A 57671-nucleotide genomic window follows, 5' to 3' on the forward strand; every position below is an offset into this window, starting at 1 on the left:
ATCGCCCGCTACGGCGCCCACTGGTTCCGCTCGGCGGGCACGCCGGCCGAGCCGGGCAGCGCCCTGTGCACGGTGTACGCGCCGGGCCGGGAGGTACGCGTCGTGGAGGCGCCGTTCGGGATGCCGCTGCACCGACTGCTCCCGTTGGACGGTGTCGGCGCGGTGCTGACCGGGGGATACCACGGCACCTGGCTCACCGCCGCCGAGGCCGCGACCCGTACCCTGAGCGCCGCCGATCTCGGAGCGGGCGTCCTCATCGCGCTGCCCGCCGACCGCTGCGGCCTCGCCGACACCGCGCACGTGCTGCGTTACCTCGCCCTGGAATCGGCAGGTCAGTGCGGGCCTTGCCTCAACGGCCTGCCCCGAATAGCCGCCGCGTTCCAGACCCTGGCCGCACCCGGCCCGCAGGGCACCAGCCGGCCGGACATCGCCCGCTGGGCCGGGCTCGTCGAGGGCCGCGGCGCCTGCCACCACCCCGACGGCACCGTCCGCCTGGTCCGCAGCGCGTTCACGGCCTTCGCCGCCGAACTCGACGCCCACGCCACCGGCCGCTGCACCGCGACCGACCGCCGCCCGCTGCTGCGCGTCCCGGAGAACCGGAGCTGACATGGAAGCCGACATGGAAGCCGACATGGAACTCGACGTGGACTGGACCGCCTGCAAGGGCCACGGCCTCTGCGCGGAACTGCTCCCCGAGCACATCGCGCTCGACGAGTGGGGCTACCCCCTGTTCGCACCGGGCCCGCTCCCTCGCAGGACCCTGAAACGCGCCAGAAGAGCCGCGGCCGACTGCCCGGTCCTCGCCCTCAGACTCGCCCCGGCGCAAGGGAGTTAGCACCACTGGGACCCACAGCGGGACTCAGACCCCCGAGAACCACAGCGGGACTCAGACCCGCGAGAACCACAGCGGGGCTCAGACCCCTGGGACCCACAGGGGGACTCAGACCCCTGAGAACCACAAGGGGGCGGGCTCAGAGCCAGCCCGCGAACTCCAGCAGCAGCTCCGCGTCCTGCGGACGTCCGACCCGCCGCGCCCGTACCCCCGACTCGACCGCCCGGAACAGGGTCCAGCCCCGCAGCCGCTCCTGGTCCACGTCCAGTGACTCGGCGAGCCGTTTCACCCGCCGACGCGTGGTCGAGGACCCCGAGGGCGACGCGATCAGGTCCTCCACCCGGTCACGGACGAGCCGGGCCAGATCGAAGGCGCACTCGCCGACCACCGGGTCGGGACCCACGGCCAGCCACGGCACGCGCTCACCGGCGAGCACCTTGCTCTGCCGGAAGGTGCCGTGCAACAGGCGTTCTTCGGGCGGGTCCACGAGAAGCTCCTCCCGGGCCGCGAGCGCCGCGTCCACCAGGGCCACGACCTCCGCGTCTTCGCGGGCCGACGCCCGCATCGCCTCGGCCTGGCGCCCGGTCCGCTCGGCGACGGTCTCGAAGACATGCCCGGCGGGCGGCTCGACCCACAGCCGCCGCAGCGTGCCGGCCGCCTCCAGCAGGGCTTTCGGCTCGGGCAGCGAGCGCACGGACAGGTCGGGTTGCAACCGTTCCAGCAGGAGAACGCCTTGCGCGTCGCCGGGGTTGAGGAGCTGCACCGCGCCCCGGCCGTCCCATTGGGCGAGCGCGGCCCGCTCGCTCTCCGGGCGGGCCCGCTCGGGCGCCAGCTTCAGCACCGCCGGCGTACCGTCCGCCTGCCGGACCAGGACCACCAGACTGCTGCGCCCGCCGGGCGACTGCACCCGCTCCACGGTCAACTCGCGTAGATCAACCGCCTGTTGAGCCAGCACAGGAAGCTTGTCCAGCCAGTCGCCGGCTCCCTCGGCACCGCCGGCTCCATTGCGCTGCATCTCGCCGAGCGCCCGTACGAGACGTCGCGGCGGTTCGAAAGCCATGCGCGAGTGGTTCCCTTCCAGGTGGCGTTACGTCGGTGAGGGCGCCGACGTCGACTGAGTGGCCGCCCGCTCGGCGAGCCCAGGGAAGGCTACGCTCTCGCCGCTCCACCGCACCGCCCGCACCGCCGCCTCGCGCAGGGCCTCGGCGGCCGTGCTCCGCTGGTCTCCCGTGGAGGCCCGTACGAGATCGGAGTACGCGCCGGCGACCCTTTCCTCCAGCTCGGCCGCGAGACGCACGGCCGCGGCGGAGTTTTTCACCTGGAACGGCAGGGCGTACGCCGCCGCGGATGCCTCGGGCTCGCCGCTCAGGTCCCGCACGGCCCGCGCCAGCTCGTCCCGCCGCGCCCGGTGGGCGTCGTACCCCGCCCTGGCCTCGGCCCTGCGCGGCTCGTCGATCTTGCCGCCGACCACGCCGTACCCGTAGACGACCGCGTGTTCGGCACTCAGCGCGGCCTGCAGGGCCTTCAGCTCAGCCGCCTGGGCTTCCTCCGCTTCCTCGGTGTCCTCGGCCTTCTCGGTGGCCTTGGTGGCGGTCATTTTGTCCCCTCCGTCAGCAGATACACGTGCGCCGCCCCCGCCGCCGCGACCGATGCCAGCAGTCGGGCCAGCTCTCCCGGGACGTCCAGCAGGGCCTTCGCGCGCTGGTCGGCCAAGGTGCGCTCGGCCGCCGCGAGGTCGGCGAGGGCTCCCTTTTCGTCGGTCGGTACGGATGGGGAGGCGCTGGGGGACACCGAGGCGGACGGCGACACGGATGGCGAGGCGGTCGGAGATGCCGATGCCGACGCGGGCTTCCCGGTGTCGAACGCCGCCGCATGCCGTACGACCTCCGCCCGAAGCGGGCGCAGGCGCTCCGCCAGGGAAGGGTGGGCGGTGATCACGGTCGCGTACTGCTCCGCGAGGGCCTGGCTGTCGCGAGCCGCACGCGCGCGTGCCCGGTCGGCGGCCGAGGGGCTCCCGCCGGTGCTGTCGGTGGACGACTCGGGGGCGGAACAGCCCGCGAGCGCGAAGGCGCCCGCGGCCGACGCGAGCAGGGTCCTTCGGCGCGGGCCCGAACGGGTGCGCGACGGCGGGGTGAACGGCACGGGAGACGTCCTCGACAGGCTTGTACGAAAGGGAGGGCTGCACGCCCGTGATCACGGTACCCGCGCCCTGCCCGATCGCTCGCCAGCGGCTCTCCCCGGCCACGGAGTTCGGCCGGTTTGTTTCGCTCCTGCCACCCCTGCCCGTTCCTGTCACCTGGGGAGTGCCGCTCCTCCGGCCACGACACGATGGACGGCAACACCCCCGGCGACCGGATACCCTTTGACCTGACACGCGAGACCTACCCACAACAGCACACGCGGCCGAGGAGTCACCCGGATGAGCACCACCCAGAGCGAGAGGCTGCGAGAACTGCTGGAACCGCTCGTCAGCTCTCAGGGACTCGATCTCGAAGAGGTCGAGATTGACTCGGTGGGGCGCAAGCGGGTGCTGCGTGTCGTGGTCGACTCGGACACGGGTGCCGACCTGGACCAGATCGCCGATGTGAGCCGCGCGCTCTCGGCGAAGCTCGACGAGAGCGACGCGATGGGCGAGGGCGAGTACACCCTCGAGGTCGGAACCCCCGGTGCCGAGCGTGAGCTCAAGGAGCACCGTCACTACGTACGTGCCACGGACCGCCTGGTGAAGTTCCAGCTGACCGAAGCCTCCGGGGCCGGCGAGCTGATCGCCCGGATCCTGAAGGTGGACGACACGGGAGTCGACGTCGAGGTGCCCGGCGTGAAGGGGCGCAAGCCCACCGCCAAGAGGCTCGCCTTCGAGGACATCGCCAAGGCGCGCGTCCAGGTCGAGTTCAACCGCAAGAACAAGCCCGACGACCAGCACGAGCAAGACGAACAGCAGGACGAGCAGGACGTGCGTGAAGAGCACGACGCGCACGAAGAGAACGAAGAGAACGCAGAGGAGGCGTAGCCGTGGACATCGACATGAGTGCCCTGCGGGGTTTGGTACGGGAGAAGGAGATCTCCTTCGACCTGCTGGTCGAGGCGATCGAGTCGGCCCTCCTCATCGCCTACCACCGCACCGAGGGAAGCCGTCGGCACGCGCGCGTGAAGCTCGACCGGGAGACCGGTCATGTGACCGTGTGGGCGAAGGAGGACCCCGAGGACCTGGAGGAGGGGCAGGAGGCGCGCGAGTTCGACGACACCCCGTCCGGCTTCGGCCGTATCGCCGCGACCACCGCCAAACAGGTCATCCTGCAGCGCCTGCGGGACGCCGAGGACGACGCGACGCTCGGCGAGTACGCCGGCCGGGAGGGCGACATCGTCACCGGTGTCGTGCAGCAGGGCCGCGACCCCAAGAACGTCCTTGTCGACATCGGCAAGCTGGAGGCCATCCTGCCCGTGCAGGAGCAGGTCCCCGGCGAGACCTACACGCACGGCCTGCGCCTGCGCTCGTACGTCGTCCGGGTGGCGAAGGGCGTCCGCGGCCCGTCCGTGACGCTCTCCCGCACGCACCCCAACCTGGTGAAGAAGCTGTTCGCCCTCGAGGTGCCGGAGATCGCCGACGGGTCCGTCGAGATCGCCGCCATCGCGCGCGAGGCGGGCCACCGTACGAAGATCGCCGTCCGCTCCACCCGGTCCGGGCTCAACCCCAAGGGCGCCTGCATCGGCCCGATGGGCAGCCGGGTGCGCAACGTGATGGCCGAGCTGAACGGCGAGAAGATCGACATCGTCGACTGGGCGGACGACCCGGCCGAGATGGTGGCTAACGCGCTGTCCCCCGCCCGCGTCTCCAAGGTCGAGGTCGTCGACCTCGCGGCCCGCTCCGCGCGCGTGACCGTCCCCGACTACCAGCTGTCGCTGGCGATCGGCAAGGAAGGGCAGAACGCCCGGCTCGCCGCCCGTCTCACGGGCTGGCGGATCGACATCCGCCCGGACACCGAACAGCCCGCCGAGCAGCGCGGGGAATAGACCCGGGAACAGGCCGGGGAAAAGATCCAAGCCGCAGGTGGCTCAGATCACGACAACAACCGTTCGGTTCTCGCCCCAAAGGGGTGAGGTCGGTACGGGGAGGTAGACTGAAGAGTGTCTGGCCGGACGCGAGCCCGCGCATGCCCTGAACGCACCTGTGTGGGGTGCCGGGAGCGAGCGGCCAAGAAGGATCTGCTGCGCATCGTGGCGGTCGAGGGTGAATGTGTCCCCGATCATCGCGGTACGCTGCCCGGCCGGGGTGCGTATGTACACCCCGCCCTGGTCTGTTTCGACCTGGCGGTCCGCCGCCGGGCGTTCCCACGGGCGCTGCGCGTCCCGGGACCGCTCGACAGCAAGGCGTTGCGCCACTACGTCGAGCAGGTAACACCGTAAGACGTGTCGCACGGAACCCCCGTGCGGCCCTGGTACCCCGCGAGTTGGAAGTAGGTCGAGATTGCGATGAGCACTCGATGAGCACGCGATGAGTACGCCCATGAAGTAGCGACGGTCCGGACGCAACCCGGACCTAAAAGGAGCGAAGTGGCTAAGGTCCGGGTATACGAACTCGCCAAGGAGTTCGGGGTTGAGAGCAAGGTCGTCATGGCCAAGCTCCAGGAACTCGGTGAGTTCGTCCGTTCAGCGTCCTCGACGATCGAGGCGCCCGTAGTACGCAAACTGACAGATGCCCTCCAGCAGGGCAACGGCGGCGGCAAGCCGGCGCCGCGCAAGGCCGCGCCCGCCAAGCCTGGTGCGCCTTCTCCCGCGCAGGCCGCCCGTCCGGCAGCCCCGCGCCCGCCGGCCCCCAAGCCGGCCGTGGCCGAGACGCCCGCGGAGGCCGCTCCGGTCACCCCGGTCATTCCGTCCACTCCGGCCTCGGGCCCGCGTCCGGGTCCCAAGCCCGCGCCGAAGCCCGCTCCGGCGGCTCCGGCTCCGGTCGCCGCCGAGTTCACGGCGCCCCCGTCGGCTCCCGCGGCTCCGGCCGCCGGCGCCGCTCGTCCGGCTGCCGCCCGTCCCGGCGCTCCGAAGCCTGCCGGTGCCCGTCCGGCCGGTCCCGGCCAGGGTGGCCAGGGTCGTGGCGACCGTCCCGAGCGGACGGACCGTCCCGAGCGTGGCGACCGCCCCGACCGTCAGGGCGCACCGCGTCCGGGTGGCCAGGGCGCGCGTCCCGGTGCTCGTCCGGCCGGTCCGCGTCCGGGCAACAACCCGTTCACCTCTGGTGGCTCCACCGGTATGGCGCGCCCCCAGGCGCCCCGTCCGGGTGGTGCCCCGCGCCCGGGTGGCGCAGGCGCCCCCGGCGCTCCGCGTCCGCAGGGCGCGGGTCAGGACCGTGGCGACCGTGGTCCCCGTCCGCAGGGCGGTCCCGGCGGCGCTCCGCGTCCGCAGGGCGGTCCGGGCGGTGCCCGTCCGACCCCGGGCGGCATGCCTCGTCCGCAGGGTGGCGCTCCGCGTCCCGGTGGCGGCCCCGGTGGTAACCGTCCGAACCCCGGCATGATGCCGCAGCGTCCCGCTGCGGGCAGCCCGCGTCCGGGCGGCGGTGGCCCCGGTGGCGGCCGTGGTCCCGGTGCCGGCGGCGGTCGACCCGGCGGTGCCGGTGGCGGTCGTCCCGGTGGCGGCGGTGGCGGTTTCGCCGGTCGTCCGGCTGGTCCCGGTGGCGGCGGTGGCGGTTTCGCCGGTCGTCCCGGTGGTCCCGGTGGCGGCGGCGGTGGCTTCGCCGGTCGTCCCGGTGGTCCCGGTGGCGGTGGCGGCGGTCGTCCCGGCTTCGGTGGTCGTCCGGGTGGTCCCGGTGGCCGTGGTGGCACACAGGGCGCCTTCGGTCGTCCCGGTGGTCCCGCGCGTCGTGGTCGCAAGTCGAAGCGGCAGAGGCGCCAGGAGTACGAGGCCATGCAGGCCCCGTCGGTCGGCGGCGTCATGCTGCCTCGCGGCAACGGACAGTCCGTCCGCCTGTCGCGCGGTGCCTCGCTCACCGACTTCGCCGAGAAGATCGGCGCCAACCCGGCGTCGCTCGTCGGCGTGATGATGAACCTCGGCGAGATGGTCACTGCCACGCAGTCCGTCTCCGACGAGACGCTGAAGCTCCTCGCGGACGAGATGAACTTCGTCCTCGAGATCGTCAGCCCCGAGGAGGAGGACCGCGAGCTGCTCGAGTCCTTCGACATCGAGTTCGGCGAGGACGAGGGTGGCGAGGAGTTCCTCGTCGCGCGTCCGCCGGTCGTGACCGTCATGGGTCACGTCGACCACGGTAAGACCCGACTCCTCGACACCATCCGCAAGACGAACGTCGTCGCGGGCGAGGCCGGCGGTATCACGCAGCACATCGGCGCGTACCAGGTGGCGACCGAGGTCAACGGTGAAGAGCGCAGGATCACCTTCATCGACACCCCGGGCCACGAGGCGTTCACCGCCATGCGTGCCCGTGGCGCCAAGTCGACCGACATCGCGATCCTCGTGGTGGCGGCCAACGACGGTGTGATGCCCCAGACGATCGAGGCGTTGAACCACGCCAAGGCGGCCGACGTGCCGATCGTGGTCGCGGTCAACAAGATCGACGTCGAGGGCGCCGACCCGACCAAGGTGCGCGGTCAGCTCACCGAGTTCGGTCTGGTGGCCGAGGAGTACGGCGGCGACACGATGTTCGTCGACATCTCCGCCAAGCAGGGCCTCAACATCGAGGCTCTCCTGGAGGCCGTGGTCCTCACCGCGGACGCCTCGCTCGACCTGCGGGCCAACCCGGAGCAGGACGCGCAGGGTATTGCGATCGAGTCCCACCTGGACAAGGGCCGCGGCGCCGTCGCGACCGTCCTGGTCCAGCGAGGCACCCTGCGGGTCGGCGACACCATGGTGGTCGGCGACGCGTACGGCCGTGTCCGAGCGATGCTCGACGACAAGGGCGACAACGTGGAAGAGGCGGGTCCCTCGACCCCGGTCCTCGTCCTCGGTCTCACCAACGTCCCGGGCGCCGGCGACAACTTCCTGGTTGTCGACGAGGACCGTACGGCGCGTCAGATCGCCGAGAAGCGCGCGGCGCGTGAGCGCAACGCCAACTTCGCCCGCCGGGGTGTCCGGTTCTCCCTGGAGAACCTGGACGAGGCCCTCAAGGCCGGTCTGGTGCAGGAACTCAACCTCATCATCAAGGGCGACGCGTCCGGTTCGGTGGAGGCTCTCGAGTCCTCGCTGCTCCAGCTCGACGTCGGCGAAGAGGTCGAGATCCGTGTCCTGCACCGCGGTGTGGGTGCGGTCACCGAGTCGGACATCAACCTGGCGACCGGCTCCGACGCCATCGTCATCGGCTTCAACGTCCGCGCCGCGGGCCGCGCGGCTCAGATGGCGGAGCGCGAGGGCGTCGACGTCCGGTACTACTCGGTGATCTACCAGGCCATCGAGGAGATCGAGGCGGCCCTCAAGGGCATGCTCAAGCCGGAGTACGAGGAGGTCGAGCTCGGCACGGCGGAGATCCGCGAGGTCTTCAAGTCGTCCAAGCTGGGCAACATCGCCGGTGTCCTGGTCCGTTCGGGAGAGGTCAAGCGCAACACCAAGGCGCGCCTCATCCGCGACGGCAAGGTCATCGCGGAGAGCCTCAACATCTCCGGGCTGCGTCGCTTCAAGGACGACGTCACCGAGATCCGCGAAGGCTTCGAGGGCGGTATCAACCTCGGAAACTTCAACGACATCAAGGTCGACGACGTCATCGCGACGTACGAGATGCGCGAGAAGCCGCGCTCGTAAAGCGGTTGTGTGAGCTGGCCGGCGGTGACTTGTCACCGCCGGCCAGCTCGCCGCTTTTGAGGGGCGCGGGGAACTGCGCGACAAGCCCCCACCGGCCGTCAGCCGAAGAACAACCGAGGGGGTCTGGGGCGCAGCCCCAGGAGAATGGGACGGGTAGGGGCGGCGGGGGCGAAAAACCCCGTCGAGCGAGCCGGAGCTTCGTTGTACGGTTCTGATGTCCCTGCCAAGCGCATTGGCAGGCCATCTATCCCGTACCGGCGGGACATCCGGCTACACATGTATGTGGGGACGCTGTCCTTCGATCTGCTCCTCGGCGATGTCCACTCGCTCAAGGAGAAACGCGCTCTCGTCCGGCCGATCGTCGCCGAACTTCAGCGGAAGTACCCGGTGAGCGTGGCGGAGACGGGAAACCAGGACCTGCACCGCAGGGCCGAGATCGGCCTCGCGGTGGTCTCCGGAGACACCGCGCACCTCACCGACGTACTGGACCGGTGTGAACGGCTCGTCGCGGCACGACCGGAGGTGGACCTGCTGTCGGTACGGCGCAGACTCCACACGGACGACGACTGACGACAGCGACGGCGTCTGACGAAACAGACGACGACTCACAACAGCGGCCGCGTCTGACGAAGACTGACGGAACAAGCAAGGCGAAGAAGGAGACGGACCAGTGGCCGACAACGCGCGGGCTAAGAGGCTGGCGGACCTCATCCGAGAGGTGGTGGCCCAGAAGCTGCAGCGCGGGATCAAGGACCCGCGGCTCGGCACCCACGTCACCATCACGGACACCCGGGTCACGGGTGACCTGCGGGAGGCGACCGTCTTCTACACGGTGTACGGGGACGACCAGGCACGGGCGGAGGCCGCCGCGGGCCTGGAGAGCGCCAAGGGCGTGCTCCGTTCCGCGGTCGGCGCGGCGGCGGGCGTGAAGTTCACGCCGACGCTGGCCTTCGTCGCGGACGCCCTGCCGGACACCGCCAAGACCATCGAGGACCTGCTCGACAAGGCGCGGGCCTCGGACGAGAAGGTGCGCGAGGTCTCCTCCGGCGCGAAGTACGCCGGTGACGCGGACCCGTACAAGAAGCCGGAGTCCGACGAAGAGCCGGACGACGCCGATGAGACGGACGACGCCACCGGATGACCGAGAAGCACCGGACGCCCGACGGACTTGTCATTGTCGACAAGCCGTCGGGCTTCACTTCGCACGACGTGGTCGCCAAGATGCGCGGGATCGCCAAGACCCGCCGTGTCGGTCACGCAGGCACCCTCGACCCCATGGCGACGGGCGTACTCGTCCTCGGCGTCGAAAGGGCCACCAAGCTCCTGGGACACCTCGCGCTCACCGAGAAGGAGTACCTGGGGACCGTCCGGCTCGGGCAGAACACCCTGACGGACGACGCCGAGGGTGACATCACCTCGTCCACGGACGCGTCCGGCATCAAGCGGGACGCCGTCGACGCCGGCATCGCCAAGCTGACCGGCGACATCATGCAGGTGCCCTCCAAGGTCAGCGCCATCAAGATCAACGGAGTGCGCTCGTACAAGCGGGCGCGCGACGGCGAGGACTTCGAGATCCCGGCCCGCCCGGTGCGGATCTCGTCGTTCGCGGTGTACGACGTCCGTGACGCAGTCGCCGAGGACGGCACACCGGTGCTCGACCTGGTGGTGTCGGTCGTCTGCTCGTCCGGGACCTACATCCGGGCACTGGCCCGTGACCTGGGCGCGGACCTGGGCGTCGGCGGTCACCTCACCGCGCTGCGCCGCACCCGAGTCGGCCCGTACAAGCTCGACTCCGCGCGCACCCTCGACCAGCTCCAGCAGGAACTGACCGTGATGCCGGTCGCGGACGCCGCCGCGGCCGCGTTCCCGCGCTGGAACGTGGACGACGCACGGGCGAAGCTGCTCCTCAACGGCGTACGCCTGGAGATGCCCGAGGAGTACGCGGGGCGGGGAGCTGTCGCGGTCTTCGACCCGGCGGGGCGGTTCCTGGCACTGGTGGAGGACCAGAAGGGCAAGGCGAAGAGCCTGGCGGTGTTCGGCTGACGCCGACAGTCCCGCATCGCTCTGTCGAGCCCGCCCGTGGAGCGGCGGTCACGGGGTCTCGTGCCCGCCGCTCCACGGTCCCCCTTCGGTTCCCCCAACCAAGGGTCTATCCATCCGCCCTCGCCTCTTCACTCCATCGGGCAGGCGCTCGGAGTGAAGCAGGGGGGCGGAAGGGGGCGCGTTCGACAGGCGATCTGTCCCGCTGATCACCCCGCGCCTACCGTCGAAAGCAGGAGCGCGGCGGGGAGGTTCGAGCATGGCGGGACGGGGCCCGCGGACCGGGGGCCGGCACGTACCGGTCGACAGCAGAAAAGTACTCGACGGCCGACAGACAGCGGATGATCTCCGCGCGGGGCGGGCGGATGCCCGGGCGACGCGGGCGGATGGTCGTGCGGCGGGCACCGACGGTCGCGGGGGGCGGGCCGACGGTCGTGCGGCGGGCACCGACGGTCGCGCGGCGCGGGCCGACGGTCGGGCTGCAACGGCCGACACCTCTCAGACACCTGACGACAGCCGGGAGACTCCCGGCGAAGTCCTCGTCCGCGTCTGCGACCTGGCGGGGCGACCGCGCGGCACGGGCTTCGTCGCCGATCACCACGGCACGGTCGTCACCAGTCACGAAGCGGTCGACGGACTGACCCGCCTCGTCCTGCACACCCCCGGCGGCCGCACCTGTGTGGTCAGCGAGGACGCCGTCACGCCCCTACCGGACGCCGATCTGGCTCTCGTACGCACCGAAGGCCTCGGCGTGGACCCGCTCCCCGTCACCGTGCGGAGCCGCGTCGAGGCCGGCACGTACGTCCGGATCGCCGCGGGCGGCTGGCGCGAGGCCCGGGTGCTCGGCGCGTCCGCTGTCACCTACACGGCGACCGATCGTTTCCATCTCCTGGGCGACGCACTGGAGTTGGCGATCGGCACGGCAGGCGCCGATGCGTTGCGGCTGGGCGGCGGAGCCGCCGGAGGGCCGGTCCTGGACGCCTCGACCGGGGCGGTCGTGGCGGTCCTCGGCACCGCGCTGCACGCCGGGCACAGTGTGGCGGGCTTCGCCGTCCCGCTGCGGGGGCCGGACGCCGAAGGACCGCTCGCCGCGCTGCTCGCCCGCAACGCGACGACGGTGCCCGCGTACGGGGCTGATCTGAACCCGGCGGGGGTCCTGGAGCTGACGGCGACATCCGTGGGCTCGGACGGCCCGGGGACTTCTGTGGGCTCGGACGGCGGTGACTCCGGCCCTGTCGAACGGGCCGATGTCGTCAGGGAGTTCGAGGCCTTCGCGGACAGCCCGGCCGTCGTGCTCGGGCTCGTCGGCCCGCCCGGCAGCGGTCGCACGACGGAACTGGCGGCCCTCGCCGCGCGGCGTACCCGAGGCGCGGAGCCGGCGCCCACCTTGTGGCTGCGAGGCGCCGACCTCCTCGACACGGACCTCTCGGTGGCGGACGCGGCGGCACGGGCGCTGGAGCGGGCGGGGCGGATCGTGGCGGCCTCGCGGGAGGGCCCGCACTCCGGGAGTTCTGCGGCCTCGGACGTGCTGCCGCCCGAGGTGTACGACGGTGAGCTGGGCGATATCGGGCCGGAGCGGCTGGCCCGGGTGGCGCGGGACGCGGGGCGGCCGTTGCTGCTGCTCCTCGACGGTCCCGAGGAGATGCCGCCCGCCCTCGCCCACCGGATGCCCGAGTGGACGGAGGGCACCGCGGACTGGCTGCGGGAGAACGGGGCACGGCTCGTGGTCGCGTGCCGGGCGGAGTACTGGGAGCAGGTGGGGGCGGAGTTCCCGGGGGAGTTGCTGCACCGGACCGTCGGTCCTTCCGTCCTTGCCGGTCCCGCTGTGCATGAGGCCGGGCGGTTCCCCGGCTGTGTGTGGCTGGGGGACCTGACCGAGGGCGAGGCGCTACGGGCCCGTGCTCGCGCCGGGATCCCCGAGGGTGTGCTCGCGGCGGCCGACGCACGGCATCCGCTGACCCTGCGGCTGCTGTCCGAGGTGCGGGCCGCGCTGCCGGACTCGCCTGCCGCGCCGCTCGACCGGGACGAGGTGTTCGCCGCGTACCTGGACCTCATGTGCCTGCGCGTCGCGGTCCGGCTCGCGGCGGCGAACGGGCTGCGAGGTACGGCTGTACGGCGGCTCGCCGCCCAGGTGTCCGGCCGGGTGCACGAGGCCGCGCGGCGCTGTCTGGGGCCTGGGCAGGGAGAGTTGGACCGCGCCTCCTTCGAAGGCGTCTTCCCCTGGGGACCCGTTCCCGGCCGCCGCCTCGGCGCCACCATCGGCTGGGCCTCCGCCGTCCTCAGCGAGGGCCTCCTCGTCCCCGCGGGCAATGGCTACCGTTTCGCCCACGAGGAACTCGCCGACTGGATCCAGGGCACCCACCTCGACCTGGACACCGCCCTGCACGCGCTGGTGCACCGGGGGCGCGCCGACACGGCCCGGTCGCGGAAGCCGGCGAACACTGCCGACAGGGCTTCAGAGCAGCCAGCCTCAGCGCGTGTCGCGTCCGCGCCGGCCGGGAGGGGCGCGGTGCCGTCGTGGGCGGCCAAGGCCTCCTCCCCGCCCCGCGCACTCCCCGTCCCCCGCCACCGCATCGGCCCGGTCGTCCAGGCCCTGCTCCTGCTTGCCCGCCAGCAGGGCCCCGCCGCACTTGCCCTCCGGCTGGAAGAGCTGGTCCACGCCCTGGACGACCTCCTGCCGGCGAGGACGGCACCGCTCGGCGACTCCGCCTGGTGGGCCACGCACCTCTGTGCCGACGTCCTGCTGCGGCTGCCCGACGCCCGCCCGTACACCGGGGTGCTGCGGCTGCTTGCCGAGCGGATCGTGCATTGGCGGGAGCAAGGGCGTGGCGTGCCGGGGGAGTTCGGGCCGGCGTTCTGGGAGACGGTGCCGCTCCCGGAGGCGGAACGGTTCGAGCTGCTGAGATGCCTTGTGGTTGCCGACGAGGCGCCGCACCCCGCGAGCCAGGAGGGCGAACCCCGTTACCTGGACGCCGTTGCCCGCCTCCTCACGAGCGACCCCACCGCCGTACAACCGCATCTCACTCCCTGGTTCCACGACGACCGCCTCCTTCCCGCGACCCCGCACGCGACCGTGGCCACGGCGGCACAGGCCTTGCTGTACGCGTACCGGAGCCGGGCGCTGGACGATCTCGCGGAGGTGCTCGTCGCGGTCGCGCACCGGCGTGGCGACGAGCTGCTCGCCGTACTCGCCGAGGAGGAACCGTCGGCGGTGTGCCGGGCGGTGGACCGGTGGGCGCATGACGAGCGCCCCGCACGGCGGGTGGCGGCCGTGGCGTACGGGCTGCGGGCCGCACCGCATGTGCGCACCGAGGCCGACCGCGCGCTGCTGCGTTACGCGGCGCTCGCGCTGTTGGCCCGCCCCGCCGACTGCACCCTGCACGGCGGAGCGCTAGGCCTCCTCGTGCAGGATCCGTGGACCCGGGCCCGCTACCTGCCACAGGCGCTGGAGCGGTTCATCGCGGGCGACCCGCAGCTGCCCGCGAGCGCGCTGGTGGCCGCCCTCACGACCCACTCCGACCCTGTGCTCGCCGCTTTCCGTACCCGGCTGCGGCAATCGGGCGCGGGCCCGGACACGGACGAGATGCTGCGCACCCTGGCCGACGTCACCACGCCCGCCCTGGCCCGCCGGGTAGCCGCCCTCGTACGGGAGGTGGCCGAGCTGTGCCCGGCGGCCGCCGCGCATGCGGCCGCGTACGTCGACCGGCACCTCGATCACGGTCCGGAGGCGCGCGCGGTGCTCTTTCCGCTGGTCACCGGCTTGGTAACCGGCTGCCCCGTACCGGTACGGTCGGCGCTCGCGACCGTGCTCGCCGCGTCGGGCGGCCCAGGCTCCCGCCCGCTGCGGCGCGAGCTGCTCGACCTGCTCCTCGCGCACGAGCGGGACCCGGCCGTTCTCGACGCCCTGCTGCGGGCCGCCGCGGCCGGCGCGGCCCGCGGGGGAGAGGAACGCGCCCGTGAGCTGGTACACCGCACGGGCCTCCTCCTGGTCCGCACTCCGGCCGGCGCGACCGGCTTCGACCGCGGCCTCGTCGACCTGGCCCGCACCGTCCCAGGCTTCGCCGCCCTGGTGGCCCGCTGGCTGACCGGCGCCCCCGAGGAATGGGCCGGCGTGGTCGGCCCGAGCACCCGCCGCATGATCGAGAACCTGGCCGGAGTGCGGGTCTCCGCCTGACCCGCGCGCGGCGGTGCGGGATGCGTCACAGCCTGATGCCGATGCGAACTGGGCGCACCCGGCATGGCACTCTTAGAGCTGCGAATGAGGCAATCACGGACGCAGGTTCGACGAGTTTGCGACAAGGAGCAGACACAGTGCAGCGCTGGCGTGGCTTGGAGGACATCCCCGAGGACTGGGGGCGCAGCGTGGTCACCATCGGTTCCTACGACGGGGTGCACCGCGGACACCAGCTGATCATCCGGCATGCCGTGGACCACGCCCGTGACCTGGGCGTTCCCTCCGTCGTCGTCACCTTCGACCCGCACCCCAGCGAGGTCGTGCGGCCCGGCAGCCATCCTCCGCTGCTCGCCCCGCACCACCGCCGCGCCGAACTGATGGCCGAGTTGGGCGTGGACGCCCTTCTCATCCTTCCGTTCACCAAGGAGTTCTCGAAGCTGTCGCCCGCCGACTTCGTGGCGAAGGTTCTCGTCGACAAGCTGCACGCGAAGGCGGTCGTGGAAGGTCCCAACTTCCGCTTCGGCCACAAGGCCGCCGGAAATGTCGACTTCCTGCGTGAGCAGGGCGAGACCTACGACTTCGAGGTCGAGGTCGTCGACCTGTACGTGACCGGTGAGGCGGGTGGCGGCGAGCCCTTCTCCTCGACCCTCACCCGGCGGCTCGTCGCCGAGGGCGATGTCGAGGGCGCGCGCGAGATCCTCGGGCGCCCGCACCGCGTCGAGGGCATCGTCGTACGCGGCGCCCAGCGCGGCCGTGAGCTCGGCTTCCCGACGGCGAACGTCGAGACCCTCCCGCACACCGCCATTCCCGCCGACGGTGTCTACGCGGGCTGGCTGCACGTCGCGGGCGAGGCGATGCCCGCCGCGATCTCCGTCGGCACGAACCCCCAGTTCGACGGCACCGAGCGCACCGTCGAGGCGTACGCCATCGACCGCGTGGGCCTCGACCTGTACGGCCTGCACGTCGCCGTCGACTTCCTCGCCTTCGTGCGCGGCCAGGCCAGGTTCGACTCCATCGAGTCGCTGCTGGTGGCCATCCGGGACGACGTGAAGCGGTCACGGGAACTGATCGAGGCGTACGAGGGGGAGTAGTTCTTCGTCGTACGTGAAGGTGTGCGGGAAGTCGTACGTCGATGGTGGCGGCCGGTGCCTTCAATGGCACCGGCCTTTTACGTAGCGACCCGCGCCCGCGCCCAATGGCACGCCACCTGCGTCGTGGCGCCCCCGCCGAGCACCTCCAGATCCTGGCCCCGGCACGCGTCCGCCACTCCCGCCCGCTCCGCCTCCCCGCTCGCCAGGATCTGACAGCGCGCGTGGAAACGGCAGCCGGAAGGGATACGGGACGGGTCCGGGGGCTCGCCGGTCAGTACCACAGGGTCGCCCGGGGCTTCCGGCAGAACGGACAACAGGGCCTGGGTGTACGGGTGTTGAGGTGCCGTCAGGACCTGCTCGACCTCGCCCGTCTCCACGATGCGGCCCAGGTACATCACCGCGACCCGGTCGGCGATGTTCCACGCCAGGCCCAGGTCATGGGTCACCACCAGGGCGGACAGGCCGAGTTCGGTACGCAGCCGCAGGAGGAGGGCGAGGATCTCGCCGCGTACCGAAGCGTCCAGGGAGGCCACCGGTTCGTCAGCGACGATGAGTTCGGGCTCCAGGACGAGGGCGCCCGCGATGACGACTCGCTGACGCTGGCCGCCGGACAGCTCGTGCGGGTAGCGGAGGAAGAAGCGTTCCGGTGGGCGAAGTCCCGCCCGGGAGAGGGCATCCGCGACCGCCGCCCGCTCGTCGCCGCCGTACCGGTGGATGCGGAGGCCCTCGGCGACCGCGTCGTACACCGTGTGACGGGGGTTGAGCGAGCCGCTCGGGTCCTGGAGGACCAGCTGGACGCGTTTGCGGTACGCCTTCAGCGCGCGTGAGGAGTAGTCGAGGGGCTTGCCGTCGAAGGTGACGCGGCCCCCGGTCGGTGGGACGAGACCGAGAAGCGAGCGCGCCAATGTCGTCTTGCCGCAGCCCGACTCGCCGACCAGCGCGACGATTTCGCCGCGCCGGATGTCGAGGTCGACCCCGTCGACGGCGCGGGCGGGATCGGCGCCGTGGCGTCCGGGGAAGGTGATGTGCAGGCCCTCGGCGCTGAGCAGCGGTGCTGTTGCCACGGGAGGTGTCCCAAGGGAAGTGGTCGTCATGGCGTGCTCCTCGCCGGTTCCGCCGCTACGGCCGTGTCCATGTGCACGCAGGCCGCCGACCGGCCCGCCCCCGCGTCCCGCAGCATCTGGTCCTCGGTCACGCAGGAGTCCAGGGCCACCGGGCACCGGGAGTGGAAGGTACAGCCGGACGGCAGCGCCGAAGGGTCCGGCGGATCGCCCGGCAGGCCGCGCGGCGCGAACCGGGAAGCCGTGTCGCCGATACGCGGGAAGGCGGCCGACAGAGCCTTGCCGTACGGGTGCCGGGCATCCTCGTAGACCTGCTGGGCCGGACCCTCCTCGACCACCCGGCCCGCGTACATCACCGCCAGCCGGTCGCAGGTGTCGGACAGGACGGCCAGATCGTGGCTAATCATGATGAGGCCCAACTCCTGCTCGGTGACGAGCTGTTGGATGAGGCGGAGGATCTGTGCCTGGATCATCACGTCGAGCGCGGTGGTCGGTTCGTCGGCGATGACGAGCCGGGGATCGCAGGCCAAGGCCATGGCGATCATGACGCGTTGGCGCTGGCCGCCGGAGAGCTCGTGCGGGTAGGCATCCGCGCGGGCGGCGGGAAGGCCCACGTGTTCGAGCAGTTCGCCGGTCTTCCGCTTCGCGCCCGCCGCGGTCGCCTTCTTGTGCAGCAGGATCGGCTCGGCGATCTGGTCGCCGACGCGGTGCACGGGGTTCAGTGAGTGCATGGCTCCCTGGAAGACGATCGAGGCGCCCGCCCAGCGGACCGCCCGCACCCGGCCCCACTTCATCGCCAGGACGTCCTCGCCGTCGAGCAGGATCTCGCCGGTCGTGCGCGTCCCGGCGGGCAGCAGCCGCAGCAGCGCCAGTGCGAGCGTGGACTTGCCGCAGCCCGACTCGCCCGCGATGCCGAGCTTCTGGCCCGCGTCGAGCGAGAGGTCCACACCGCGTACGGCGGCCGCCCCGCCCGCATAGGTCACTTCGAGATTCCGGACTTGGAGGAGCGTCAACGTGCCACCCCCAGCTTGGGGTTGAGGACCGATTCGACCGCGCGTCCGCACAGCGTGAACGCCAGCGCGACCCCCGCGATCGCGATACCCGGCGGCACCAGATACCACCACTTCCCGGCGCTGACCGCGCCCGCCTCCCGGGCGTCCTGGAGCAGTCCGCCCCACGACACGACCGTCGGATCGCCGAGCCCGAGGAACGCCAGCGTCGCCTCGGCGAGGATCGCGGAGGAGATGATCAGCGTCGTCTGGGCCAGCACCAGCGGCATCACATTGGGCAGCACATGGCGGGCCATGATGTGCCAGTGCCCGCCGCCGAGCGCCCTGGCCCGCTCGATGTACGGCCGCGACTCCACCGCCAGGGTCTGCGCGCGCACCAGCCGGGCCGTCGTCGGCCAGGTCGTGACACCGATCGCCAGGATGATCGTGCCGAGCGAACGGGACATCACGGTCGCCAGCGCGATCGCGAGGACGAGGGTCGGCATGACCAGGAACCAGTCCGTGATCCGCATCATGACGGTCGCGAACCAGCCCCGGAAGTGTCCCGCGGTGATCCCGATGAGCGCGCCGATCGCGACGGAGAGCACGGCGGCGAGCAGCCCGACGAGCAGCGACACACGCGCTCCCCAGACCACGAGCCCGAGCAGATTCCGCCCGAACTGGTCGGTCCCCAAAGGGAATTCGGCGCTCGGACTCTCCATCGGGCCGCCCGGCGCGTTCGTCACGCTCTGCACGTCGGAGCCGACGGTCAGCGGTGCGGTCAGCGCGACGAGCGCGAAGAGGCCGAGGGCGGCGAGCCCGAGGACGCCGGCGCGGTGGCTTCGGTACTGCTTCCAGAAGCGGGCGGCGGAGGCGCGGCGGCGCTGCCGGGCGAGCGTGCGCGGGCTCGCTGTCGCCACCTGCGGGGTTGCTTCGGTCGGCACCGGTCCGCCCGACTCTGTCGTGGTCATCGGGCCACCCGTGGATCCAGCAGCGGATAGATCAGATCGGCCAGCGTGTTCATCACGATCACCGCCGCCGCGAAGAAGAAGAACAGCCCCTGCACCAGGGGCAGATCGGGCACACTCAGCGCCTGGTAGAAGAGCCCGCCGAGGCCCGGCCAGGAGAAGACGGTCTCGACGAGGATGACGCCGGCGACGGTCCGGCCGAGGTTGATGAAGATCAGCGTCACGGTCGGCAGCAAGGCATTGGGTACGGCGTGGCGACGCCGTACCAGGTCGTCCCGCAGGCCCTTGGCCCGAGCCGTGGTCAGGTAGTCGCTGCCCATCTCGTCGAGCAGCGCCGAGCGCGTCACGAGCAGCGTCTGTCCGTACTCGACGGCGACCAGTGTCACCACCGGAAGGACGAGATGGTGGGCGACATCGACGACGTACGCGAGACCGGTCTCGCCGTTCCCCGACTCCATGCCGCCGGTCGGGAAGAGGCCGGGGATCGGGCCCATGCCCACCGAGAAGACGATGATCAGCAGCAGCCCGAGCCAGAAGGACGGGATGGAGTAAAGGGTGAGCGCCAGGCCGGTGTTGAGCCGGTCGCCGATCCCGCCGTTGCGCCACGCCGAGCGAGTACCGATGAAGATGCCGAGCGCCGTGAAGAGGACGAACGACGTGCCGGTGAGGAGCAGGGTGTTCGGGAGTGCCTCGGTGATCTTGTCGATGACGGGTGCCCGGAACTGGTACGACGTGCCGAGGTCACCGCTGAGCGCCTTGGCGCAGTAGTCCGTGAACTGCTCCCACAGCGGCAGGTCGAGACCGAACTCCTTCCGATAGTTGGCCAGTTGCTCCGCCGACACCTGGCGGCCGCCCGTCATGTACTTGACCGGGTCGCCCGGGATGAGCCGGAAGAGGAAGAAACTGGTGACGAGGACGGCGAGCAGCGAGACGGCGGCGCCGCCCAACTTGCCCGCCACATACCGTGGATAGGCGGTCCTGCTGCGCGCCCGCGGCCCGCGGACGGACGGCCCGGCCTCAGCCGGACCGCCGATCGCCGTGGCCGGCGAGGGTGTTGCTTCAGCGGTCATGGACTCTCACTCGGTGGGGGCTGCTCGCGGCTCGGTGGCTGGGTGCCCGTGGCTACTCGCGGTCTTCGGCTGTCGAGCGGCGTCGCATCGCGAAGAACGCCCCGACGCCCACGAGGACGACGACGCCCGCGACGATGCCGATGATGACCCCCGTCGACCCCGAACCGTCGGAGGACTCACCGGAGGAGGCCGCCGGAACCGCTGACCACCAGCTCCAGTAACCGTCCTGGCCGTAGATGTTGCCCGCGGCCTTCGGCATCGTCTCGATCGACGCGATCTGGTCGGTGCGGTAGGCCTCGACCGCGTTCGGGTACGCCATGACGTTCATGTACCCGGTGTCGTACAGCCGCGATTCCATCTGCTTGACGAGGTCCGCCCGTTTGGCGGTGTCGTACTCGGCGAGCTGCTGGTCGTACAGGTCGTCGAACTGCTTGTCGCAGATGAAGTTGTCCGTCGCACCGGTGTCCTTGGGAGTCGCCGGAAGCGCGTCGCAGGTCTGGATCGACAGAAGGAAGTCGGGGTCGGGGTTGGCCGACCAGCCGTCGAAGGCGATGTCGTAGGTGCCCGCCAGCCAGGGATCGGTCACGTTGTCCAGGCAGTTGAGGGTGACACCGATACCGAGCTCGCCCCACCACTCTTTCAGGTACTGTCCCACCGCCTTGTCGTTCGGGTCGGTGGCGTGGCACAGGACGCGGTAGTTGATCGGCTTGCCGTTCTTGCCGACCCGCTTGCCGTCCCCGTTCTTCTTGTAGCCCGCCTCGTCGAGGAGTCGGGCCGCCTCGGCCGGGTCGTACGACAGTTTCTGGCTCGCGGACGGCTCCCAGAAGTAGTCGGAGAAGCGGGGCGGGATGTAGCCGGCGCCTTCGACGGCGTGGCCCTGGAAGACCTTGTCGATGAGGGCCTTGCGGTCGACGGCCATGAACAGCGCCTGTCGCACCTGCTCGTCGAGCAGCGACTCGTGCCCGTCGCCGAACTTCTGACCGTTCTTGGCCTGAGCGCCCGGGTTGACGGCGAGCGCGTAGAAGCGGCGGCCCGGCGCATCGTTGACCTTGATGTTCTTCTGGGTCTCCAGGGTCGCCGCCTGAGCGGGCGTCAGACCGAAGGTGAAGGACACCTCGCCCTTCTGCAGGGCGGCGACGGCGGCGTCGTTGTCCTTGTAGTACTTGAAGACCAGCTCGTCGAACTTGGGGGAGCCGCGCCAGAAGCTCTTGTTGGCTTTGAGCCGCACGTAACTGTCGGCCTTGTAGTCGGTCAGGACGAACGGTCCGTTGCCGACGATCGGGAAGCTCTTGTCGTTGTTGAACTTCGAGAAGTCCCCGACCTTCTCCCAGACGTGCTTGGGCACGATCGGAACGTCGAGCGCGGTCATCGTGGCCTGCGGCTTCTTCAGTTCGATGACGAGCTCGGTGGGGCTGGGGGCCGTCACCTTCTTGAAGTTGGCGACGAAACTGCCGTTGGCGGTGGCCGCGCCGTCGTCGCTCATCATCTTGTTGAAGGTCCAGGCAGCGTCCTCGGCGGTGGCCTGCTCACCGTCCGACCACTCGGAGTCGGAGCGGATCGTGTAGGTCCAGGTGAGCTTGTCGGCCGAGGGCTCCCACTTGGTGGCGAGGCCGGGGACGGTGTGGTTGTCCGCGGGGTCGTAGTTGGTCAGGTACTCGTACATGAGCCGGTGAATGCTCGTACTGACCAGGCGGCTCGCCAGGAACGGGCTCAGTGAGTCGACGCTCTGCGCCACCGCGACGGTCAGGGTCTTCTTGCTCTCCTTGGCCTGGGCCTGCTGGGGCGCCGGGTTGAGGGGGGTCGCGAGACCGGCGGTGAGGGTGAAGGCCGCGGCTCCCGCGGCGGCGATGAGCCGCAGCCATCCGGCGCGTACGGCACGGCTGCCGTGCTGATCTTGTGTGTTCATGGGTCGGTGACCTCGCGTCATCGCTCGCACAGGGATGGCTTGTTGAACCGATGGAACTGATGGAACACGGTTGATCGGGGGACGCCGACGGGGGTTGATCTGTGTGTCTACCAGCGGCACTCTGCGAACGTCAACGGCGCATGAACCCCATGTGGCCTGCGGAAATAACGAGTTGACGCGGATTTTTCACTCATTGGTTCAGACCGCTGAAGCCCTCCAGGTGGGGGCCTGACGGGGCGAAACGCCTGCGGACACGCGAAGGGCCCGCACCGTACGGAGACGGTGCGGGCCCTGGCGGGAATCGGTCCCTCGAAAGGGCCCGATCGGGTTACTGCTGAGGTGGCGCCGGCGGCTGGAAGGGCCGGCCGGGCTGGGGCGGATACGGCTGCCCCTGATGCGGCGGATAAGGCTGCCCCGGCTGCTGGGGTTGCTGTGAGTACGGCTGTCCGGGCTGCGGTGGATAGGGCTGTGCGGGCTGGGGCTGCGGTGGGGCCTGCTCCGGTGCCGGCTGTCCGGGGTACGGCTGCCCCGGGTACTGCGGGCCAGGCCCTGGCTGGTACGGCTGGCCCGGGTACTGCTGGTCAGGCCCTGGCTGGTACTGCTGACCGGGCAGCGGCGGTGCGGCCACCGGCGGCGGGTTGCCGTCGGACGTCCAGAGCCCGTGCGACTGCTGGTGGCGCGCGATGTCCTCGGCGACCATCGCGGAGAGGTTGAAGTACGCCTCCCGTACCTTGGGCCGCATCATGTCGAGGTCGACCTCCGCGCCAGCGGCGAGGTGCTCGTCGAAGGGCACGGTGATGACGCCCCGGCACCGCGTCTCGAAATGGGAGACGATGTCTTCCACCTTGATCATCTTGCCGGTCTCCCGCACACCCGAGATGACGGTGATGGACCGCGAGACGAGATCCGCGTACCCGTGCGCCGAAAGCCAGTCCAGCGTCGTACTCGCGCTGCTCGCACCGTCGACCGACGGCGTCGAGATGATGATGAGCTGGTCGGCGAGGTCCAGCACACCGCGCATCGCGCTGTACAGCAGACCCGTGCCCGAGTCGGTCAGGATGATCGGGTACTGCTTGCCCAGTACGTCGATCGCGCGCCGGTAGTCCTCGTCGTTGAACGTGGTCGACACCGCCGGGTCGACGTCATTGGCGATGATCTCCAGGCCGGACGCGGCCTGGGACGTGAACCGCCGGATGTCCATGTACGAGTTGAGGTGCGGGATCGCCTGGACGAGGTCACGGATGGTGGCCCCGGTCTCGCGGCGCACGCGGCGCCCGAGCGTACCCGCGTCCGGGTTGGCGTCGATCGCGAGGATCTTGTCCTGCCGCTCGGTGGCGAGCGTCGAGCCGAGCGCGGTGGTCGTGGTCGTCTTGCCCACGCCGCCCTTGAGGCTGATGACGGCGATCCGGTAGCACGACAGCACCGGCGTACGGATCAGCTCCAGCTTCCGCTGGCGCTCCGCCTCCTCCTTCTTCCCACCGAGCTTGAACCGCGACGAGGCGGCAGCGGGGCGCCCGCTCTTGGCCTTCTGCTTCTTGTTGTTGAGCAGCCGGTCGGAGGAGAGCTCCACCGCCGCGGTGTAACCGAGCGGGGCAGCACCGGGGTTGACGGGCTGGCGCTGGTCGTGCTGCACGGGCTGAGGCCAGGCGGCTCCGACCCGCGGGTCGACAGGCGCGTGCGCCTGGGCGGCGGACGCGGCGGGCGCGGCGGGGGGACCCTGCGGGGGCTGAACGTCGTACTGCTGGGGTACGAGCGGTTGGCCCGGCTGCGGTTGGGGCTGCCCCTGCTGCGGGTACGGCGGGGCCGCTTGCGCCGGGGGGCGCGGATCGGCCGGGGGCGCGGGTTGGTGGGGGAAGCCGTAGCCGGCCTGGGGCGCGGGGGCGTTGGGCGCCTGCGGTGCGGTCGGCTGGTGCGGGAAGCCGTATCCCGGCTGCGGAACCGCGGGTGCTGCCTGGGGAGGGAAGCCGTAACCGGGCGCTGGGGCGGGCGGGTTGGGCGTGGGGGCGGGCGCCGCCGGAGCCGGCGCGGTGGTGCCGGGTTGTGGGAAGCCGTAGCTGCCTTGCGGGGTGGGACTCGGGGCCGGGACGCTGGGCTGCGGGAACCCGTAGCTTCCCTGCGGTTGCGGTTGCGGTTGCGGTTGCGGTTGCGGTTGAAGCTGGGGCTGTGGGTGGGGCGCCTGCGCAGGAGCGTCAGCCGCCGGAGACTGCGGTGGCACGACCGGGGACGGAACCTGCGGCGGCGCCGGCACCGGATGCCCGAAGGCGGGCGGGTACGCCGGTGCGGGCCCCTGCGTCGGGCCTGCGGAAACGGGCGCACCAGGGGTGGGCCACGCCGACGGCGCCGCGGGCCGGGGTACGGGCGGCTGTGGTTGGAACGGCTGACCCGGTGCCGGTGCCGGTGCGGGTGCCGGTGGTTGGAACGGCTGACCCGGTCCGGGCGCGGGTGGCTGCGCCCGCGGTGGTTCCTGTACCTGACCGGCGTCCGCCGCAGCGGGGGCCGTGGACGCGGGCCACTCCGCCGCGGGAGCGGGCGCCGCAGGCTGATAGGCGGGCGGCAACGGAGGCAGTCCGCCCTGCGGGAGCGGCGGCGGTGCCCACGCGGGAGGAGCGTCCTGCACGGCATCGGCCACACCAGGCCCGGCGAGAGGCGCTACTTCCTGGGGCGCTACTTCCTGAGACTCCGCGTCCTGGGGCTCCGTGGCCTGGGCTTCCGTGGCCTGGGCTTCCGTGGCCTGCGGCCGCGCATCCTGGGGGGTGGTGTCGTGCTGTTCGGCACTCGTCGAGTCGGGGTTCTGTGGCGAGTCGTCGCCGGCCGAGTCGGTCACCGCATCGCCGTCGTCCGTGGCACGCAGATCCACGACCTCTGCGATCTGAGCGACGATCGCCTTGTCGGGCGTATCACCCACATCGACGGAGGCCCCGACCTCGACCTCTGCTCCTCCATCGATCTCTGCTCCGCCGTCGTCTGTGTGTACGTCGTCGGCGCTGTGCCCCACTGCCGTGGAGGATGCCTCCACGGACGCAGACGCGGACGCGGACCCGGACTCCGCCTCCGGTTCGACCACGGGCGGGACCGCGGTCTCGGGTTTGGCGGCGGCCTCAGCCGAGCCCCCTGTCACTCCCGAAGCCGCGGCGGCAGCCGCACGCTCGGTGAATTCACGTTTCAGGGCCACAGAGGAGATCCGCATGGTGGCGCCACTCTCAAGATCCCCGTTCCTGGACTCGGCCTCCACCTCGCCTTCCCCGGACGGAGGGAGGACAGGCGGGGCTGGGACAGGAACTGGAGCGGGAGCCGGAGGAGCGGCAGGTGCATGCGACCCCTGGGACTGGAACCCGCTCACGGCAAAGCTCGGCAGAGCCGTCGGCCCAGCGGCGTGCGTCCCGGGCACCGCGGTCGGAGCACTCGGCTCGACCGCCTCCGGCTCGAACCCAGGGCTCACCGGCAGCGTGGGCACGGCGAAGGGACTCCCGACCGGCGGCAGCGTGGGCACGGCGAAGGGACTCCCGACCGGCGGAGCCGAAGCCACCGAGTCTGTCTCTGTCTCTGTCTCTGTTTCTGCGTCGGCCTCCGACCCGGTTTCCTCTTCCGGCACGGAGGATGTCACCCCTGAACCCACCGATGCGTTTTGCGTGTACCAGGCCGGCGCTGCGTAGTCGATGGTGAACTCGCCCGTCGTCTCGACGGCGGACTCCGCGTCGGAGTGGTCATCGCCGGGCGTGGCCCAGCCCCCGCGGATGCCGTCCCGATCGCTGTTCACAATTCCTCCTGGTGTGGTCGAGCACCCTCATGCGGTGCCGGGGCGACCGTCTCTTGTCGTGCGAAGCCGTCCGAGGTCGTCCCGTCCGCCCGGCTCCCCTGCGTGTGGTCGGCCGTGCACGGGTTCTGGCGGCGGCGCCCGGCCCCAGCCTAATCACCACAACCGTCAATACGGCAGGCCCGTCCATGCCACCTCCGCCGCCCCTACCGAGCACCCTGCCCACAGGTGGCCCGGATGTCCTCTCCAGCGATGAACAAATCGGGAGTTAATGGTGAACGAGTTCAGCGAAGTGTCGTACCAATACGCATGTACGCCCCATTTCTCCCGAATCGTTGTTCCGTGTCAGTCCATCCTGCGTGGCGTACCCAACAATCCGGTCTCGGCGTCCGTGGGCCGAGTCATCACGTACTGCCGGTCGCGGTCGGTACACCAGAGGGTGACGCCGTCGGCGAGCGTGGGCAGCGACTCCGTGTCCTCCCGCGGCAACCCCAGCGTGCGGCCCATCTCCGCGGCCTCGTCCGGCGAGATTCGCTGAAGGCCTACGAGCCGGGCCTGGCGGACGAGGCGGGGGGCCACCGGGCTCAGATAGGGCAGCAGTGTCAGCACCGACTGCCACGGACCCGACACCACCCGCCCACGAGGGGGCCGCATGCCGCAGTCGCGTACCACCAGCACCGGATTCCCTGCCGACGCACCCTGCGGCGGCACCTTGCCCACGTCGTACACGGCCATGCCGTTATGCCCGCCGCCCATGGCGTGCATCATCTGTGTCCAGGCCTGAGCCCGGCCGGTTTCCACGGCGACGCGCGCACCCGTAGCCGCCGCTCGGAGGGCGAGTACCTGCGCGGTCCACAGTCCGCCGATCAGGACGATGTCGTACGGAGTCGGCCTGTTGAGCCCCAGCACCGCAGGCTGCCCCTCCTCGTCCAGACCGATCACGACGCCGTCGTCGCCGATGGGCAGCGCGAGGGAGTCCACCTGCTCCACCGTCAACGCATGTCGCTCGTGCCGGGGCCCGATCAGCCCGAATCCGCTGCGAACCCGGCTGCGGGGCCGCGCCACGACGGACGGCTCAGGCTCACCTGATGCCCCGTAGCCATGGGGCTCACCTGATGTCCCGTACCCATGGGATACGCCGTACCCGGCGTACGGTGCCGGCCCGTCGGCCGTCCCAGAGGTCATGGCCATTACCGGGCACCCCCAAGTGGCAGAGTGGCGAGCACACCGGGCAGTTGCTGACGGTCGAGCCGGGCGAGCCCCGCGCCGGCCTGGCGCGCGGCCAGCTCCAGAGCGCGCCGCGCGGCGCCCAGCTCGTCGGCGCTGTGTCCGGTCACCCGCATGTGCCCGGTGAGCGACACCTCCTGCCGCTGGCCGTGCCCCAAGGTGAGACTGAAGGTCGTGGACAGTGCCGGAACAGCGGTCAGCAGTGCGACGAGCTGGGGCAACGAGGGCTTCTGGCCGCCGAGTTCGGGCCATCGCCGCACCCAGTACGTCGTATGCCTGCGGTCGTCGCAGCGCCAGCTCCGGCTCGATTCCTCGGTCCGTCGTACGGGGGCACCGGTCCGCCCGGCCTCCGCGGTCACCAGGGGATTGGCGCAGACCGACGTGGCAACGGCCGCGGTCAGCTCTTCCTCGTTGAGCACGGCCGCCCGGAATCCGGCCCCGGCGAGCCTGCTCGCGAGGTGGTCGGCAGTGCGCACGACACACTTCTGCGCCCCGACGAGCCCGCCCCCGCGCGCGGCCACGGCATCCGCGCACAACTCCGGATCGAGCTTCAGCGCGATCCAGGTGATGCGGACCGCCGGAGCCCCGGTCTGTGCCTGGAGCGGTGCGTAGTTGGAGACGGCAACGGACTGCTGTGGCAGATGCAGTGCAGGTGCGGGCTGCGTGTGCAGCACGATCTGCGCCGACTCCAGCCGGATACCGTCCACTTCGAGCGCGTCACGCACCAGCCCCAACGGAAGCGGCTGCCGACTCCGCTCAGCACGCAACGCCGTCGAGTCGGCCTCCACCTGCAACACGGCGGTCACGAACGTCCCGTCCCCGATGACCCCCACGGGCCGCCGGTTCCGACCTCCGAACGCGTACGTCCGCAGGTTCGGGGCACACTCCACGGCGGGCGCGAGCCCCGGCTCCGTGCCGGGGTCTATCGGCGAACTCGCGGCCCGGCGCTGCCTCGTACGCAACGCCAGTGCCGTACCCAGCCATTCGGGCAGGGAGCGGCCTCGGCGGCGTACCACCGCGAGAAACAGGAGCGCGACGGCGACCATGGCCGCCGGCACCAGCGCCAGGGGATCGACGATCCATCCGACGAGCAACGTGGCGGCCGCGACCTCCAGAAGAACCATTCGTTGCAGCCGGAACGACCCTGACCGCCCGGGACGTGCCTTGAGGTGAACCGCCCCCGTCTGCCTCGGTGGCTGTGCGCGCGCGGCGGGCCGATGCGGCTCTGGTGTCGCGGAGCCCTGCACCCGCGACCGGCCACGCGACTCGGCACGCGCTCCGGAAGCTGTCACTTCTTCCCCCGTTTACTCATAACTCGCCAGAACTACGAAGCCACACGGGGCTTTTGAAGGCCCAAGCACCCTACCCGGTCCACAAGTCCCCTCCATCACCAGGCATAGTAAGGGGCTGTTCCGACAACGGAGGGCGGGGACGACCACCCCCGGCGTCGTACACGCAACACGGGGAGAAACAGACGCACATGGCATCTCGGCGGGACCAGCTCAACGCCTACACCTTCGCGAAGCGCCGGCTGCTCGCGTCCTTCGTCCAGTCGTCGCCCGACGCCTCGGACGAAGGGGCGCCGCGCCCGTTGCGCGGTGTGGTTCCCGGAATCATCGTCGGCGTGGTCATCATGGCCGCCTTCGGGGCGTGGGGAATGTTCAAACCGACCGCACCTGAGGGGTGGGACACCGTTGGAGAGAAGGTGATCGTCGCCAGCGACTCCACCACCAGGTACGTGATCCTCAAGACCGACGGCAAGGTCCAGCTGCACCCGGTCCTCAACATGGCGTCCGCGAAACTCCTCCTCAACACGGGAGAAGGCGAGGTCGTCACCGTCGACGAGTCCATCCTCGACACGGGCACCATCCCGCGCGGCGTCACCATCGGCATCCCCTACGCCCCCGACCGCCTGCCCGACGCCTCCGAAGCGGGCTCCGCGAAGCGCTGGGCCGTCTGCGAGCGCCCGAGCGCGGGCGGCGGATCCATCCAGAAGGCCACGTTCGTCCTCGCGTCGCGCGACATGGGCAAGACGGAGGGCACCGAGCGACTGAGCGGCGGCGAGCTGATGTACGTCGTCGGCCCGGACAAGACCCGCTACATCGTGGACGCGCAGGGCACCGCGTACGAGGTCGACGCGGACGACGAGCTGCTGCTGCGCACTCTCGTCCGCTCCGGCCGTGAACCCCAGAGCGTGTCCCAGGAGTGGCTGGACACTCTCCACACGGGTGACCCCATCACCTTCCCGGAGATCGAGGGGGAGGTCGGCGCCGCCGCCGGGATCGACAGCAGCCTGCCCGACGAGGCGAACGTGGTGGGCATGGTCCTCAGGGCTCCGAACGGCGACACCGACCAGTACTACGTCGTCGAGCCGGGCAAGGTCGTCCCCGTCTCCGACTTCACCGCCGAGCTGCTCCTCAACAGCAAGGACCTGGTCAGCCTCGGCCAGGCCAGCCATCCCCTCGAGGTCAGCGCGGGAGCTTTCGTACCCGACACGGCCGAGTTCGCCGCCGACCGCGACTGGCCGAGCCAGGCGCCCAAGCCGGTCAACGACGCGGGCACCTCGGACGGCAGCCGCAACACCGTCTGCAACGTTCTGCGCGACGTCGACGCGGACAACGGCGCGACCACGCTGAGCACTTGGGCGGGCACGACCTTCCCGACGACCCTCCCGACAGGCTCGTCCAGCGCGTACGTCACCCCCGGCTCCGGTCAGCTCTACCGCCAGTTCCAGGGCGAGGAGACCGAGGCGGGCGGAGTGTTCCTGGTCACCGACACCGGCCTGCGCTACGCGATGCAGTCCAACGACGACAGCGCCACGGACGACGCGGGCATCGGCACCACGGCGAAGGAACAGGAGCAGCTCCAGCAGGAGGCCGAACTCGCCCAGACCCGGCTGGGCTACTCGGACGTGGACCCGGCCCCCTTCCCTCTCGAATGGTCCTCGTTCCTGTCGACGGGGCCCCGACTGTCCGCGTCCGCGGCGCGCCAGCCGCAGGGTTCGTAGGAAAGGAGCCGGTCATGTCGTACGTGCCTTCCACCGGACGGCCTTTTCGTTGCGCGGCTCTGACCGCCGCGACGCTGATCGTCTCCACCGTCACTCTCACTGTCATCGCCGTACCACCCGCGACCGCTGACTCCTCCACCGACGAGTGCACGTTCCCGAACGAGAAGTACGCGGGCACCCCTTGGGCCCTACAGCGCGTTCTCCTGGACGAACTGTGGCGTCAGTCCAAGGGCAAGGGCGTCCGCGTCGCGGTGATCGACACGGGCGTCGACGTGCAGAACCCGCAACTCACCGACGCGGTGGACACGGACGCGGGCGGCAACTACCTCCCGGAGAACCTGAAGGACGACAACGGCGACCCGATCGAGCGAGGCAAGGAGAACGGCACGACGGACACAGTCGGCCACGGCACGCGTGTGGCGGGCATCATCGCGGCCCGCCCCGCAGAGGGGACCGGATTCGTGGGCCTGGCCCCCGAGGCCACGATCATTCCGCTCCAGCAGAACGACGCCGAGGGCCACGGCACCGCTGAGACGCTGGCCGACGCCATCAGCCACGCGATCCGGGCAGGGGCCGACGTCATCAACATCTCCCAGGACACGTCGAACGCGGTGAAGCCCGACCCCGTGTTGAAACAGGCGGTGGACGAGGCACTGGCCAACGAGATCGTCGTGGTGGCCTCGGCGGGCAACGACGGTCTCGGCGGCAACGTCAAACAGACGTACCCGGCTTCCTACGACGGCGTCCTCGCGGTAGCGGCCTCGGACCGCAACAACGAACGTGCTTCCTTCTCCCAGTCCGGCGAGTTCGTGGACGTGGCGGCCCCGGGCGTCGACATGATCTCGACGGTCCCCGCGGGCGGCCACTGCTCGGACAACGGCACGAGCTTCTCAGCCCCGTACGTCGCCGGAGTCGCCGCCCTGCTCAAGGCCGAGCACCAGGACTGGACCGGCCGGCAGATCGTCGCCCAGATCGAGCAGACCGCGGAGCGTTCCATCGCAGGCCACGACCGCCTGGTCGGCTGGGGCGTTGTCGACCCGGTCCGCGCACTGACGGAGGACGATCAGCCGATCGAGTCCCCGAGTCCCCAGGAAGGCCTGTCGAAGGCGGAGGCTCCGACCCCGGCGAAATTCGAACTGGGGGAGACCGCGGACGAACGCAACGCCCGGCTGGCGACATATGTGGCCGTGGGGGCGGCGGTGCTGGTGGCGGGACTCGGCGGGGCGGCTGTGGCGATTCGGGATGCTCGACGAGGGAGGCGGAGCGCGGGGGTGGCGTGAGGGGGGACTGTGACGGGGGAGCAGGTACCGGGATGTGGATGTGGATGCGGACGTGGATTTGTAGTTGCAAGCATTCTCGAGGGGCGCGCTTGGCAGCCCAAGGGCCACCAAGCGATCGAGACTCCGCCACAACTGCCCACGATTACCGGCCAAATGGCCGGTCCTGGCGCAATGGTTCTCGAATCCGGTGGACCTTGACAGTTCTGTAACTGGCCGAGCGTAAAGCTCGGTTGGCCAGGATTTGCACAGTGGCTAGAGTGGTCAGTGAGTGGGGTGGAACCTGCGTCCTACGCCCACTCGACAGCGGGACAAACGGGGAACGGGGAAGGGGACGCTGCGTGCTTCCTGCAGACATGGGCGGAAGTGGGAGCGCTGGCCTGAAGCTTGGCCTGGAGGCGCTCACAACTTTCAAGAAGCGTGTGGACACGGTGCTCTCGAACTTCGAGGGTTCGCCCGGCAGTTCGTCAAAGGTCGCGGCCCACGCCCTCACTGAGGCTTCCTTTTGCGGCACAGGTCGGTTCGGCGAGGCGAAGGGCCTCCACGCGGAGTACGAACGCGTCCACGAGCGCCTCACCTCGCTCTCCAAGTCGCTGGGCCTGCAGATGGAGGCCCTCTGGATCGCCGTTCACGGCGCGGACATCGGCTTCGACAATCTCGAAGAGGATCTCCGGAAGCGGTTCTACGAGATCCAGACCGAGATCAGCCGCGAGCAGACCGCGGCTGAGCGTGACAAGGCCGTGGCGGTGGGCGGGGAGAGCGGCTCGCCCGAGCCGGAGAGCTCCAACAACGAGCAGTACGAGGGTGGGTACTGATGGCTGACGACAAGGCGCAGCAGGCACCGCATCAGACGGACCTCGAGCAGGTCGCCCAGCAGGTCGGCGCGGTCGATGTGACCACTGCCGCCTCCGAGATGCTGAACAACACCTTCCTCGGTAGCGGCGCCCGCTTCTTCGGCAAGAGCAACTTCGAGGGCCACCGCCTGAACGACATGATCGACATGGTGGAGTCCGCGAACCCGGAGCATCTGGAGTCGGCGGGCCAGGCCCTGTGGGACGCTCGGGACGCCATCAACGAAGCCGCCGAGGAGCTCAGCGGCCACATCGGCCGCGTCGACTGGGAGGGCGAGGCCGGCGAAGCGTTCCGGGACTGGGGCGCCAAGCTCGTCAACCACGCCATCGAACTCGCCACCTTCGCCGAAACCGCGGGCACCCAGATCACAGCGGCGGGTACGGGCCTGGCATCCGTACGCAATTCCATGCCGCCCCGCGACGCCCGGCTCAACCCCAAGACCGTCGCCGACATCCCGTCACCCGCCCGCGTCGAGGTCAACGACGAGTACACGGCGGCGGTGCGGGTGGAGGGCCACCGACAAGAGGCGATCAACCAGATGAACCGGTTGTCGTCGTTCTACGCGGTGTCGGAGCAGACGCTGGCGGCGCAGAGTGTGCCGGTGTTTGAGCCTATGCCTGGGGTGGGGGTGCCTCACCCGACCCCGTCACTTGGCGAGGGTGGAGAGACGACCAGGGAGGCAGGGCGCGCCTCCTTTGTAGCCCTGCCGCAGTCGGGAACTGCGCCTCAACATTCTGTGGAGAATGCGGTGAGCGGCTCCCGGTCGGAGGGCATTCCGTCGTCCGGCAAGGAGCTGGACGGTTCTGTAACGTACCCAGCCCGGAGTATCGGTACAGAGATCGACAGCGTAGGCGCGCTGCCACAGGAGACCGTGAGGCAGGCGTCCGGAGCGCCAACGTCGGTGCCAGGTTCAAGTGGAGCCGCTGGGGGGACGGTTCCTCCCTTCACCGGCGGCTCAGTTCCTCCCGCTTTCGGAGGACAGGCCGGACGTACGTCGGGGTTTGGCGGATCGACCGGCAGTAGGACTCCGGCCTCGGTGCAGGGGCGCGCGGCTACTCCTGGCGGCGCCTCCCGCGGTCCAACGGGTCAGGTGGGACGTGCTTCCACGACAGGTCAGACGGGCGCCCATGGTGCGACCACGGCTGCCGCTAAGGCTCCGATGGGCCGGAGTGTCTCCGGCGGCATGCCCAGGACCGGTGGTCCGGCAGTTGGACGCCCTGGGGGCGCACCAAGCGGACGTGTAGCTGGTGCGGGTGCCACAGGCGCCGGACGTACCGGTGGCATTGTCGGTGGGAAGCCCACCACGGGGACCACGCCTGGCGCGACCGGTTCTAAAGTGCCGCGCGGTACCGTCGTTGGCCGCGAGGGTGTAGCCGGTCCACGCACCACGGCGGGCGAAAGGATCGTTCAGCGTGGGGTGATCGGGGCTCCCACCCATGGCACGGGTTCAGGGCAGACGCCGCGCCGATCCGCAAGTAATCCTGACGGTGTCGTCGGTGCCCCCAAGGGGCGAGTCTCCGGAGCGCGAAACAGTGGACCCACGTCCGGTGGCACCGGTCTTGTGCGGGGCCCGCAAGGCAAACAAGGTTCGGATTCCGAAGAGGGAAAAGGCGCGTCGCACCGCGATCAATCGACGGAAGGCGACATGTGTTCGCCTCGTAGTAGGCGGGACGATGTGCCGCCAGCGACCGACTGACCGTATACGAGCGAGGACGTACAGAGGCATGTTGTCAAGGATCGGCCGACGCGGCATGTGGACTGCGCCCCTCTCCGGGCGTATCGGGCGACGGGTATCCACCGTCGGTTCAGCGCTTGGTGCTTTGGCTGTTCTGTCGGTGGGTCTGGCCCCGGGCGCAGCAGCCGACGACGTCCAGTCGCAGCAGTGGTACCTGTCGGCGATGCGAGCCGACGAGATGTGGAAGGTGAGTACCGGAGAGGGTGTGAAGGTGGCCGTTATCGACTCGGGTGTCAATCCTGATACGCCGTCCCTGCAAGGCCAGGTACTTGTCGACGAGGTGCCGAAGACTGTCGCGTACCACCCCACCGAGGACTACGACGGCCACGGAACATCCATGGCTGAACTGATCGCCGGTACGGGTGCCGGTGGCGGCTTGAAAGGCCTTGCTCCGGGAGCGGAGATCGTGCCTTACCGTATTGCGTTCGGCGACCTGAAGGATGAGACCGAGATAGAGAACGCTCCGATCCCGGCAGAGGCGATCAGGGCTGCCGCCGACACGGACGCCAAGATCATCAGCATGTCCTTCGGTAATCCTTACTTCGACCCTGATGAGGAAGCGGCGATCAAATACGCCCAGTCCAAGGGAAAGTTGATGTTCGCCAGTGTTGGTAACGAGGCGGAGACGAAGAACTTCATCGGATATCCAGCCGCATACAAGTATGTCGTTGGTGTCGCTGCATCAGACGAGTCCGGAAAGGTCGGGGAGTTCTCGGAGCACGGCAACTACGTTGACTTGGCGGCACCGGGCCTTGACGTCCCTATTTGGTGCGACGCGACGTTCCGCTCGTACTGCGACGGAGAGGGGACGAGCATGGCAACCGCCATCGCCTCCGCCTCCGCCGCCCTCATCTGGTCCGCCCACCCCGACTGGACGGCCAACCAGGTCCTCGGCAGCCTGATCGACACGGCGGGCCGCGACTGGCCGGAGAACAAGCCCAGCATCTACCTCGGTTACGGCCTGGTGCGCCCGCGCATGGTGTTGGCGGACAGCGACATCAACCCCGGGCCGGCCGACACGGACCCCCTCAGCTACCAAAACGGAACGGGCATCACAGGAGCCTCGCCTTCCGCTTCTGCCTCAACCTCGTCACAGCCCCCGAAATCCACGTCAGGCGGCCAGACTTCAGCCGCAGGACCAAGCTCTGAGTCGTCCGGCAACACCATGTTGTGGTCGGCCCTCGGCGCCGCGGCGGCCGTGGCGGTGATCGGAGGCGCCGGCTACGCCGTGCTCCGTTCGCGCCGCAGCAGTTGACGGATATTTCCCCAGCGCCCCCACAGCACAGCCCCTTGCGCCGAGAAGGCAGGTTTCGTCTCGTGCGTCAGACCGGACGTGAGCACGCACGCTCTCACGACGACAGCAAAGGAAGGGAAGCCCAGACATGGCACAACGCCAGCGGGTAGATGACAACGACCTGATCCTTCTCGAGAAGGACATCCTGCAGAGGTTCGAGAACATCAAGGGGCAACTCCAGGCCCTGCAGGGGACGATCGACGGTCTCGAAGGGCACTGGAAGGGCATCGGTGCCGGTGCGTTCAACGTGAAGCAGACGGAGATCAACGAGCGCATGGTCAGGATCGGCAACCTCCTCGTGAAGTTCCTGGAAGCCATGAGCGCCACGCGGAAGATCAAGGACGGAAGCGAGGACGAGGTCCGTGCTCAGGTCCAGAGCATCGACGTGAACCTCGGCGGCTCGACCTCGGCCCTCAGCGGCTACTGAGAGAGCCGGTCTCCGGACCTCCGCCAACCAGTCGAAAACTTCAAGGAGACAGGGACACCATGGGCGTCAACAACCCCGGCGAGCTTTCAGTTACGTACGACGGCCTCGACGTGACGGCCACCACGCTCGCGAACCAGGCCAAGAAGCTCGAAGAGGACCTCGAAGCCATCCAGCAGAAGGTGGCCAGCGTCGCCGGCCTGTGGGAGGGCGAAGCGCACACGGCCTACGCCCAGCAGCAGGCCGCCTGGGACAAGGAAGCCAAGGGCATCCACGACGCCCTCGTCGCGATTGCGCGTGTGGTGCATCAAGCGGGCGGCGACTACATGGGCGGCGACAAGAAGGCCGCCAGCTACTACCTGTAAGGCTCGACAGCGCGGATGACGGGGTGGGCACGCACGGGAGGTGCCCACCCTTCTCCGTGACACCGAAGTAGTCGATGGTTAGATCGACTCGCACCGCGACCTTGTCCAGTCTCAGGTGTACCTGTCCACGTTGGATGTCACCGATCCGCGCAAGCGTGCGGTGATCCGCCTGGTCCGGACAGCCACCGCGTCCCAACACCACAACACCCTGACGTCCTGCATGACTTCCAGGACTTCGTACGCACAGTTCGCCCGGACACCGGCGCGGTTCCGTAGCGCGTAACGCTCGCCAGCGGTCACCTTTGCACCGGTTCCCCAGCCCCTCATAGGTTGACGTCATGGGAATCTTCGACAAACTGACCGGCACCAAGTATCCCGAGGACGGTGTCGCTCCACGCTCGGCTGTGGAGGTGCGGACAGCCCTTCTTGGTGTCAACCGGCCCGATGCCCCGTACATCATTCGCGGCGGCGCCGCAGAGGGTGCCGACCTGGTGGCGGAGTGGCGGGTGGCGGAGCCTGCCTGGCAAGCCATCTTTACCAAGTCGCAGTTGACTCGCGCCATCCGGATCCGGATGCGCCTCGTCCAGGAGAGCCATGAGGTGCGCGCCCTTGAGGAAGGGCGAGAGGTCACGCGGGTCGGGAATCCGCCGAGGCTCGAGATTTCGAAGGCGTTCTCGCGTGGCCCGGGCAGAACTGTCTCCCGGCGCTACGCGATCAACCGCGGGGACAGCGGCGGCCTCGAAGCGACGGAGACTTTCCACTTCGACAGCGCGGAGCTGCGTAACTCCCTGCAGGACGCCGTCCTCGAGTCGGGCTGGATCTGGCGAGGAGTGGTCTTCGGTAAACCGTGAGGTTGACGAGACCCTGACTCACCGCCTTGGCGCGCGACGTCCCCCACTGTTTGCCTGGACACAGTTCAAACGCCGCCGACTTGAGGCAGGCGCCTGGACAACTACCTGGGATGCGATGCCGCCGCGTTGCGGGCGAATAAACGCCTCCGTGCCTGTGCGTCCGTTCAGTTGGGAAGATGTCCCGCTGCTACCGCCCCAGTGAACAGCTCCCAGGCCTCGTGCCCCACCGAGGTCCATGGCAACTCCGGGTCCTTGGAGTCGCGTACGGCTATGAGGGAGCCGTTCTTGGCGATCTCGACGCAGGCGTTGCCCGATGCCTCTGAGTATGAGGACTTGAGCCACTTCAACTCGGACAAAGGGGATCCCTCTTACAGTTCTCCGGCGATTTCGAGGATGAGGTCCCTCGACTCACTCGGATTCAACGCCACCTGTTCGACCAAGTCCAGCCGTCGGCGGAAGTTGGCCAGTTGGGTAGGCGAGTCGAAGAAGACCGCGCCGATCGGAGAGTCCACCTCGACCGTGTCGAGATGAGGGCTGGCGGCGGAGACGTACATCATCGTGTCGCCGGCCATGGGGAAACCCTCGGCGGTGAACGGGATCACGAGCAGGCTGACGTTCGGGCGTTCACTCTCTTCGATCAGGCGTTTCAGCTGGGCTTTGGCCACTTGGCGGCCTCCTGTCCGCAGCCGGAGCGCGGCTTCGTGGATCAAGCCCACGTACGGTACGCCCGGAACGCCAGCCACCACAGCGTGCCGGGCGAGGCGGTGGGCGACCCTCAACTCGACTTCCAGCCGTGGTAGCGCCGGTACGAACAGGTCGAACAGAGCTCGTGCGTGATCTTCTGTCTGGAAGACACCGGGAATGTGAGCAGTCTGGAGCGTACGCAAGCCTGCTGCGTGGTGTTCGAGTTCCGCAACGTCCAGGAAGTCCGGGGGGATCTTTCCCCGGTACTCATCCCACCAGCCCTTCGAACGGCCTCCGGTCATAGAGGCGAGGGCATCGATCAGTCCGGAGTCGTCGCACTCGTAGATGCTCGCCAACCGACGGAGCCGCTCTTCGCTGATGCCGAATCGTCCTGACTCGATGTTGGAGATCATGGTGCGGTCCGCGCCGAGTCGCTCCGCGGCGACGGGTGCGGACATGCCGACAGCCTCGCGTAGCCGCCGAAGCTCTGCACCGAATCGCCGTTGGCGGACCGTGGGGATGTGCCGTGGTGCCATGTGTCAACTCCTCGCTAGCGCGCACAGTTTGCCGATCGTGAGAGGAGAGCGTCCAGCGGAATCGTAAAAGAGACCCGTTTTAATGAAGTTGGTAGCACGTGTTTTAGTTTCACGGCTAGCGTGTGACCCAGGACACTGCCAACTCCCCAGCGAGGTGCACGATGGATGCTTTGACCTCCTCCGCTCCCGGACCCTTCGACGCGACCCCCACCCGAGTCGGCTGGGACGCCTCCGTACTCGACCCCCACCGCCCCATCGCCGAAGCCAGGCATCGCACCCGTGTATGGGTCCAACAGCACTGGAAACTGCCCCAGTTGGCGGACCCGGTCGAGCTGGCCGTAGCAGAGCTGTGCACGAATGCCGTACGGCACGGGGGCGGGCTGGCAGGCTTGGAGCTGATCCTGGGCACATCCCACCACTTCGCGCCGCCCGTGCTGCGAGTGCTGGTGATCGACCGAGCCCCGGGTCAGGCGCCCGAACTGGTAGGCGGAGACAACCCGTTCAGCGAGAGCGGACGCGGACTGCACCTGGTCGCGGCACTGTCCCGCCGATGGGGATGGCACCGTACGGGCTTCGACGAGAAACAGGTCTGGTGCACGTTCGCCATCGCGCACCGCGCGCCCGGAGATTGACGGGTCCTCGAACTGTGTCTTCGCACTTGAGCGGTGAGCCGGGGAATTACCCGCGAACGCTGGCCGTTCCCGCCCCTCAACCGCTCCCGGGGCGGGCTGCTGTCACCCGGCGAGCTTGGACGTCGCATCGCACTTTGCCCTGACGTAGGCATACGTGGCTGCACTATTCGCCAACTCGATCAGCTCTGCCCGCTTCGCGGCATCACTGGCATCTCCTGCTCGCTTCAGCTGAACGACGACGCTTAAGTGACGGTTGCCGCCTTGTGATGCGCACGGAAAGTAGATTGCAGCGACCTTGCCCGACGCGACGGCCTTGTCTCCGGAGGCGATCGGCACGAGCGATGACGCGGAATCGTACTGCTCAACCACATCCTTCACCCACTGGTCTGTGTTGTCGTACTCAAGCAATTCCGCCCCTGCCCAGACGAGTTGTTCGCCGTCCCCGTAGACAAAACAGTCAGTTCGGTAGGAGCTGTCCATGTAGTCGGTGCGAAGGTCCGACGCGCCGACACCGAACGAGTACGAGGATTTGTCGGGCAGAACATCTTTCAGTGCGGCTACAACGTGCGATCGGTTGCCGAGTGACGCGCACACATCGGATGCCTCGATCTCCCCAGTCTTCTTGAACGGCGGGAGTTCGAAGGTGTAGGCCGCCGTCGTGAACAACCCCAGCACTGAGATGACGCCGACGATGAGAAGGAGCTTGGTTCGCTTAGGGGTCAAGTATTCCGTTTCCAGCTGACGATGAATGCCCTTGCGTCGAGGTATCTGTGGACCTTCTTCGCGGCTATTTCGAGCAGCGTGTACGTGGAGTCCGAAGCGTCCCGGAATCACTCACCGTTGCGTAAATTACCTCGCGTGAGCTGTCCTTCATGAAGGTTTCGGTGATAGTGCTGATGATCTCGCCAGCGATTGTGCCTGCCACGTCGCCGGTGTTGGTGCCCGCTGGCCTTCTTCCTGTCGGGAGAAGCAGTTCGCGGGCAGACGAAGGCAAAGCTGCTTCGCGTAGCGGCGGAGAAATGACATACCCCCCTTCCCCTCTGGCGATCCAGGAGAGCGGGTTGGTGTCGAGGTTGCAAGTGTGGCAATTCACAGTGCCACTGAGCGAAGGCAGTTGGTCATTAAGCGCACGCGCTGGATTCCTCAAGTGCCTCGGTGTAGGCCGTGATTAGCTTCTTCATCGCATGCGAATTATCCCGATCGGCGGCGAACACCTGAATCACGGAATACAGATCCTGCTCTGGATGCTCCGTTGATGTGCAGGACTTCGTTTTTCCTACTCCGCCCGTGCCGGAATAGAGATAGCGATTATCATCGGACACCTGGCCGTTGTCCATCTGGGCGTATCCACTGGCAACGGTGGCAGCGCTTTCGCCATTGCTCCACCACGTCTGACTCTGCCGAACTGCGACATTGTCGTCAATGATCACATCGCAACGTTTCGTCCCACCGTTGGGAGATGCGGACTTCACCGTGATGGAATCACCTCCTGGCAGGAAGGGGTCAAGCAGCTTGGGGTCCAGGGAAATGCTGCACAGCGTACTGGGAACCGTGTACAACTTCTCTCCGTCTCCCCCCCCACTGGAGCATGCGGATACGGCTAGCATTCCAGCCAGGGTAGCGGCAATAGAAGTCGAAGCTCGGGCGAATCGTCCTGGTTGGCCGAGTCGAGGGTCGGACACGGAGAGTGCCTTTCGTGTGTGATGTCAGACATCGGTCTTGAGGTGTGGCGCCATGTACTCGGTGTTCGTGCCTGCATCCCTGAAGCCCTGCTGCGCAGCTGCTCGCGCCTTTTCGTCAATGCTTAGGTCTTGCAGGTCGGTCCTGCTGTGTACCTTCGCTGCAAGCTCGGCAGCTTTCTCGGTGTATGACGCGTTCTCTTCGAGACTGGTCTCCCAGCTCGCCCCCATGTCAGTTCCGGCGTCATCCTTCGCGTGGCCCTCTGCATTCTGGAACAATTCCTCGAGGACAAGGCTGGTGACGGTGCCTGCTGCGCCGCCGGCAGCCGCTCCTCCGATTGGGCTTGCGATGAACGTTGTGCCGACCCCAATACCCGTGCCGACGGCGCCTGAAATGCCGTTCTTCCACTGAGAAACAGCATGATCGTAGGAGTCGTCAGACTCGGATGCGGGACCGGCAACTGCCTCCTGGCGTCCGATGGCGAGTGTTCCTGAGATCTCGCCCGAACCATGTGCAAGCTGCTCGACGGCGAATTGAGTGTCATTGGAGTACTTGTCCCCCGACGGCAGATCCGGGTTCATGTGGTAGTCCATGAGGGTTGCCATGTATGCCTTGTTCGCGACCTCGACGGCTGCATATCCTTCGGGGTTCTGCCCGACGGAGACGAGGAGCGCAGTCACGTCACGGTGATTGAGCGAGGCTGCAGTTCCGGCCACGGGGAACAGTTTGTTGGTGTCTTCGTCGGAGTCATCCGTCATCGCCCGGTTGATGTCCGGAAGATACTCCGACGTGATCTGCCCGATGCTGTCGGACATGTACCCGTTCCCGGTCAGACGCCCGGGGTCCTCTGCGATGGACGCCACCAGGCTCTGCATGAGTTTCGCTTGCTCCGCGTTATGGGCCGGCGTATCAATCGTAGGCATTTCCCCCGCCGGATGCCCCGTAGTAGCCGCCTCCAAAGCCAACGCCAAGTTATTGCGCCCGGTGTTGACCTCTTGTCCCTCGCTGTCGACCTCGTGAGGCCAGTCCCGCTCCTCGAAGAGATAGTCGAAGTTGCTCAGAATGCGCTTGGCTTCGTTTCCGTCGCCGTCCTTGTCCTGGGTGAAGTCGTGGTCCTCGTCCTTCGTGACGAAGGTGTCGTTGAAGAACTCTGTTGCCGCATCGGGGCTGTTCGATAGCCCCTTCAAGTACCCGGTCACCGGGTCCCAACCGGTGTCGCCGCCCAGGTGGTTGAGCTCAGGGTTGGAGGGGATGCTCTGCCAGGCTCCGTGGCGGCCGTTGCTCGTGAACTTCTTCTCGGTCTCGATCAGCTTGTCGCCGTAGGAGTTGAGGAACCGGTCGTCGTAGTCACCGACTCGCATGAGGTTGCTCATGACCTGGAAGCCGAGCGGGCTGCCGTACTTGCCGACGGGTTTGTCGCCCGTCTCGATCAGCTTGCTCTTCCAGTCCGTCATGGCCGCGGAGTCGCTCTGGCTCGCGGTGGCGAGGGTAAGACTGAGGTTCTTCTGCAGGTCGTCGAGCTGGTCGCGTCTCGCGCTGCTGAGGTCTGGGTTCACGCCCGGGTGATTGATGTCCGCCCAGAAGTCCAGCGTCCCCTGCGCCCCCAGGCTGGTGGCGAACCGCTCTGCGAACAGATCGTCGTTCGCGTACTTCTTGAGGCCCGCGTTGAGTTTGTCGAACTCGGCCGTGGTGAGGTTCTCGGGATTCTTCTTCGCGATCTTGGCCAGTTCCTCGGCGTCCTTGATGGCCTTGGCTGCGGAGTCCCGGTCCGTGTAGGTGGCGTCGGAGAAGCCCAACGTGCTCTGGTCGGCGATGGCTTGAAGGACCGTACTGGCCGAGTTGTCGCTCTCGTCGGCCTTGCTCAGAATCACCTGGATCTCGTCGCGGAGGGCGGTGATGGCGGCGCTGTTGTCCTTGTCCTGCTGTGCACGGCCTTCCGGCGGGACGTTCGTCGTGACCGTGAACCCGCCCTCGTAACCGATGACCGTGAGGTTCTTCTGCCGGCCGCGCTCAATGGCTTCGTTGAGCTGTTTTTGATAGCCCTTCAGCTCGTCCCGAGTGTCACTGAGGATGCCGTGAATGGTCTTGGCCTGCGTATGGGCGTCCGCGAACTCCTCGGTCGTCTTGCCGATGAACTCCTTCGAGACTGCGGCGTTGAAGCCGGCCCAGTTGGCCTTGTTGGCGGCGCCTCTCAGGCCTTTGTCGGCAGACACCTGCAGATCGTCGAGGTCGCCGAACATCGTCTTCCAGTCGGAGACGGCATCGTCGAGCAGACTGAAGTCGGCGGAACGGAGCGCGTCGAGATCCATCAGCTGTCCTTGCCTGTCTTCGCGTCCGAGTCCGTCGTCGCGTCCGGATTGCCGTACACCGGATTCTTGTCTCCGGGAGCACCGACGCGCTCGTCGAAGCCCGCGTCCAGGGCATCGATGCTGCTCATCTGCCGTTGGATGTAGTGGTCGTCGCCCGCGTGCAGCTTCTTGGTGACGGTCATGTGATTGGAGATGTGGGCGCACGCGTCCCGGAGGGAGCCCAACTGTTCATCCCAGCGGGTCGCGACATGCTGGAGCCCCTTGCCCAGTGCGAAGCCCGCCGTGGAGAGCCTTCCTGCGGCCTTTTCGCTGCTGGGGACCGCCCTGCGTCCCTTGTCCCACAGGTCGTTGTACAGCGTGAACGCCTGCTCGCCGATCTTCGAGAGATCGCCCTGGCTCACTGCCAGGTCGCCGTACTGACTGGGGGCCGCTGTGCCACCCCCTCCGCCGGGCTCCAGCTGGTTCAGCTGCATCCCCGTCGACTGGCGCTCCGCCGCCTGCGTTTTCAACTGCTCCCACTCGTCCCACGCCACGCGCGAATCCTTTCCCCGTGTCCCCGTGTCCCCGTGTCCCCGTGTATCGGTGTCCCGGTGTCTTGGTGTCCCGGTTGAGCGGCCCTCCGGACGGGACCGCTCAATCAGTACGTCCCTGTCACCGCGCCCGCATCACCAAGCCCCCTCCGCCATCACCCCCGTCTGTACCACCGGCTTCCCCCGCTTACGCGACACGAAGACCCCGCGCCCCGCGGGCATCGGCCGCGGCCGCACCCCACCCAGGACATCCCCCTCGCCCGGGTCCCCGGCCATCACCACGCCCTGCGCCCCCAGTTCCTTCATCCGCTGCATGAACGGCTCGTACGAGGCTCGTCCCGCGCCCGCCGTGGACCGCGCGATGATGAACCGCACGCCCACGTCCCGTGCGAACGGCAGCATCTCGGTGAGGCCTCCCAGCGGATTACCGCTCGACGTCGACACCAGGTCGTAGTCGTCCACGACGACGTACACCGTCGGCCCGCGCCACCAACTCCGGTCCCGCAGCTGCTGTGCGGTGACGTCGGCCGTTGGGCTCCGCCGCTGCATCAAGTCCGCCAGGGCACCCATGTGGTGCTCCATGGCGTTGGACATGGGGATGTATTCCGCCAGGTGGGAGGCGGGCGTGACGTCGAGCAACGAGCGGCGGTTGTCGACGACGAACAGCTTGCACTCGTCGCCCGAGTACCGTTCCGTGAGCTGTTTGATCAGCAGCCGCAGCAGGTTCGACTTGCCGGACTCGCTCTCGCCGAAGACGAGGAAGAACGGATCCTGTTCGAAGTCCACGAAGACGGGCGCGAGGTTGTCCTCGTCGAGGGCGAAGGCCACGCCGCGCTGCGGGAAGCGGCCACCCGGCGGCAACTCCTCGACCGGGAACTCGCGCGGGAGCAGGCGGACTTGGGGAGCGGCCGGTGCCTGCCAGTGCCGGGAGACCTCCGCCGTCAGCGCCGTCGTCGCATCGGCGAGGTCCGTGTCGGACGTCAGGCCGTCGATGCGCGGAACGGCGCCCATGAAGTGCAGCTTCCCTGGTGCCTGGCCACGACCCGGCACACCGGTGGGAACGTTCGCGGCGACCTTGCGGTCCAGTTCGGAGTCCATCGTGTCACCGAGCCGCAGTTCCAGGCGGTTCATCAGGTGGTCCTTGAGGTTGGCCCGAACCTCCATCGACCTGGACGCGGTCAGCACCAGGTGGACGCCGTAACCGAGGCCCCGCGCGGCGATGTCCAGGACGACGCTCTCCAGAGCCTCGTAGTCCGCACGGAAGTTGCCCCAGCCGTCGATCACCAGGAACACATCGCCCCACGGCTGCTCGGTCACCGAGATGTCGCCGCGCGCACGCCGGGTACGGAAGTCCGCGATCGAGGAGATGCCGGCGGACCGGAAGTACTCCTCGCGCCGCGTCATCACGCCGTACACCTCGGCGACCGTACGCCGTACCTTCTCCGGGTCGAGCCGCGAGGCAACCCCGCCGACGTGCGGGAGCCCGGCAACGGCGGACAGACCGCCACCGCCGAAATCGAGCCCGTAGAACTGGACTTCGTAGGGGGTGTGGGTCAAAGCAAACGAAGCGATGAGCGAGCGCAGCAGCGTCGACTTGCCGGACTGCGGGCCGCCGACGATCTGCATATGGCCCGCAGCGCCCGAGAAGTCGGCCCACAGCGGGTCACGGCGCTGCTCGTAGGGCTTGTCGACCAGGCCGAGGGGGACGACCAGGCGTCCCGCACCCTCGTAGCCGGGCTGAGTGAGCCCCCGACCCTGCACCGCGCCGAGCCCGGGCAACAGCCCGTCCAGCGAAGGCGGACTGTCCAGCGGCGGCAGCCACACCTGGTGGGCAGCCGGCCCCTGCGCTTCCAGCCGCCGTACGATCACATCGAGGACGGTGTCGGCGAGGGCTTCATCCGTCTCCGGAGTGGACTCCGGACGCTGTCGAGGCACTGCCAGGAACTGCACCGGCACCTCCGCCGCGGTGAACAGCACCGGCCGCCGGTCCACCGGCAGTTGTCCGGTCAACGCGGTTCCCTGCGCCGTACCCGAGCGGTACACCCCGGAGACGTACGCCGCCTTGAAGCGCACCATCTCGTCCGTACCGAACTTCAGGAATCCTGAACCCGGCACATTCGGCAGCTCGTACGCGTCCGGAACACCCAGCGCCGAGCGCGACTCGGCGGCGGAGAACGTACGCAGCCCGATCCGATACGACAGATAGGTCTCGAGCCCCCGCAGCCGTCCCTCCTCCAGACGTTGCGACGCCAGCAGCAGATGTACCCCGAGCGACCGGCCGATACGGCCGATCTGCACGAACATCTCGATGAAGTCGGGCTTGGCGGTCAGCAACTCGCTGAACTCGTCGATCACCAGGACCAGCGAAGGGATCGGCTGGAGCGGAGCACCCGCCGCGCGCGCCTTCTCGTAGTCGTGGATGTTGGCGTAGTTGCCCGCGTCGCGCAGCATCTCCTGGCGGCGGTTGAGTTCACCACGGATGGAGTCGCCCATGCGGTCGACCAGGGTGAGGTCGTCCGCCAGGTTGGTGATCACGGCGGCGACGTGGGGCATTTGGGCCATGCCGGCGAAGGTCGCGCCACCCTTGAAGTCCGCGAGGACGAAGTTGAGGGTTTCCGACGAATGGGTGACCGCCAGGCCGAGTACGAGTGTCCGCAGCAGCTCCGACTTACCCGAACCCGTGGCTCCGACGCACAGGCCGTGCGGGCCCATGCCCTCCTGTGCGGCCTCCTTGAGGTCAAGCATCACGGGACGGCCGTCCTCGCCGACACCGATCGGGACGCGCAGCCGCTCGGCGAGCGAACGCGGTCGCCAGGTGCGCTTGGTGTCCACCGAGGCGGCGTCTCCGAGGCTCAGCAGATCCGTGAACTCGAGGTTGGCGAGCAGGGGTTCGTCGTCGTCACCGCCCGCGGCCACGCGCAGGGGGGCCAGTTGGCGGGCCAGCGCTTCGGCGGACTCGTAGGAGAGGACGTCCGGGGTGCCCTCGTAGATGGTGCCGTGCCCGGACTCCAGGTAAAGCGCCTGCGGCTGTACGACGATGGAGAGGTCCCCGAGGGAACCGCTCAGATCTCCTGGTACGACCTCGACGACCGTCACACCCTGGAGCCCCTCGGGTGAGGCCAGGACGGAGTCCGGCGGCAGCGACAGGCTGTCGAGTACCACGACGATGTGTGGTTCGTCCGGGAGCGGGGCGGCGTTCGGGTGGAAGCGGGGGCGTCCGGTCAGGCGGGTGGCCAGCAGGTCTTCGAGTTCGCGGGTGTCACGGCCGATGAGGCGGCGGCTTCCCGCGCCGTCCGCCGCACCCGGCGCCTGTACGTGCGGCAGCCACTTGGCCCACTCCCAGTGCGGCAGCGCCTCGCGCCCCGCCGCGATCACGATCATCAGGTCCGCGGGGGAGTGCAGCGAGGCCAGCGAGCCGGTCAGGGCACGGGCCGCGGCACGTACCGACTGCGGCTCACCGCTGACCGTGACGTGGTAGAAGGCGCGCAACGAGACTGCCATCGGCAGGGCGTCCAGGACGCTGTGGGTGGCCACGAAGCGTTGCATCGCACCCGCTGTCAGCGGCTCCAGCTGGTCGACCGGCCCGATCTCAGGGGAGACCAGCGGGGTGGCGAGTGTCTGCGGGCCGAGCCCGATGCGCACCTGGGCGAAGTCCTCGTCGCCAGGCCGCCGTTCCCACACCCGGCTGCCCTCGGCGACCAGCGCCCACAACTGCTCGGGGGAGGGGTGGAGGAAGTACTGCGCGTCACGCTGGGCTCTCGCGGTGTCCACTGCGAAACTGCGTGTCCGCGACAGATAGCTCAGGTAGTCGCGGCGCATGTCGGCGAGCTGACCCTGCGAGCCGCGCCGGTAACGGACCACCATCGCGATGGACATGGCCACCGTCGACGCGATCATCACCATGCCCATGATCTTCATGAACGGCTGCCCGCTCGTGAAGAAGAAGACCACCGAGCCGCCCATGCCGAGCGTCGGCAGCAACTGCATGAGGACGCCCTCCTGGTGCCCTCGCGGCAGTTCGGGCGGAGGCTGCAGCGCGACCTCATGTGTGGGTACTTCGGACGGCAGCGCCCGAGGAGGGCGCTTCACGACAATCTGGCTCACTGCTCACCAATTCCCTTGCCGGCCACCGAGATCCGTCCGCCGCCCCGTGTCGGGCGGACGCAGGCCGCCGCGTGATCCTACTGACCTCGCCGCCGATCAAGGGGCGGTAGGGTGCCGGATGTTCGCGTGCGTGCACGCGAACGGAGGCGGCGAACCAGGGTATTTCGCGCCATGTGCGCGCGTGCGGGGTTCTAGGGCCAGTCCGCGGAACCCACACCGCCACCATCCGGTGAAGCGGACCGGGGGAGCGGACAGGAATCCCCGACGCCCAGGACGGAATCCCGCAAACGGGGGATTCCTGAACGCAGAACCATCACTGAGGGGGAGCAGCAGGTGAGCATGACGGCCTCCGCGACGGCCACCGGACCGGGCGCGCCCGTACCCGGAGCTCCTGCCGGGGCGGGTACGGGTCTCGGCTTCTGCCGGGTGACCATCGTCGCGCCGGACAGCCGCATCGACGTGGCCCTGCCCGACGACATTCCGGTCGCCGACATCTACCCGGAGATCCTGCGGTTCTCCCAGCAGAGTCCCGCCCAGGGCGCTCCGGTCGGCTATCACCTCGTACGACGGGACGGAACCGTCCTCGACAGCTCCCGGTCCTTCGCGGCGCAGCGGATTCTCGACGGCGAACTCCTCAGCCTGCGCCCCTTCTCGGAGTCGCTGCCACCCGCCGTCCATGACGACGTGTCCGAGGCCGTCGCCTCAGCGGTGACGCGCGATCGCGCACTGTGGAGCGGTGACCTGACCCGCGCCGCAGGTCTCGTCGGCGGCGGTGTCCTACCGACCCTGCTCGCCTTCGTGACCTGGACCGCCGATCCGCTGCACGACATGCACAGCCTGCCCGGCATCCTCGCGGGCGTCACCGGCGTACTCCTGGTCGTCCTCGCCGCCGCACGCGCGCGGATCTACGACGACAGGGCCTCGGCCGTCGCGCTGGGTCTAGGCGCGCTGCCGAACGTGGGCGTAGGGGGCTCCGGGCTGGTCGCGCTGGCGGACGGTCAGGGGGTCGGCAAACTGCAGTTCCTGCTGGCCTGTGCCGCGGTGCTGGTCGCCTCGGTGACGCTCACTCTGCTCTCCCCGCGCGGGGACGGACCCTTCGTCGCGTTCGTGTTCGCCTCCGCAATTGGCCTGGTCACGGTGTTCGTGGCCATCCTCGCGCACTGGACGCCCACGGAGACCGCCGCGTTCTGCGCCCCGGTCGGGGTGGGTGCCCTGGCCTTCCTGCCGGGCCTGTCCATGCGCTTCGCCCGGCTGCCGATCGGGTTCGACCCCCCGAGCACCACCACGCGCAGCGCGTACGGCGCCGAACCGGACGCGCCGGAGCCGGTGGACGTCGCGCGCATCGAGGCGCAGGCCCGCCGCGGCCACGAACTCCTCGTCGGCCTCGTGGGCGGCTGTGCGCTGATCGCCGTAGGCGCCTCGGCGGTACTCGGCTTCTCCGACGACGTCTGGGCGCAACTGCTCGCCTTCGCCACCGGGGTCGCCATGCTGATGCGCGCCCACCTCTTCCGTTACACGGCTCAGGTCGCTCCCGCGCTGGCCGCGGGCCTCGGAGCCCTCGTCCTGCTGGGCCTCGGCCTGGCGCTCAACCCGCCGCGGTCCTTGATGCGCGATGCGCTGACCGGGGACCGTACGGATCTCGACATCCGTACGATCTGGCTCGTCGCGGTGATCGCGGTGGCGGCCGCACTGGTCACCGCGCTCGGCCTGATCCTCCCGCGCGGCGGCCTCACCCCGTTCTGGGGCCGTTTCCTGGAGATCGCCGAGGGCTTCGTACTGCTCACGCTGGTGCCGCTGGCCCTCGCGGTGTTCGACGTGTATGGAGCGGCGCGGGCCATGACCGGCTGATCAGCACCGTGTACGTCAGGGACGGCGGCGGCCGGCGCGGCTCCCGTGCCGCACCGACCGCCGGCCCCCGTCGTCCACTGCGCTACTCGGCCGCAAGCCCGCCGTTGTGCGGCGCCGGCTCCAGGTCGAACTCCCCGTCCCGGGCCCCGAGCACAAAGGCCGTCCACTCCGCCTCCGTGTACCGCAGGACCGTGTCGGGGTCGAGAGAGGAGCGCATGGCCACCGCCCCCTCAGGCAGGTACGCGATCTCCACCCGCTCCTCGTGCTCCTCCGTGCCCGGCGCGCTCAGCCATTCGACGCCCGAGATGTCGAGGGCGTAGAGCTCGTCCTTCTCCCGCTCCTTGCGCGCCTTGACGTCCTTGTCCGCTTCCTCGGCCATGTTCCGGCGGCCCCTTCCCCACGTACGAAAGTCCTGTCCGCTCACCCTAGTGGCCTGGTCCTCGCCGTACGGGTGGGTTCGGGGACCGGTCGGCCGGGTCCTTGCGGGCTGGTAACCTGTGTAACGGCCGTTTGTGTACGCACCCCCGGAGCACCGTTCCGGAGGCCGCGCCCAGCGGATCCCGCCTCCCGAGTATCGGAAGCTCCCCTGAGATGTGGACCAGGGGCACTCGATGGCACATCACAGACTACGAGGAGTACGCGTGTCGCTCGACGCCGCAACGAAGAAGCAGCTCATCAGCGAGTTCGGTCAGAAGGAGGGCGACACCGGCTCCCCCGAGGTCCAGGTCGCCATGCTCTCGCGCCGTATCTCGGACCTGACCGAGCACCTCAAGACCCACAAGCACGACCACCACTCCCGCCGTGGTCTGCTGATCCTGGTCGGTCAGCGTCGCCGCCTGCTGCAGTACCTGGCCAAGAAGGACATCCAGCGCTTCCGTGCGCTGGTCGACCGCCTTGGCATCCGCCGCGGTGCGGCGGGCGCCAAGTAAGACGCCGTGAGAGGGAGCGGTTCCCACGATCCAGGGGGCCGCTCCCTTTTGCTGTACGTGCTCTAGGTGCGGAGTGTCACCGACGCTTTGTACTGTGGGAGCACAACGCAATACGCACAACGCAATACGCAGGACCGCAGGACACAGTAGGTACGACAGAAGTACGTACGAACTCAGCGTGATGACGCCCCGCCCGCCGGGCAGGGGACCGTCACGACACTGAACGAGGAGAAGCGCACCTCGCCGCCGCCGGTCCTCGGTAGTGGCCCCCGGGGAAACACGAACCCGGGTGCTTCGATCGAAGACCGGCCAGCACCAGAAGGAGCGCTTCTCCGCCAGCGTCCCCCTGCCACACGGGCAGGACGGGACGAAAGACGAAATGTATCGGAGAAAACGCTAGTGGAGAACGAGACCCACTACGCCGAGGCCGTTATCGACAACGGTTCCTTCGGCACCCGCACCATCCGCTTCGAGACGGGCCGGCTGGCCAGGCAGGCCGCCGGATCCGCCGTCGCGTACCTGGACGACGACACCATGGTGCTGTCGGCCACCACCGCCTCCAAGAAGCCCAAGGAAAACCTCGACTTCTTCCCCCTCACGGTGGACGTCGAGGAGCGGATGTACGCCGCGGGCAAGATCCCCGGCAGCTTCTTCCGCCGCGAGGGCCGTCCCTCCGAGGACGCCATCCTCACCTGCCGTCTGATCGACCGCCCGCTGCGCCCGTCCTTCAAGAAGGGCCTGCGCAACGAGATCCAGGTCGTCGCCACGATCATGGCGCTCAACCCCGACCACCTGTACGACGTCGTGGCGATCAACGCCGCCTCCGCGTCCACGCAGCTGGCCGGTCTGCCCTTCTCCGGCCCGATCGGCGGCGTCCGCGTCGCGCTGATCAACGGCCAGTGGGTCGCGTTCCCGACGCACACCGAGCTCGAGGACGCCGTCTTCGACATGGTCGTCGCCGGCCGCGCCCTGGAGGACGGCGACGTCGCGATCATGATGGTCGAGGCCGAGGCCACCGAGAAGACCATCCAGCTGGTCGCGGGCGGCGCCGAGGCGCCGACCGAGGAGGTCGTGGCCGCCGGTCTGGACGCCGCGAAGCCCTTCATCAAGGTGCTCTGCAAGGCTCAGGCCGACCTCGCCGCGAAGGCCGCCAAGCCGACCGGCGAGTTCCCGGTCTTCCTCGACTACCAGGACGACGTCCTGGAGGCCCTGACCGCCTCGGTCAAGAGCGAGCTCTCGCAGGCGCTCACCATCGCGGGCAAGCAGGACCGCGAGGCCGAGCTGGACCGCGTCAAGGAGATCGCCGCCGAGAAGCTGCTCCCGCAGTTCGAGGGTCGCGAGAAGGAGATCTCCGCCGCGTACCGCTCGCTGACCAAGGCCCTGGTGCGCGAGCGCGTCATCAAGGACAAGGTCCGCATCGACGGCCGAGGCGTCACGGACATCCGTACGCTCGCCGCCGAGGTCGAGGCCATCCCGCGCGTGCACGGCTCGGCGCTGTTCGAGCGTGGCGAGACCCAGATCCTGGGCGTCACCACCCTCAACATGCTCCGCATGGAGCAGCAACTGGACACCCTTTCCCCGGTGACCCGCAAGCGCTACATGCACAACTACAACTTCCCGCCGTACTCCGTCGGTGAGACCGGCCGCGTCGGCTCCCCCAAGCGCCGCGAGATCGGCCACGGCGCGCTCGCCGAGCGCGCGATCGTGCCGGTCCTGCCGACCCGCGAGGAGTTCCCCTACGCGATCCGTCAGGTGTCCGAGGCCCTCGGCTCCAACGGCTCGACGTCCATGGGTTCCGTCTGTGCCAGCACCATGTCGCTGCTCAACGCCGGTGTGCCCCTCAAGGCCCCCGTCGCGGGTATCGCCATGGGTCTGATCTCCCAGGAGATCGACGGCCAGACGCACTACGTCGCCCTCACCGACATCCTCGGTGCGGAGGACGCCTTCGGCGACATGGACTTCAAGGTCGCCGGCACCAAGGAGTTCGTGACCGCCCTCCAGCTCGACACCAAGCTGGACGGCATCCCGGCCTCCGTCCTGGCCGCGGCTCTCAAGCAGGCCCGCGACGCCCGCCTCCACATCCTCGACGTGATGATGGAAGCGATCGACACGCCGGACGAGATGTCTCCGAACGCCCCGCGGATCATCACCGTCAAGATCCCCGTGGACAAGATCGGTGAGGTCATCGGCCCCAAGGGCAAGATGATCAACCAGATCCAGGAGGACACCGGCGCCGACATCACGATCGAGGATGACGGCACCATCTACATCGGTGCCCAGCAGGGCTCGCAGGCCGAGGCCGCGCGCGCCACGATCAACTCGATCGCCAACCCGACCATGCCGGAGGTCGGCGAGCGGTACCTGGGCACGGTCGTCAAGACCACCACCTTCGGTGCGTTCGTGTCGCTGCTCCCCGGCAAGGACGGTCTGCTGCACATCTCGCAGATCCGCAAGCTCGCCGGCGGCAAGCGCGTGGAGAACGTCGAGGACGTGCTCGCCGTGGGCTCCAAGGTCCAGGTCGAGATCGCCGAGATCGACTCCCGCGGCAAGCTCTCCCTGATCCCCGTGGTCGAGGGCGAAGAGGGCGACGACAAGAAGGACGACACCGACCAGTGACGTCCAACAGCTCCACGGCGACGGCCCGCACCTCTCCCGAGGCGCGGGCCGTCGCCCGTACCCAAACCCTCATCAAGGGCGAGAACGGCATCGGTACGGTCCGCAAGACCACCCTCCCCGGCGGCCTGCGCATCGTCACCGAAACCCTCCCCTCCGTACGCTCCGCCACCTTCGGCATCTGGGCGCACGTCGGCTCCCGCGACGAGACCCCGACACTGAACGGCGCGACGCACTACCTGGAACACCTGCTCTTCAAGGGCACCCAGCGCAGGTCCGCCCTGGACATCTCCTCCGCCATCGACGCGGTCGGCGGCGAGATGAACGCGTTCACGGCGAAGGAGTACACCTGCTACTACGCGCGCGTGCTCGACACCGACCTCCCGCTCGCCATCGACGTCGTGTGCGACATGCTCACCGGCTCGCTGATCGAGCAGGCGGACGTCGACGCCGAGCGCGGTGTGATCCTCGAAGAGATCGCGATGACCGAGGACGACCCGGGCGACTGCGTGCACGACCTGTTCGCGCACACCATGCTCGGCGACACCCCTCTCGGTCGCCCGGTCCTGGGCACGGTCGACACGGTCAACGCCCTCGGCGCCGACCGCATCCGCCGCTTCTACAAGAAGCACTACGACCCGACGCACCTCGTCGTGGCCTGCGCGGGCAACGTCGACCACAACAAGGTCGTACGCCAGGTCCGCGCCGCCTTCGAGAAGGCGGGCGCCCTCAAGGGTCCCGACGCCACGCCGTTCGCCCCGCGCGAGGGCCACCGCGCCATCCGCACCGCGGGCCGTGTCGAACTGCTCGGCCGCAAGACCGAGCAGGCCCATGTCGTCCTCGGCATGCCGGGCCTGGCCCGCACCGACGAACGTCGCTGGGCGCTCGGCGTTCTGAACACCGCCCTCGGCGGCGGCATGTCCTCCCGCCTCTTCCAGGAGGTCCGCGAAAAGCGCGGCCTGGCCTACAGCGTGTACTCGTACACCTCGGGCTTCGCCGACTGCGGCCTCTTCGGCGTGTACGCGGGCTGCCGCCCGAGCCAGGTCCACGACGTGCTCAAGATCTGCCGCGACGAGCTCGACCACGTCGCCGAGCACGGTCTCTCGGACGACGAGATCGGCCGCGCCATCGGCCAGCTCCAGGGCTCCACCGTCCTCGGCCTCGAGGACACCGGCGCGCTGATGAACCGTATCGGCAAGAGCGAACTGTGCTGGGGCGAGCAGATGTCCGTCGACGACATGCTGGTCCGGATCGCGTCGGTCACCCCGGACGAGGTCCGCTCGGTCGCGCACGACATCCTGGGACAGCGGCCCTCGTTGTCGGTCATCGGCCCCCTCAAGGACAAGCAGGCCTCCCGGCTGGACGAAGCGGTCGCGTAAATCCCCTCTCTGCAAGGTCTCTCTAAGGAACGAAGCAATGAGCAAGCTGCGCGTGGCGGTCCTCGGTGCCAAGGGCCGTATCGGAGCCGAGGCGGTACGAGCCGTCGAGGCCGCCGAGGACCTGGAACTGGTGGCCGCGCTCGGCCGGGGCGACAAGCTGGAGACACTGACCGAGACCGGCGCCCAGGTCGCCGTCGAACTGACCACGCCCGCCTCGGTGATGGACAACCTCGACTTCTGCCTGCGGCACGGCATCCACGCCGTCGTCGGCACGACGGGCTGGACCGAGGAGCGCCTCGCGCAGCTGCGGACCTGGCTGTCCGGCTCCCCGGAGACCGGCGTGCTCATCGCGCCCAACTTCTCCATCGGCGCCGTACTGACCATGAAGTTCGCCGAGGTCGCCGCGCCGTACTTCGAGTCCGTCGAGGTCATCGAACTGCACCACCCGAACAAGGTGGACGCCCCCAGCGGCACCGCCTCGCGCACCGCCCAGCTCATCGCCGCGGCCCGGGAGCGCGCGGGCAGCGCCCCGCAGCCCGACGCCACCGCGACCGCCCTGGACGGCGCCCGGGGTGCGAACGTCGACGGGGTCCCCGTGCACTCCGTACGCCTGCGTGGCCTCCTCGCCCACCAGGAGGTCCTGCTCGGCGGCGAGGGCGAGACCCTCACCATCCGCCACGACTCCCTCCACCACAGCAGCTTCATGCCGGGCATCCTGCTCGGCGCCCGCCGCGTGGTGACGACCCCGGGCCTCACCTTCGGCCTGGAACACTTCCTGGATCTGAACTAGAGGCCATGCGCGCGAAGCTCACATACGCCGTCACCGCGGCCGTCCTGGTCGCCTACTTCGTGCTGGCCGGCTGGCGCGGCGTCCTGCTCATCCAGGCCGGCACGCTCCTCACCGTCACCTTCGGTGTCGCGGTGCTGATCCTGCCGGTCATCGGCGTCTGGTTCCTCTGGAAGAACACCCAGTTCGTCCGCAAGGCCAACCGTCTCGCCGCCGAACTCGACGCCGAAGGCGGCCTCCCCGTCGACGAGTTGAAGCGCACGGCGGGCGGCCGCATCGACCGCGACTCGGCCGACGAGGTCTTCGCCAAGCGCAAGGCCGAGACCGAGGACGCCCCCGACGACTGGCGCAGCTGGTTCCGCCTCGCGATCGCCTACCACGACGCCCGCGACACCCCGCGCGCCCGCAAGGCGATGCAGCGAGCGATCGCACTGCACGAGGGCAGGCCACCGGTGGAGGCCTGAGAGGTACGACGAAGGGGCTGGCCCGCGGTGTGCGGACCGGCCCCTTTCGATTCCTGTCGCGCTGAGCCTCAGGCCCGCCGATATTCCTCCGCCCACACCTCGATGGCGTCCGCCGCCCGGTCGAAGGCCTCCACACGCGCCAGGAAGTCGGCATTGTGCGAGGTCAGCAGCGGGGGCAGGTCGTCGAGCGCACGATTTCCGCGTACGAGGATCAGTGCCTGCCCCTGAACGGTGCGCGGCAGCCCGAGCCAGCGCACCGGCTGCTGCACCGTCCGTACCGCGACGACCTGCGCCCAGGGAGTTGTCCTGGTACGGAGGAAGCTCACCCGGCGCAGCCCCTGAGCGCTCACCCAGACACCCACCCGCAGCAGTCGCAGCGCGCAGAGTATGGCGAGCGCGGCCCCGCCGAGGCAGGCCGCGGCGCCGGCCGGGGTGCCGGTGACCGCGATGATGACCGCGGCGAAGAGCACGTACGAGGCCAGCAGCAGGACGAGCGCGGCCGCGCCCACCCGCCACGGTCCGGGCCGGTAGGGACGCCGCCAGTGGTCACGGTCGTCGAACGGCAGCGCGAGGTCGTCCGCCGCCTCGTCAAAAGCGCGGTCCGCCGTCAGGAAGGGCAGGGGCACGATCGGTCCTCACTCAATCCACGCATGGGCTGGCTGTGCCCGGTGAGGTTATCGAGCCGGGTCCCCGCTCACCACCCTTGGGGGTCCGGATGAGTCAGTGGCCGTGTGACGCCTCGGACTGCTGTGTCGTCGCGGATGTCTGAGCCGCGGACGACTTGTCCAGGGACAACGCGGGCATTCCTATGATCAGGGCGCCCACGAGCCCCGCGACCACGGTGAGTCCTATCAGCCACTGGCCGGCCAGCTGACTGGCGGACGGACGCTCACGCGGCGGGGGAGTGACATTGCTGCGGAACTGGTCTGCTTCGGCGAGGAAGGCGAAGGGAACGGGCTCGCGCCGACGGAGCATGGGAACTGCTTCTCCTTTGGGGACTCGAACGAATCGGTGTCACCAATACAGACGAGCGAAAGCCTCAAGGGGTGCCCTGTTTCGCCGAATTCGCAGAAGTTCGAGGACTAATGTCGCGGCACGCCACCGAACGCCCCGTTGTCAGTGCCGGGCCGTAGAGTGGGCGCCGCCCGAGCCTGTGATGGGAAGGACCCTCTCCACCGTGACCGACACCCCCGCCGACGACCTCAAGCCCAGCTTCCGCAGCGATGTCACCGTCGAGCTGGTCAAGCACACCGCGTCCGATTCGGACGTGCTGTTCGCCGCCCGCGTCTCGACCCTCGGTGAGCAGTCGCTGGACGAGCTGAAAAAGGACCCGGAGCGCTCAAAGGGCCTGCTCAACTACCTGATGCGGGACCGGCACGGCAGCCCCTTCGAGCACAACTCGATGACGTTCCTCATCAGCGCCCCGATCTTCGTCTTCCGCGAGTTCATGCGCCACCGCGTCGGCTGGTCGTACAACGAGGAGTCGGGCCGGTACAGGGAGCTCCAGCCGGTCTTCTACGTCCCGGGCGAGTCCCGCAAGCTGATCCAGGAGGGCCGCCCCGGCAAGTACGTCTTCGTCGAGGGCACCCCCGCGCAGCAGGAGCTCACCGGCCGCGTCATGGAGGACTCATACCGTCAGGCGTACGAGGCGTACCAGGAAATGCTGGCCGCCGGCGTAGCCCGCGAAGTCGCCCGTGCGGTCCTCCCGGTGGGCCTCTTCTCCTCGATGTACGCCACGTGCAACGCCCGCTCGCTGATGCACTTCCTGGGCCTGCGCACCCAGCACGAGCTGGCCAAGGTCCCTTCTTTCCCGCAGCGCGAGATCGAGATGGTCGGGGAGAAGATGGAAGCGGAGTGGGCGAAACTGATGCCGCTCACGTATGCGGCCTTCAACGCCAACGGGCGCGTGGCGCCGTAGCGGGCTTCCGCACGCCTTCCGGGCACAGATGTGCGGGTGGACCGAGCGAAGTGTCCGTATTGCGGCATTTCGATAAGTTCATCTAGCCTGATCAAACGGGCCCGGCACTGCTTGAACCCCCGAGCAGGCAGTGCCGGGCTCCACCTTTGTCACGACTTGTCGCCTGCCCCTAGGGCAGACCCCGCGTTGAGCAGCGAGTAGCGTATTACCCATGGCTCCGACCTCCACTCCGCAGACCCCCTTCGGGCGGGTCCTCACCGCCATGGTCACGCCCTTCACGGCGGACGGCGCGCTCGACCTCGAAGGCGCGCAGCGGCTCGCAACCCACCTGGTGGACGCAGGCAACGACGGCCTGGTCATCAACGGCACCACCGGCGAGTCCCCGACCACCAGCGACGCGGAGAAAGCGGAGCTTCTGCGAGCCGTACTGGAGGCGGTCGGCGACCGTGCCCACATCGTCGCCGGCGTCGGCACGAACGACACCCATCACAGCATCGAGCTCGCCCGAGCCGCCGAGAAGACCGGCGCGCACGGCCTGCTGACCGTCACGCCGTACTACAACAAGCCCCCGCAGGAGGGCCTGTACCGGCACTTCACAGCCATCGCC

General features: G+C 69.0%; 49 protein-coding genes and 1 pseudogene (2 of these 50 running past the window's edge). 29 read left to right on the plus strand and 21 right to left on the minus strand.

What is annotated here, in order from left to right; genetic code table 11:
• Positions 1 to 606, plus strand: partial view of an NADH-ubiquinone oxidoreductase-F iron-sulfur binding region domain-containing protein gene (locus ACFYPC_RS29170; RefSeq protein WP_388682129.1) — the 3' portion only. Its footprint begins 612 nt before the window's first position; the window shows 606 of its 1218 coding nt (coding positions 613-1218); its start codon lies beyond the left edge, outside the window; the stop codon is at positions 604 to 606.
• Position 607: 1 nt separating this feature from the next.
• The gene (locus ACFYPC_RS29175) at positions 608 to 835 is read left to right on the plus strand and encodes a ferredoxin (RefSeq protein WP_388682132.1); all 228 of its coding nucleotides are present in this window, start codon (positions 608 to 610) and stop codon (positions 833 to 835) included.
• A 136-nt stretch (positions 836 to 971) separates the two neighbouring features.
• On the opposite strand, the gene ACFYPC_RS29180 is transcribed toward ACFYPC_RS29175, so the two are convergent.
• From ACFYPC_RS29180 to ACFYPC_RS29190, 3 genes are read right to left on the minus strand one after another with little or no spacing between them, the layout of a single operon-like run.
• Positions 972 to 1892 (minus strand): aminoglycoside phosphotransferase family protein, encoded by a 921-nt coding sequence (locus ACFYPC_RS29180; RefSeq protein ID WP_388682135.1) that lies wholly within the window; start codon positions 1890 to 1892, stop codon positions 972 to 974.
• Positions 1893 to 1919: 27 nt separating this feature from the next.
• Entirely contained in the window at positions 1920 to 2429 is a 510-nt protein-coding gene (locus tag ACFYPC_RS29185) for a ferritin-like domain-containing protein (protein ID WP_388682138.1), read from the minus strand.
• Positions 2426 to 2974, minus strand: coding sequence for a hypothetical protein (locus ACFYPC_RS29190; protein ID WP_388682141.1), 549 nt, complete (start codon positions 2972 to 2974; stop codon positions 2426 to 2428). Before ACFYPC_RS29190 ends, ACFYPC_RS29185 begins: the two co-directional genes overlap by 4 nt.
• 277 nt (positions 2975 to 3251) lie before the next feature.
• On the opposite strand from ACFYPC_RS29190, the gene rimP reads away from it, so the two are divergent.
• The 9 genes from rimP to ACFYPC_RS29235 all read left to right on the plus strand — a co-directional run bounded on the left by rimP (position 3252) and on the right by ACFYPC_RS29235 (position 15871).
• Positions 3252 to 3842, plus strand: a complete 591-nt coding sequence (gene rimP, locus ACFYPC_RS29195; protein ID WP_388682144.1) for a ribosome maturation factor RimP — start codon at positions 3252 to 3254, stop codon at positions 3840 to 3842.
• Positions 3843 to 3844: 2 nt separating this feature from the next.
• Complete coding sequence (gene nusA, locus ACFYPC_RS29200; RefSeq protein ID WP_365428567.1) at positions 3845 to 4843, plus strand: transcription termination factor NusA; 999 nt, start codon at positions 3845 to 3847, stop codon at positions 4841 to 4843.
• A 114-nt stretch (positions 4844 to 4957) separates the two neighbouring features.
• Complete coding sequence (locus ACFYPC_RS29205) at positions 4958 to 5236, plus strand: YlxR family protein (RefSeq protein WP_385731165.1); 279 nt, start codon at positions 4958 to 4960, stop codon at positions 5234 to 5236.
• A gap of 147 nt (positions 5237 to 5383) precedes the next feature.
• Positions 5384 to 8566 carry a translation initiation factor IF-2 gene (gene infB / locus ACFYPC_RS29210; RefSeq protein ID WP_388682147.1) on the plus strand — a complete coding sequence of 1061 codons (3183 nt, stop codon included), beginning with the start codon at positions 5384 to 5386 and terminating at the stop codon, positions 8564 to 8566.
• A 276-nt stretch (positions 8567 to 8842) separates the two neighbouring features.
• On the plus strand, positions 8843 to 9136 hold the full coding sequence (locus ACFYPC_RS29215) for a DUF503 domain-containing protein (RefSeq protein ID WP_388682150.1): 294 nt from the start codon (positions 8843 to 8845) through the stop codon (positions 9134 to 9136).
• 100 nt (positions 9137 to 9236) lie between these two features.
• Positions 9237 to 9707 carry a 30S ribosome-binding factor RbfA gene (gene rbfA, locus ACFYPC_RS29220; protein WP_388682153.1) on the plus strand — a complete coding sequence of 157 codons (471 nt, stop codon included), beginning with the start codon at positions 9237 to 9239 and terminating at the stop codon, positions 9705 to 9707.
• The gene (gene truB, locus ACFYPC_RS29225) at positions 9704 to 10609 is read left to right on the plus strand and encodes a tRNA pseudouridine(55) synthase TruB (RefSeq protein ID WP_388682157.1); all 906 of its coding nucleotides are present in this window, start codon (positions 9704 to 9706) and stop codon (positions 10607 to 10609) included. Before rbfA ends, truB begins: the two co-directional genes overlap by 4 nt.
• Before the next feature lie 256 nt (positions 10610 to 10865).
• Entirely contained in the window at positions 10866 to 14780 is a 3915-nt protein-coding gene (locus ACFYPC_RS29230; protein WP_388682160.1) for a trypsin-like peptidase domain-containing protein, read from the plus strand.
• A gap of 137 nt (positions 14781 to 14917) precedes the next feature.
• A complete protein-coding gene (locus ACFYPC_RS29235; protein WP_388682163.1) occupies positions 14918 to 15871 on the plus strand; it encodes a bifunctional riboflavin kinase/FAD synthetase in 954 nt (317 codons plus the stop codon).
• 77 nt (positions 15872 to 15948) lie between these two features.
• Here the strand turns inward: ACFYPC_RS29235 and ACFYPC_RS29240 are convergent, their stop codons facing one another.
• The 8 genes from ACFYPC_RS29240 to eccE all read right to left on the minus strand — a co-directional run bounded on the left by ACFYPC_RS29240 (position 15949) and on the right by eccE (position 27979).
• Positions 15949 to 16965, minus strand: coding sequence for an ABC transporter ATP-binding protein (locus tag ACFYPC_RS29240; RefSeq protein WP_388682166.1), 1017 nt, complete (start codon positions 16963 to 16965; stop codon positions 15949 to 15951).
• A complete protein-coding gene (locus tag ACFYPC_RS29245; protein ID WP_388682169.1) occupies positions 16962 to 17945 on the minus strand; it encodes an ABC transporter ATP-binding protein in 984 nt (327 codons plus the stop codon). Before ACFYPC_RS29245 ends, ACFYPC_RS29240 begins: the two co-directional genes overlap by 4 nt.
• Positions 17942 to 18892 carry an ABC transporter permease gene (locus ACFYPC_RS29250; RefSeq protein ID WP_388682172.1) on the minus strand — a complete coding sequence of 317 codons (951 nt, stop codon included), beginning with the start codon at positions 18890 to 18892 and terminating at the stop codon, positions 17942 to 17944. The genes ACFYPC_RS29245 and ACFYPC_RS29250 overlap by 4 nt, the downstream gene beginning before the upstream one ends.
• Positions 18889 to 19959: an ABC transporter permease gene (locus ACFYPC_RS29255; RefSeq protein WP_388682175.1), complete on the minus strand. Its 1071-nt coding sequence runs from the start codon at positions 19957 to 19959 to the stop codon at positions 18889 to 18891. The genes ACFYPC_RS29250 and ACFYPC_RS29255 overlap by 4 nt, the downstream gene beginning before the upstream one ends.
• A gap of 52 nt (positions 19960 to 20011) precedes the next feature.
• A complete protein-coding gene (locus ACFYPC_RS29260) occupies positions 20012 to 21865 on the minus strand; it encodes an ABC transporter substrate-binding protein (RefSeq protein WP_388682178.1) in 1854 nt (617 codons plus the stop codon).
• A 328-nt stretch (positions 21866 to 22193) separates the two neighbouring features.
• Entirely contained in the window at positions 22194 to 25622 is a 3429-nt protein-coding gene (locus ACFYPC_RS29265) for an SCO5717 family growth-regulating ATPase (protein WP_388682181.1), read from the minus strand.
• 342 nt (positions 25623 to 25964) lie between these two features.
• Entirely contained in the window at positions 25965 to 26810 is an 846-nt protein-coding gene (locus ACFYPC_RS29270; RefSeq protein WP_388682183.1) for a hypothetical protein, read from the minus strand.
• Positions 26810 to 27979: a type VII secretion protein EccE gene (eccE, locus tag ACFYPC_RS29275; protein WP_388682269.1), complete on the minus strand. Its 1170-nt coding sequence runs from the start codon at positions 27977 to 27979 to the stop codon at positions 26810 to 26812. Before eccE ends, ACFYPC_RS29270 begins: the two co-directional genes overlap by 1 nt.
• Before the next feature lie 347 nt (positions 27980 to 28326).
• Between eccE and eccB the strand changes: the two genes are divergently transcribed.
• The 9 genes and pseudogenes from eccB (at position 28327) to ACFYPC_RS29320 (ending at position 36651) form a co-directional block, all read left to right on the plus strand.
• The gene (gene eccB, locus ACFYPC_RS29280) at positions 28327 to 29853 is read left to right on the plus strand and encodes a type VII secretion protein EccB (RefSeq protein WP_388682186.1); all 1527 of its coding nucleotides are present in this window, start codon (positions 28327 to 28329) and stop codon (positions 29851 to 29853) included.
• 14 nt (positions 29854 to 29867) lie between these two features.
• Positions 29868 to 31133, plus strand: a complete 1266-nt coding sequence (gene mycP, locus ACFYPC_RS29285) for a type VII secretion-associated serine protease mycosin (protein ID WP_388682189.1) — start codon at positions 29868 to 29870, stop codon at positions 31131 to 31133.
• A gap of 419 nt (positions 31134 to 31552) precedes the next feature.
• Positions 31553 to 31945: a hypothetical protein gene (locus ACFYPC_RS29290; protein WP_388682192.1), complete on the plus strand. Its 393-nt coding sequence runs from the start codon at positions 31553 to 31555 to the stop codon at positions 31943 to 31945.
• Positions 31945 to 33678 carry a hypothetical protein gene (locus ACFYPC_RS29295; RefSeq protein WP_388682195.1) on the plus strand — a complete coding sequence of 578 codons (1734 nt, stop codon included), beginning with the start codon at positions 31945 to 31947 and terminating at the stop codon, positions 33676 to 33678. The genes ACFYPC_RS29290 and ACFYPC_RS29295 overlap by 1 nt, the downstream gene beginning before the upstream one ends.
• A gap of 55 nt (positions 33679 to 33733) precedes the next feature.
• Entirely contained in the window at positions 33734 to 34972 is a 1239-nt protein-coding gene (locus tag ACFYPC_RS29300; RefSeq protein ID WP_388682197.1) for a S8 family serine peptidase, read from the plus strand.
• A 127-nt stretch (positions 34973 to 35099) separates the two neighbouring features.
• Entirely contained in the window at positions 35100 to 35438 is a 339-nt protein-coding gene (locus ACFYPC_RS29305) for a WXG100 family type VII secretion target (RefSeq protein WP_388682199.1), read from the plus strand.
• Between the two features lie 59 nt (positions 35439 to 35497).
• Positions 35498 to 35800 carry a WXG100 family type VII secretion target gene (locus ACFYPC_RS29310; protein ID WP_388682202.1) on the plus strand — a complete coding sequence of 101 codons (303 nt, stop codon included), beginning with the start codon at positions 35498 to 35500 and terminating at the stop codon, positions 35798 to 35800.
• Positions 35801 to 35894: 94 nt separating this feature from the next.
• A pseudogene (locus ACFYPC_RS29315) lies at positions 35895 to 36076 on the plus strand (hypothetical protein); the annotation flags it as partial.
• Between the two features lie 62 nt (positions 36077 to 36138).
• Complete coding sequence (locus ACFYPC_RS29320; protein WP_388682205.1) at positions 36139 to 36651, plus strand: hypothetical protein; 513 nt, start codon at positions 36139 to 36141, stop codon at positions 36649 to 36651.
• A 164-nt stretch (positions 36652 to 36815) separates the two neighbouring features.
• On the opposite strand, the gene ACFYPC_RS29325 is transcribed toward ACFYPC_RS29320, so the two are convergent.
• Together ACFYPC_RS29325 and ACFYPC_RS29330 are read right to left on the minus strand one after the other, a co-directional pair.
• Positions 36816 to 37007 (minus strand): DUF397 domain-containing protein, encoded by a 192-nt coding sequence (locus tag ACFYPC_RS29325; protein WP_388682208.1) that lies wholly within the window; start codon positions 37005 to 37007, stop codon positions 36816 to 36818.
• Positions 37008 to 37019: 12 nt separating this feature from the next.
• Positions 37020 to 37871, minus strand: a complete 852-nt coding sequence (locus ACFYPC_RS29330) for a helix-turn-helix domain-containing protein (RefSeq protein ID WP_388682211.1) — start codon at positions 37869 to 37871, stop codon at positions 37020 to 37022.
• A gap of 170 nt (positions 37872 to 38041) precedes the next feature.
• On the opposite strand from ACFYPC_RS29330, the gene ACFYPC_RS29335 reads away from it, so the two are divergent.
• Entirely contained in the window at positions 38042 to 38503 is a 462-nt protein-coding gene (locus tag ACFYPC_RS29335) for an ATP-binding protein (protein WP_388682214.1), read from the plus strand.
• A gap of 102 nt (positions 38504 to 38605) precedes the next feature.
• Here the strand turns inward: ACFYPC_RS29335 and ACFYPC_RS29340 are convergent, their stop codons facing one another.
• From ACFYPC_RS29340 to eccCa, 5 genes are all read right to left on the minus strand, one after another.
• Positions 38606 to 39337, minus strand: a complete 732-nt coding sequence (locus ACFYPC_RS29340; RefSeq protein ID WP_388682216.1) for a hypothetical protein — start codon at positions 39335 to 39337, stop codon at positions 38606 to 38608.
• Positions 39338 to 39624: 287 nt separating this feature from the next.
• Positions 39625 to 39933, minus strand: a complete 309-nt coding sequence (locus tag ACFYPC_RS29345; protein WP_388682218.1) for a hypothetical protein — start codon at positions 39931 to 39933, stop codon at positions 39625 to 39627.
• A gap of 276 nt (positions 39934 to 40209) precedes the next feature.
• Positions 40210 to 42492, minus strand: coding sequence for a hypothetical protein (locus ACFYPC_RS29350; RefSeq protein WP_388682221.1), 2283 nt, complete (start codon positions 42490 to 42492; stop codon positions 40210 to 40212).
• Positions 42492 to 43025, minus strand: a complete 534-nt coding sequence (locus tag ACFYPC_RS29355; protein WP_388682224.1) for a hypothetical protein — start codon at positions 43023 to 43025, stop codon at positions 42492 to 42494. The genes ACFYPC_RS29350 and ACFYPC_RS29355 overlap by 1 nt, the downstream gene beginning before the upstream one ends.
• Before the next feature lie 132 nt (positions 43026 to 43157).
• Positions 43158 to 47126, minus strand: a complete 3969-nt coding sequence (gene eccCa, locus ACFYPC_RS29360; RefSeq protein WP_388682227.1) for a type VII secretion protein EccCa — start codon at positions 47124 to 47126, stop codon at positions 43158 to 43160.
• 339 nt (positions 47127 to 47465) lie between these two features.
• On the opposite strand from eccCa, the gene eccD reads away from it, so the two are divergent.
• Complete coding sequence (gene eccD / locus ACFYPC_RS29365; protein WP_388682271.1) at positions 47466 to 48974, plus strand: type VII secretion integral membrane protein EccD; 1509 nt, start codon at positions 47466 to 47468, stop codon at positions 48972 to 48974.
• Positions 48975 to 49056: 82 nt separating this feature from the next.
• On the opposite strand, the gene ACFYPC_RS29370 is transcribed toward eccD, so the two are convergent.
• On the minus strand, positions 49057 to 49353 hold the full coding sequence (locus ACFYPC_RS29370; RefSeq protein ID WP_388682231.1) for a DUF397 domain-containing protein: 297 nt from the start codon (positions 49351 to 49353) through the stop codon (positions 49057 to 49059).
• A gap of 262 nt (positions 49354 to 49615) precedes the next feature.
• On the opposite strand from ACFYPC_RS29370, the gene rpsO reads away from it, so the two are divergent.
• From rpsO to ACFYPC_RS29395, 5 genes are all read left to right on the plus strand, one after another.
• Positions 49616 to 49903: a 30S ribosomal protein S15 gene (gene rpsO / locus ACFYPC_RS29375; protein WP_019064787.1), complete on the plus strand. Its 288-nt coding sequence runs from the start codon at positions 49616 to 49618 to the stop codon at positions 49901 to 49903.
• Between the two features lie 399 nt (positions 49904 to 50302).
• Entirely contained in the window at positions 50303 to 52519 is a 2217-nt protein-coding gene (locus ACFYPC_RS29380; RefSeq protein WP_388682233.1) for a polyribonucleotide nucleotidyltransferase, read from the plus strand.
• Positions 52516 to 53895, plus strand: a complete 1380-nt coding sequence (locus ACFYPC_RS29385) for a M16 family metallopeptidase (RefSeq protein ID WP_388682235.1) — start codon at positions 52516 to 52518, stop codon at positions 53893 to 53895. Before ACFYPC_RS29380 ends, ACFYPC_RS29385 begins: the two co-directional genes overlap by 4 nt.
• 37 nt (positions 53896 to 53932) lie before the next feature.
• Positions 53933 to 54685, plus strand: coding sequence for a 4-hydroxy-tetrahydrodipicolinate reductase (gene dapB / locus ACFYPC_RS29390; protein WP_388682236.1), 753 nt, complete (start codon positions 53933 to 53935; stop codon positions 54683 to 54685).
• A gap of 5 nt (positions 54686 to 54690) precedes the next feature.
• Entirely contained in the window at positions 54691 to 55146 is a 456-nt protein-coding gene (locus ACFYPC_RS29395; RefSeq protein ID WP_388682239.1) for a hypothetical protein, read from the plus strand.
• A gap of 68 nt (positions 55147 to 55214) precedes the next feature.
• Here the strand turns inward: ACFYPC_RS29395 and ACFYPC_RS29400 are convergent, their stop codons facing one another.
• Both ACFYPC_RS29400 and ACFYPC_RS29405 read right to left on the minus strand, forming a co-directional pair.
• Positions 55215 to 55772, minus strand: coding sequence for a PH domain-containing protein (locus tag ACFYPC_RS29400; protein ID WP_388682241.1), 558 nt, complete (start codon positions 55770 to 55772; stop codon positions 55215 to 55217).
• 94 nt (positions 55773 to 55866) lie between these two features.
• A complete protein-coding gene (locus ACFYPC_RS29405) occupies positions 55867 to 56121 on the minus strand; it encodes a hypothetical protein (protein WP_388682243.1) in 255 nt (84 codons plus the stop codon).
• Positions 56122 to 56323: 202 nt separating this feature from the next.
• Here ACFYPC_RS29405 and thyX point away from each other — a divergent pair, with 202 nt between their 5' ends.
• Together thyX and dapA are read left to right on the plus strand one after the other, a co-directional pair.
• Positions 56324 to 57064 carry an FAD-dependent thymidylate synthase gene (gene thyX, locus ACFYPC_RS29410; protein WP_266833474.1) on the plus strand — a complete coding sequence of 247 codons (741 nt, stop codon included), beginning with the start codon at positions 56324 to 56326 and terminating at the stop codon, positions 57062 to 57064.
• A gap of 211 nt (positions 57065 to 57275) precedes the next feature.
• On the plus strand, positions 57276 to 57671 hold the beginning of the coding sequence (gene dapA / locus ACFYPC_RS29415) for a 4-hydroxy-tetrahydrodipicolinate synthase (RefSeq protein ID WP_388682246.1). It continues 504 nt past the right edge of the window; 396 of the gene's 900 nt are visible here — the first part of the coding sequence; the start codon lies at positions 57276 to 57278; the stop codon falls past the right edge of the window.

The organism is Streptomyces sp. NPDC005808, from assembly GCF_042871385.1.
Classification (GTDB): Bacteria; Actinomycetota; Actinomycetes; order Streptomycetales; family Streptomycetaceae; genus Streptomyces.

Coding starts and splice junctions, on each gene's coding strand:
- ACFYPC_RS29175 (WP_388682132.1), top strand. CDS start 608: ATGGAAGCCGACATGGAAGCCGACATGGAACTCGACGTGGACTGGACC.
- ACFYPC_RS29180 (WP_388682135.1), bottom strand. CDS start 1,892: ATGGCTTTCGAACCGCCGCGACGTCTCGTACGGGCGCTCGGCGAGATG.
- ACFYPC_RS29185 (WP_388682138.1), bottom strand. CDS start 2,429: ATGACCGCCACCAAGGCCACCGAGAAGGCCGAGGACACCGAGGAAGCG.
- rimP (WP_388682144.1), top strand. CDS start 3,252: ATGAGCACCACCCAGAGCGAGAGGCTGCGAGAACTGCTGGAACCGCTC.
- ACFYPC_RS29215 (WP_388682150.1), top strand. CDS start 8,843: ATGTATGTGGGGACGCTGTCCTTCGATCTGCTCCTCGGCGATGTCCAC.
- truB (WP_388682157.1), top strand. CDS start 9,704: ATGACCGAGAAGCACCGGACGCCCGACGGACTTGTCATTGTCGACAAG.
- ACFYPC_RS29230 (WP_388682160.1), top strand. CDS start 10,866: ATGGCGGGACGGGGCCCGCGGACCGGGGGCCGGCACGTACCGGTCGAC.
- ACFYPC_RS29240 (WP_388682166.1), bottom strand. CDS start 16,965: ATGACGACCACTTCCCTTGGGACACCTCCCGTGGCAACAGCACCGCTG.
- ACFYPC_RS29250 (WP_388682172.1), bottom strand. CDS start 18,892: ATGACCACGACAGAGTCGGGCGGACCGGTGCCGACCGAAGCAACCCCG.
- ACFYPC_RS29255 (WP_388682175.1), bottom strand. CDS start 19,959: ATGACCGCTGAAGCAACACCCTCGCCGGCCACGGCGATCGGCGGTCCG.
- ACFYPC_RS29260 (WP_388682178.1), bottom strand. CDS start 21,865: ATGAACACACAAGATCAGCACGGCAGCCGTGCCGTACGCGCCGGATGG.
- ACFYPC_RS29270 (WP_388682183.1), bottom strand. CDS start 26,810: ATGGCCATGACCTCTGGGACGGCCGACGGGCCGGCACCGTACGCCGGG.
- eccB (WP_388682186.1), top strand. CDS start 28,327: ATGGCATCTCGGCGGGACCAGCTCAACGCCTACACCTTCGCGAAGCGC.
- mycP (WP_388682189.1), top strand. CDS start 29,868: ATGTCGTACGTGCCTTCCACCGGACGGCCTTTTCGTTGCGCGGCTCTG.
- ACFYPC_RS29295 (WP_388682195.1), top strand. CDS start 31,945: ATGGCTGACGACAAGGCGCAGCAGGCACCGCATCAGACGGACCTCGAG.
- ACFYPC_RS29300 (WP_388682197.1), top strand. CDS start 33,734: ATGTGGACTGCGCCCCTCTCCGGGCGTATCGGGCGACGGGTATCCACC.
- ACFYPC_RS29305 (WP_388682199.1), top strand. CDS start 35,100: ATGGCACAACGCCAGCGGGTAGATGACAACGACCTGATCCTTCTCGAG.
- ACFYPC_RS29310 (WP_388682202.1), top strand. CDS start 35,498: ATGGGCGTCAACAACCCCGGCGAGCTTTCAGTTACGTACGACGGCCTC.
- ACFYPC_RS29320 (WP_388682205.1), top strand. CDS start 36,139: ATGGGAATCTTCGACAAACTGACCGGCACCAAGTATCCCGAGGACGGT.
- ACFYPC_RS29330 (WP_388682211.1), bottom strand. CDS start 37,871: ATGGCACCACGGCACATCCCCACGGTCCGCCAACGGCGATTCGGTGCA.
- ACFYPC_RS29350 (WP_388682221.1), bottom strand. CDS start 42,492: ATGGATCTCGACGCGCTCCGTTCCGCCGACTTCAGTCTGCTCGACGAT.
- eccD (WP_388682271.1), top strand. CDS start 47,466: ATGACGGCCTCCGCGACGGCCACCGGACCGGGCGCGCCCGTACCCGGA.
- ACFYPC_RS29370 (WP_388682231.1), bottom strand. CDS start 49,353: ATGGCCGAGGAAGCGGACAAGGACGTCAAGGCGCGCAAGGAGCGGGAG.
- dapB (WP_388682236.1), top strand. CDS start 53,933: ATGAGCAAGCTGCGCGTGGCGGTCCTCGGTGCCAAGGGCCGTATCGGA.
- ACFYPC_RS29395 (WP_388682239.1), top strand. CDS start 54,691: ATGCGCGCGAAGCTCACATACGCCGTCACCGCGGCCGTCCTGGTCGCC.
- ACFYPC_RS29405 (WP_388682243.1), bottom strand. CDS start 56,121: ATGCTCCGTCGGCGCGAGCCCGTTCCCTTCGCCTTCCTCGCCGAAGCA.